The 55,467-nt window shown below is 36.3% G+C and carries 61 protein-coding genes and 18 tRNA genes (1 of these 79 only partly in view); 35 read left to right on the top strand and 44 right to left on the bottom strand.

The features are described 5' to 3' along the window. The 3 genes from R7Q39_RS20830 to R7Q39_RS20820 all read left to right on the top strand — a co-directional run. On the top strand, nt 1-934 hold the 3' portion of the coding sequence (locus R7Q39_RS20830) for a DUF945 family protein (protein WP_318076764.1). Its footprint begins 326 nt before the window's first position; 934 of the gene's 1,260 nt are visible here — the last part of the coding sequence; its start codon lies off the left edge, out of view; the stop codon is at nt 932-934. A 97-nt stretch (nt 935-1,031) separates the two neighbouring features. Continuing rightward, a complete protein-coding gene (locus R7Q39_RS20825) occupies nt 1,032-1,529 on the top strand; it encodes a hypothetical protein (protein ID WP_053319150.1) in 498 nt (165 codons plus the stop codon). After that, nucleotides 1,529-2,152 (top strand): ribonuclease H family protein, encoded by a 624-nt coding sequence (locus tag R7Q39_RS20820; protein WP_045595399.1) that lies wholly within the window; start codon nt 1,529-1,531, stop codon nt 2,150-2,152. The genes R7Q39_RS20825 and R7Q39_RS20820 overlap by 1 nt, the downstream gene beginning before the upstream one ends. Nucleotide 2,153: 1 nt before the next feature. Here R7Q39_RS20820 and R7Q39_RS20815 read toward each other — a convergent pair whose 3' ends face one another. Next, the gene (locus R7Q39_RS20815; RefSeq protein WP_318076763.1) at nt 2,154-2,639 is read right to left on the bottom strand and encodes a hypothetical protein; all 486 of its coding nucleotides are present in this window, start codon (nt 2,637-2,639) and stop codon (nt 2,154-2,156) included. A 120-nt stretch (nt 2,640-2,759) separates the two neighbouring features. Between R7Q39_RS20815 and R7Q39_RS20810 the strand changes: the two genes are divergently transcribed. Continuing rightward, on the top strand, nt 2,760-3,320 hold the full coding sequence (locus R7Q39_RS20810; RefSeq protein ID WP_318076762.1) for a hypothetical protein: 561 nt from the start codon (nt 2,760-2,762) through the stop codon (nt 3,318-3,320). A gap of 51 nt (nt 3,321-3,371) precedes the next feature. After that, on the top strand, nt 3,372-3,596 hold the full coding sequence (locus tag R7Q39_RS20805; protein WP_318076761.1) for a hypothetical protein: 225 nt from the start codon (nt 3,372-3,374) through the stop codon (nt 3,594-3,596). A 49-nt stretch (nt 3,597-3,645) separates the two neighbouring features. On the opposite strand, the gene R7Q39_RS20800 is transcribed toward R7Q39_RS20805, so the two are convergent. Beyond that, nucleotides 3,646-3,861: a hypothetical protein gene (locus tag R7Q39_RS20800; protein ID WP_318076760.1), complete on the bottom strand. Its 216-nt coding sequence runs from the start codon at nt 3,859-3,861 to the stop codon at nt 3,646-3,648. Between the two features lie 103 nt (nt 3,862-3,964). On the opposite strand from R7Q39_RS20800, the gene R7Q39_RS20795 reads away from it, so the two are divergent. Both R7Q39_RS20795 and R7Q39_RS20790 read left to right on the top strand, forming a co-directional pair. Further along, nucleotides 3,965-4,723 carry a hypothetical protein gene (locus R7Q39_RS20795; protein ID WP_318076759.1) on the top strand — a complete coding sequence of 253 codons (759 nt, stop codon included), beginning with the start codon at nt 3,965-3,967 and terminating at the stop codon, nt 4,721-4,723. 7 nt (nt 4,724-4,730) lie between these two features. Continuing rightward, nucleotides 4,731-5,726: a metallophosphoesterase gene (locus R7Q39_RS20790; protein WP_318076758.1), complete on the top strand. Its 996-nt coding sequence runs from the start codon at nt 4,731-4,733 to the stop codon at nt 5,724-5,726. Nucleotides 5,727-6,132: 406 nt separating this feature from the next. On the opposite strand, the gene R7Q39_RS20785 is transcribed toward R7Q39_RS20790, so the two are convergent. Beyond that, complete coding sequence (locus R7Q39_RS20785; protein WP_318076757.1) at nt 6,133-6,672, bottom strand: hypothetical protein; 540 nt, start codon at nt 6,670-6,672, stop codon at nt 6,133-6,135. Between the two features lie 213 nt (nt 6,673-6,885). Here R7Q39_RS20785 and R7Q39_RS20780 point away from each other — a divergent pair, with 213 nt between their 5' ends. Beyond that, the gene (locus tag R7Q39_RS20780) at nt 6,886-7,626 is read left to right on the top strand and encodes a hypothetical protein (RefSeq protein ID WP_318076756.1); all 741 of its coding nucleotides are present in this window, start codon (nt 6,886-6,888) and stop codon (nt 7,624-7,626) included. A 16-nt stretch (nt 7,627-7,642) separates the two neighbouring features. On the opposite strand, the gene R7Q39_RS20775 is transcribed toward R7Q39_RS20780, so the two are convergent. The 4 genes from R7Q39_RS20775 to R7Q39_RS20760 form a co-directional block, all read right to left on the bottom strand. Further along, the gene (locus tag R7Q39_RS20775; protein ID WP_045595388.1) at nt 7,643-7,993 is read right to left on the bottom strand and encodes a hypothetical protein; all 351 of its coding nucleotides are present in this window, start codon (nt 7,991-7,993) and stop codon (nt 7,643-7,645) included. A 62-nt stretch (nt 7,994-8,055) separates the two neighbouring features. Then, the gene (locus tag R7Q39_RS20770; RefSeq protein ID WP_318076755.1) at nt 8,056-8,301 is read right to left on the bottom strand and encodes a hypothetical protein; all 246 of its coding nucleotides are present in this window, start codon (nt 8,299-8,301) and stop codon (nt 8,056-8,058) included. Between the two features lie 246 nt (nt 8,302-8,547). Beyond that, complete coding sequence (locus R7Q39_RS20765) at nt 8,548-9,075, bottom strand: CinA family protein (protein ID WP_318076754.1); 528 nt, start codon at nt 9,073-9,075, stop codon at nt 8,548-8,550. Nucleotides 9,076-9,084: 9 nt separating this feature from the next. Beyond that, a complete protein-coding gene (locus tag R7Q39_RS20760) occupies nt 9,085-10,881 on the bottom strand; it encodes a hypothetical protein (RefSeq protein WP_318076753.1) in 1,797 nt (598 codons plus the stop codon). Between the two features lie 460 nt (nt 10,882-11,341). Between R7Q39_RS20760 and R7Q39_RS20755 the strand changes: the two genes are divergently transcribed. Then, complete coding sequence (locus R7Q39_RS20755) at nt 11,342-12,019, top strand: hypothetical protein (protein WP_318076752.1); 678 nt, start codon at nt 11,342-11,344, stop codon at nt 12,017-12,019. 28 nt (nt 12,020-12,047) lie between these two features. On the opposite strand, the gene R7Q39_RS20750 is transcribed toward R7Q39_RS20755, so the two are convergent. From R7Q39_RS20750 to R7Q39_RS20735, 4 genes are all read right to left on the bottom strand, one after another. Further along, complete coding sequence (locus R7Q39_RS20750) at nt 12,048-14,282, bottom strand: hypothetical protein (protein WP_318076751.1); 2,235 nt, start codon at nt 14,280-14,282, stop codon at nt 12,048-12,050. Between the two features lie 98 nt (nt 14,283-14,380). Beyond that, complete coding sequence (locus R7Q39_RS20745) at nt 14,381-14,770, bottom strand: hypothetical protein (protein ID WP_318076750.1); 390 nt, start codon at nt 14,768-14,770, stop codon at nt 14,381-14,383. A gap of 197 nt (nt 14,771-14,967) precedes the next feature. Then, entirely contained in the window at nt 14,968-15,702 is a 735-nt protein-coding gene (locus tag R7Q39_RS20740) for a hypothetical protein (protein ID WP_045595381.1), read from the bottom strand. Further along, nucleotides 15,703-16,257: a regulatory protein RecX gene (locus R7Q39_RS20735; protein ID WP_318076749.1), complete on the bottom strand. Its 555-nt coding sequence runs from the start codon at nt 16,255-16,257 to the stop codon at nt 15,703-15,705. A gap of 60 nt (nt 16,258-16,317) precedes the next feature. Between R7Q39_RS20735 and R7Q39_RS20730 the strand changes: the two genes are divergently transcribed. Both R7Q39_RS20730 and R7Q39_RS20725 read left to right on the top strand, forming a co-directional pair. Continuing rightward, the gene (locus R7Q39_RS20730; protein ID WP_318076748.1) at nt 16,318-16,551 is read left to right on the top strand and encodes a hypothetical protein; all 234 of its coding nucleotides are present in this window, start codon (nt 16,318-16,320) and stop codon (nt 16,549-16,551) included. 115 nt (nt 16,552-16,666) lie between these two features. Then, nucleotides 16,667-17,332 carry a Bax inhibitor-1 family protein gene (locus tag R7Q39_RS20725; RefSeq protein ID WP_318076747.1) on the top strand — a complete coding sequence of 222 codons (666 nt, stop codon included), beginning with the start codon at nt 16,667-16,669 and terminating at the stop codon, nt 17,330-17,332. Between the two features lie 92 nt (nt 17,333-17,424). Here the strand turns inward: R7Q39_RS20725 and R7Q39_RS20720 are convergent, their stop codons facing one another. Next, nucleotides 17,425-17,973: a hypothetical protein gene (locus R7Q39_RS20720; protein WP_318076746.1), complete on the bottom strand. Its 549-nt coding sequence runs from the start codon at nt 17,971-17,973 to the stop codon at nt 17,425-17,427. 68 nt (nt 17,974-18,041) lie between these two features. On the opposite strand from R7Q39_RS20720, the gene R7Q39_RS20715 reads away from it, so the two are divergent. From R7Q39_RS20715 to glyA, 4 genes are all read left to right on the top strand, one after another. Beyond that, complete coding sequence (locus R7Q39_RS20715; protein ID WP_318076745.1) at nt 18,042-18,821, top strand: hypothetical protein; 780 nt, start codon at nt 18,042-18,044, stop codon at nt 18,819-18,821. A 102-nt stretch (nt 18,822-18,923) separates the two neighbouring features. Continuing rightward, nucleotides 18,924-20,102 carry a hypothetical protein gene (locus tag R7Q39_RS20710; RefSeq protein WP_318076744.1) on the top strand — a complete coding sequence of 393 codons (1,179 nt, stop codon included), beginning with the start codon at nt 18,924-18,926 and terminating at the stop codon, nt 20,100-20,102. Nucleotides 20,103-20,631: 529 nt separating this feature from the next. Next, the gene (locus R7Q39_RS20705; RefSeq protein WP_045595376.1) at nt 20,632-21,105 is read left to right on the top strand and encodes a hypothetical protein; all 474 of its coding nucleotides are present in this window, start codon (nt 20,632-20,634) and stop codon (nt 21,103-21,105) included. 104 nt (nt 21,106-21,209) lie between these two features. Continuing rightward, nucleotides 21,210-22,445, top strand: coding sequence for a serine hydroxymethyltransferase (gene glyA / locus R7Q39_RS20700; protein ID WP_411977341.1), 1,236 nt, complete (start codon nt 21,210-21,212; stop codon nt 22,443-22,445). A 398-nt stretch (nt 22,446-22,843) separates the two neighbouring features. Here the strand turns inward: glyA and R7Q39_RS20695 are convergent, their stop codons facing one another. Both R7Q39_RS20695 and R7Q39_RS20690 read right to left on the bottom strand, forming a co-directional pair. Next, nucleotides 22,844-23,932 (bottom strand): cysteine protease StiP family protein, encoded by a 1,089-nt coding sequence (locus R7Q39_RS20695; protein ID WP_318076743.1) that lies wholly within the window; start codon nt 23,930-23,932, stop codon nt 22,844-22,846. Nucleotides 23,933-23,935: 3 nt separating this feature from the next. Then, nucleotides 23,936-24,688 carry an HAD hydrolase family protein gene (locus tag R7Q39_RS20690; protein WP_020331842.1) on the bottom strand — a complete coding sequence of 251 codons (753 nt, stop codon included), beginning with the start codon at nt 24,686-24,688 and terminating at the stop codon, nt 23,936-23,938. A 92-nt stretch (nt 24,689-24,780) separates the two neighbouring features. On the opposite strand from R7Q39_RS20690, the gene R7Q39_RS20685 reads away from it, so the two are divergent. The 3 genes from R7Q39_RS20685 to R7Q39_RS20675 all read left to right on the top strand — a co-directional run bounded on the left by R7Q39_RS20685 (nt 24,781) and on the right by R7Q39_RS20675 (nt 26,991). Then, nucleotides 24,781-25,050 carry a hypothetical protein gene (locus R7Q39_RS20685; protein ID WP_045595371.1) on the top strand — a complete coding sequence of 90 codons (270 nt, stop codon included), beginning with the start codon at nt 24,781-24,783 and terminating at the stop codon, nt 25,048-25,050. Between the two features lie 248 nt (nt 25,051-25,298). Further along, the gene (locus R7Q39_RS20680) at nt 25,299-25,847 is read left to right on the top strand and encodes a recombinase family protein (protein ID WP_051141212.1); all 549 of its coding nucleotides are present in this window, start codon (nt 25,299-25,301) and stop codon (nt 25,845-25,847) included. Then, nucleotides 25,735-26,991, top strand: coding sequence for a transposase (locus tag R7Q39_RS20675; protein WP_318076794.1), 1,257 nt, complete (start codon nt 25,735-25,737; stop codon nt 26,989-26,991). Before R7Q39_RS20680 ends, R7Q39_RS20675 begins: the two co-directional genes overlap by 113 nt. A gap of 127 nt (nt 26,992-27,118) precedes the next feature. Here R7Q39_RS20675 and R7Q39_RS20670 read toward each other — a convergent pair. From R7Q39_RS20670 to R7Q39_RS20585, 18 genes are all read right to left on the bottom strand, one after another. Next, nucleotides 27,119-27,208, bottom strand: a tRNA-Ser gene (locus R7Q39_RS20670). Nucleotides 27,209-27,248: 40 nt separating this feature from the next. After that, nucleotides 27,249-27,333 (bottom strand) — tRNA-Leu (locus R7Q39_RS20665). A gap of 1 nt (nt 27,334) precedes the next feature. After that, nucleotides 27,335-27,422, bottom strand: a tRNA-Tyr gene (locus R7Q39_RS20660). Between the two features lie 9 nt (nt 27,423-27,431). Then, nucleotides 27,432-27,518 (bottom strand) — tRNA-Leu (locus R7Q39_RS20655). Between the two features lie 5 nt (nt 27,519-27,523). Further along, a tRNA-Ser gene (locus R7Q39_RS20650) sits at nt 27,524-27,616 on the bottom strand. Between the two features lie 8 nt (nt 27,617-27,624). Further along, nucleotides 27,625-27,701, bottom strand: a tRNA-His gene (locus R7Q39_RS20645). 8 nt (nt 27,702-27,709) lie between these two features. Continuing rightward, nucleotides 27,710-27,800: transfer RNA gene (locus R7Q39_RS20640), tRNA-Tyr, on the bottom strand. Between the two features lie 6 nt (nt 27,801-27,806). Next, nucleotides 27,807-27,893 (bottom strand) — tRNA-Leu (locus tag R7Q39_RS20635). A gap of 5 nt (nt 27,894-27,898) precedes the next feature. Then, nucleotides 27,899-27,974: transfer RNA gene (locus tag R7Q39_RS20630), tRNA-His, on the bottom strand. A gap of 7 nt (nt 27,975-27,981) precedes the next feature. Beyond that, nucleotides 27,982-28,071, bottom strand: a tRNA-Ser gene (locus R7Q39_RS20625). A 40-nt stretch (nt 28,072-28,111) separates the two neighbouring features. Continuing rightward, nucleotides 28,112-28,196: transfer RNA gene (locus tag R7Q39_RS20620), tRNA-Leu, on the bottom strand. 1 nt (nt 28,197) lies between these two features. Further along, nucleotides 28,198-28,285, bottom strand: a tRNA-Tyr gene (locus tag R7Q39_RS20615). Nucleotides 28,286-28,294: 9 nt separating this feature from the next. After that, a tRNA-Leu gene (locus tag R7Q39_RS20610) sits at nt 28,295-28,381 on the bottom strand. A 5-nt stretch (nt 28,382-28,386) separates the two neighbouring features. After that, nucleotides 28,387-28,477: transfer RNA gene (locus tag R7Q39_RS20605), tRNA-Ser, on the bottom strand. 52 nt (nt 28,478-28,529) lie between these two features. Continuing rightward, nucleotides 28,530-28,620 (bottom strand) — tRNA-Tyr (locus R7Q39_RS20600). 38 nt (nt 28,621-28,658) lie between these two features. Then, a tRNA-Leu gene (locus tag R7Q39_RS20595) sits at nt 28,659-28,745 on the bottom strand. A 5-nt stretch (nt 28,746-28,750) separates the two neighbouring features. Then, nucleotides 28,751-28,841 (bottom strand) — tRNA-Ser (locus R7Q39_RS20590). 9 nt (nt 28,842-28,850) lie between these two features. Beyond that, nucleotides 28,851-28,937 (bottom strand) — tRNA-Leu (locus tag R7Q39_RS20585). Nucleotides 28,938-29,260: 323 nt separating this feature from the next. On the opposite strand from R7Q39_RS20585, the gene R7Q39_RS20580 reads away from it, so the two are divergent. Next, nucleotides 29,261-29,392, top strand: coding sequence for a hypothetical protein (locus R7Q39_RS20580; protein ID WP_258636185.1), 132 nt, complete (start codon nt 29,261-29,263; stop codon nt 29,390-29,392). A gap of 95 nt (nt 29,393-29,487) precedes the next feature. Here R7Q39_RS20580 and R7Q39_RS20575 read toward each other — a convergent pair whose 3' ends face one another. Continuing rightward, nucleotides 29,488-30,336, bottom strand: a complete 849-nt coding sequence (locus R7Q39_RS20575; protein WP_318076742.1) for a hypothetical protein — start codon at nt 30,334-30,336, stop codon at nt 29,488-29,490. A 75-nt stretch (nt 30,337-30,411) separates the two neighbouring features. Between R7Q39_RS20575 and R7Q39_RS20570 the strand changes: the two genes are divergently transcribed. From R7Q39_RS20570 to R7Q39_RS20555, 4 genes are all read left to right on the top strand, one after another. Then, complete coding sequence (locus R7Q39_RS20570; protein ID WP_318076741.1) at nt 30,412-31,416, top strand: hypothetical protein; 1,005 nt, start codon at nt 30,412-30,414, stop codon at nt 31,414-31,416. Beyond that, on the top strand, nt 31,413-31,967 hold the full coding sequence (locus tag R7Q39_RS20565; RefSeq protein ID WP_318076740.1) for a hypothetical protein: 555 nt from the start codon (nt 31,413-31,415) through the stop codon (nt 31,965-31,967). The genes R7Q39_RS20570 and R7Q39_RS20565 overlap by 4 nt, the downstream gene beginning before the upstream one ends. 150 nt (nt 31,968-32,117) lie before the next feature. Beyond that, the gene (locus tag R7Q39_RS20560) at nt 32,118-32,477 is read left to right on the top strand and encodes a diacylglycerol kinase (RefSeq protein WP_048516073.1); all 360 of its coding nucleotides are present in this window, start codon (nt 32,118-32,120) and stop codon (nt 32,475-32,477) included. A 110-nt stretch (nt 32,478-32,587) separates the two neighbouring features. Then, on the top strand, nt 32,588-34,177 hold the full coding sequence (locus R7Q39_RS20555; RefSeq protein ID WP_038129652.1) for a phosphoethanolamine transferase: 1,590 nt from the start codon (nt 32,588-32,590) through the stop codon (nt 34,175-34,177). Between the two features lie 53 nt (nt 34,178-34,230). On the opposite strand, the gene R7Q39_RS20550 is transcribed toward R7Q39_RS20555, so the two are convergent. The 4 genes from R7Q39_RS20550 to R7Q39_RS20535 form a co-directional block, all read right to left on the bottom strand. Continuing rightward, nucleotides 34,231-35,268, bottom strand: a complete 1,038-nt coding sequence (locus tag R7Q39_RS20550; protein ID WP_318076739.1) for a hypothetical protein — start codon at nt 35,266-35,268, stop codon at nt 34,231-34,233. A gap of 51 nt (nt 35,269-35,319) precedes the next feature. Beyond that, the gene (locus R7Q39_RS20545; RefSeq protein WP_258636189.1) at nt 35,320-36,579 is read right to left on the bottom strand and encodes a Y-family DNA polymerase; all 1,260 of its coding nucleotides are present in this window, start codon (nt 36,577-36,579) and stop codon (nt 35,320-35,322) included. After that, nucleotides 36,576-36,983 carry a LexA family protein gene (locus tag R7Q39_RS20540; RefSeq protein ID WP_258636191.1) on the bottom strand — a complete coding sequence of 136 codons (408 nt, stop codon included), beginning with the start codon at nt 36,981-36,983 and terminating at the stop codon, nt 36,576-36,578. Before R7Q39_RS20540 ends, R7Q39_RS20545 begins: the two co-directional genes overlap by 4 nt. A 131-nt stretch (nt 36,984-37,114) precedes the next feature. Next, the gene (locus tag R7Q39_RS20535) at nt 37,115-37,465 is read right to left on the bottom strand and encodes a hypothetical protein (RefSeq protein WP_258636192.1); all 351 of its coding nucleotides are present in this window, start codon (nt 37,463-37,465) and stop codon (nt 37,115-37,117) included. A gap of 124 nt (nt 37,466-37,589) precedes the next feature. Between R7Q39_RS20535 and R7Q39_RS20530 the strand changes: the two genes are divergently transcribed. From R7Q39_RS20530 to R7Q39_RS20520, 3 genes are read left to right on the top strand one after another with little or no spacing between them, the layout of a single operon-like run. Next, the gene (locus R7Q39_RS20530) at nt 37,590-37,943 is read left to right on the top strand and encodes a hypothetical protein (RefSeq protein ID WP_052697569.1); all 354 of its coding nucleotides are present in this window, start codon (nt 37,590-37,592) and stop codon (nt 37,941-37,943) included. A 52-nt stretch (nt 37,944-37,995) separates the two neighbouring features. Then, complete coding sequence (locus tag R7Q39_RS20525) at nt 37,996-38,802, top strand: hypothetical protein (protein WP_258636194.1); 807 nt, start codon at nt 37,996-37,998, stop codon at nt 38,800-38,802. Nucleotides 38,803-38,814: 12 nt separating this feature from the next. After that, complete coding sequence (locus tag R7Q39_RS20520) at nt 38,815-41,664, top strand: hypothetical protein (RefSeq protein WP_318076738.1); 2,850 nt, start codon at nt 38,815-38,817, stop codon at nt 41,662-41,664. A gap of 23 nt (nt 41,665-41,687) precedes the next feature. On the opposite strand, the gene R7Q39_RS20515 is transcribed toward R7Q39_RS20520, so the two are convergent. The 3 genes from R7Q39_RS20515 to traF form a co-directional block, all read right to left on the bottom strand. Next, nucleotides 41,688-41,852, bottom strand: coding sequence for a hypothetical protein (locus R7Q39_RS20515; RefSeq protein WP_318076737.1), 165 nt, complete (start codon nt 41,850-41,852; stop codon nt 41,688-41,690). Next, on the bottom strand, nt 41,849-42,688 hold the full coding sequence (locus R7Q39_RS20510) for a metallophosphoesterase (protein ID WP_318076736.1): 840 nt from the start codon (nt 42,686-42,688) through the stop codon (nt 41,849-41,851). The genes R7Q39_RS20515 and R7Q39_RS20510 overlap by 4 nt, the downstream gene beginning before the upstream one ends. 195 nt (nt 42,689-42,883) lie before the next feature. Then, nucleotides 42,884-44,068 carry a conjugal transfer protein TraF gene (gene traF / locus R7Q39_RS20505; RefSeq protein ID WP_318076735.1) on the bottom strand — a complete coding sequence of 395 codons (1,185 nt, stop codon included), beginning with the start codon at nt 44,066-44,068 and terminating at the stop codon, nt 42,884-42,886. A gap of 481 nt (nt 44,069-44,549) precedes the next feature. Here traF and R7Q39_RS20500 point away from each other — a divergent pair, with 481 nt between their 5' ends. From R7Q39_RS20500 to R7Q39_RS20465, 8 genes are all read left to right on the top strand, one after another. Further along, nucleotides 44,550-45,071: a hypothetical protein gene (locus R7Q39_RS20500; protein WP_318076734.1), complete on the top strand. Its 522-nt coding sequence runs from the start codon at nt 44,550-44,552 to the stop codon at nt 45,069-45,071. A 57-nt stretch (nt 45,072-45,128) separates the two neighbouring features. Beyond that, nucleotides 45,129-45,956, top strand: a complete 828-nt coding sequence (locus R7Q39_RS20495) for a hypothetical protein (RefSeq protein ID WP_318076733.1) — start codon at nt 45,129-45,131, stop codon at nt 45,954-45,956. Between the two features lie 65 nt (nt 45,957-46,021). Beyond that, a complete protein-coding gene (locus R7Q39_RS20490) occupies nt 46,022-47,659 on the top strand; it encodes a hypothetical protein (protein WP_318076732.1) in 1,638 nt (545 codons plus the stop codon). Between the two features lie 122 nt (nt 47,660-47,781). Next, on the top strand, nt 47,782-48,198 hold the full coding sequence (gene ndk, locus R7Q39_RS20485) for a nucleoside-diphosphate kinase (protein ID WP_053319179.1): 417 nt from the start codon (nt 47,782-47,784) through the stop codon (nt 48,196-48,198). Between the two features lie 158 nt (nt 48,199-48,356). Then, a complete protein-coding gene (locus R7Q39_RS20480) occupies nt 48,357-49,322 on the top strand; it encodes an SPFH domain-containing protein (RefSeq protein ID WP_318076731.1) in 966 nt (321 codons plus the stop codon). A 180-nt stretch (nt 49,323-49,502) separates the two neighbouring features. Next, nucleotides 49,503-49,823 carry a hypothetical protein gene (locus R7Q39_RS20475; protein WP_045595353.1) on the top strand — a complete coding sequence of 107 codons (321 nt, stop codon included), beginning with the start codon at nt 49,503-49,505 and terminating at the stop codon, nt 49,821-49,823. A gap of 11 nt (nt 49,824-49,834) precedes the next feature. Then, nucleotides 49,835-51,082, top strand: a complete 1,248-nt coding sequence (locus R7Q39_RS20470; RefSeq protein WP_318076730.1) for a hypothetical protein — start codon at nt 49,835-49,837, stop codon at nt 51,080-51,082. A gap of 62 nt (nt 51,083-51,144) precedes the next feature. After that, the gene (locus R7Q39_RS20465; protein ID WP_318076729.1) at nt 51,145-51,444 is read left to right on the top strand and encodes a hypothetical protein; all 300 of its coding nucleotides are present in this window, start codon (nt 51,145-51,147) and stop codon (nt 51,442-51,444) included. Between the two features lie 30 nt (nt 51,445-51,474). Here the strand turns inward: R7Q39_RS20465 and R7Q39_RS20460 are convergent, their stop codons facing one another. Beyond that, the gene (locus R7Q39_RS20460) at nt 51,475-52,053 is read right to left on the bottom strand and encodes a hypothetical protein (protein ID WP_258636201.1); all 579 of its coding nucleotides are present in this window, start codon (nt 52,051-52,053) and stop codon (nt 51,475-51,477) included. Between the two features lie 523 nt (nt 52,054-52,576). Between R7Q39_RS20460 and R7Q39_RS20455 the strand changes: the two genes are divergently transcribed. After that, complete coding sequence (locus tag R7Q39_RS20455; protein WP_318076728.1) at nt 52,577-53,428, top strand: hypothetical protein; 852 nt, start codon at nt 52,577-52,579, stop codon at nt 53,426-53,428. Nucleotides 53,429-53,452: 24 nt separating this feature from the next. On the opposite strand, the gene R7Q39_RS20450 is transcribed toward R7Q39_RS20455, so the two are convergent. The 3 genes from R7Q39_RS20450 to R7Q39_RS20440 form a co-directional block, all read right to left on the bottom strand. Beyond that, nucleotides 53,453-54,478 (bottom strand): hypothetical protein, encoded by a 1,026-nt coding sequence (locus tag R7Q39_RS20450; protein ID WP_318076727.1) that lies wholly within the window; start codon nt 54,476-54,478, stop codon nt 53,453-53,455. A gap of 101 nt (nt 54,479-54,579) precedes the next feature. Further along, nucleotides 54,580-55,218 (bottom strand): hypothetical protein, encoded by a 639-nt coding sequence (locus R7Q39_RS20445; protein WP_318076726.1) that lies wholly within the window; start codon nt 55,216-55,218, stop codon nt 54,580-54,582. Between the two features lie 39 nt (nt 55,219-55,257). Further along, nucleotides 55,258-55,467: zinc ribbon domain-containing protein (locus R7Q39_RS20440; protein WP_318076725.1), on the bottom strand; the 210-nt coding region annotated here is incomplete at its 5' end.

The raw sequence follows: 55,467 nt of genomic DNA, 5'->3' as shown, positions 1-55,467 counted from the left end.
AATTAGCGAGTCAACAGTTGAGGAAATGCCACAACTTAAAGATATTAGCTTGAACTGGATAGCTAAAGCTGATGGAAAGTTTAAGTTTGAGCTTGACTTCCCTGATATGCAGAAGAGCGAACAATACATCGGTAGTTACGGTAGAAAGATTCAGAGTCAATTCCGAATTAAAGGTGTTTCACTTTCTGGTGAATTTGATAAAGACCAGATGAGCGCTGTTTATCAAATTGAGAACCTCAACATAAAGGATGGTGATAAGACTTTTGACATTTCTAAGTTTGGTGGTACTGAAACTTATAAATGGAAAAACGGATGGATTACCGAAGCTAAGACTGATTTCTCCGTTGATCGAATCATGCTGAATGAAAACAAGGAATTTATAGATTTCGGAAAGCTAACGGCAACTTCTGATTTAACCATGACAGACTCAATGTCTATTCATCAAAAAATCAAATTAGATGGCGTTACAGGCATGTTTAATGGCATCAAGCTAAAAGAATCAGATTATACGCTTGATTGGGAGTTAAACGATGTTTACATGAAAGACATCATTGACGCATCTGAAACAAGTGATGATATTTCTCGAAATATGAGTGGTGAGCTTCTTAGCAGCATGTTTAAGAAAGGCATAACATTCAAAATCAACGAGTTGAAATCAGATTGGTTTGATATTGACTTAGATGTTAAGTTTAAGAGCTTCTCTGAAGAGCCGCGAACTTTACATGAATTCTTAGAAAAAGTTACTGCTGAATTAAATGTGTCAGTTGATAAAGCAATGACAGCTAAACTAGGAATTCCTCCATTTATGATTCAAGATCACATTGATCAAGGCGTTATCTCTGCTAATGGTAAAAGCATTGAGACTCACGCCGAAGTGAAAGAAGGAACGTTAACCATTAACGGGAATGAAATTCCACTTCCAAAAAATATGTAATGGCTTTTAGTTAAGTCACGTAACCAAAAAAGAGGTGGAACGAGAAGTTTCACCTTTTATTTACTTTTAATTCGTTTTGTGTATAATGGAGGAAAGTATGAGTAGTATGACAGAAGAAGAGAAGCATGTTTTTTCTACGCATATCGTACTAACCTTGTTAGCCCTGATGCTTACATTCTCTCTTCTAGCAGTTTTCGCCATGTTTGTTGCCAATAAAGCTGCTATTGATTCATATGATCGTCATAAGACGAATGTGTTAACAGTTATTGAGAATACAACAGATTGGACGTACTCGATAAAAGATTCAAACATTTCAATCTTAAACGATGATAAGGTTGAGATTATTGGATTTGCCAATTCTTACGGTCAATCAATTACACTTGAAAGTAAAGTTAGTGTTGGCATCTGGGATATGAATGGTAGCGTCCGTATATTAGGTGTAAAAGGGGTGAATGAAAGCCTGTTAAGCTACGATGCAAATTGGACATTCATCATTGGCGAGAATGACTTGCTTGTTAAAGAGAATGGTTCAATCAAAGAACAGTTTGTTGACCTAATCGCTATAAAAGAATCTATGATAAAGGATAAAAAATAATGGCTAAGAAAGTATATGTTGTTTGGGTAGGTAGAAAGAAAGGGGTTATGAAAACGTGGGCTGAAACACAAGCAGCAGTTAATAAATTCCCTGGCGCTAAGTACAAAAGCTTCCCGCCAAGCGAGGCTAACGAAGCCTTTAAGAAGGGTTGGAAAGCATACTACCCAGAAAAAGCTAAGCAACATGTACCAGACAAGCCGTTATTCGAATGCCTAACAGTTGATGCCTCTTATTCACAAAAGACACAAGAACTGATTTATAGGGGCGTATTAAACGTATCCAAAGAAGAGGTCTTTAGAAGTAAAGTCTTCATTGGTGGTTCTGCAAACATTGGTGAGTATCTAGCGCTCGTTGATGGTATCAAATACCTGATGAACTCGAATGTACACAACTTACCACTAATCATTTACAGTGATTCAGCGAATGCCATTTACTGGTATGAAAACAAAGCACACAACTCAGACGTTATCCGCAGTGGCAATGCAGACCCTGAGCTTGTGCGATTAATGGGAGAGGCCGATCAGTTCCTTAGAACTTGTAAAGATGCTGGCTCAATTGAAATTCGTAAGTGGCATACAAAAGAGTGGTCACAAGAAATCCCTGCTGATTTTGGGAAGAAGTAAATCACTTGGCTTTGAGTTTGAAAAACTCTGATCTGCTTATGTGACCATCTTTGTTGGTGTCTATACTTTCAAAGATGGTCAAATAAGGGAATGTTTGTACATCGACTATGAAATCTGACTTAGACGCTTCATAGATGTCATTGTCTTGGTCACTCCCCCATGAATACACAATGGACTCGTTAATAATAGCTCCCAAGCCATGTCGTTTTATAAAGATATCGAATTCATCCTTTGAGATTGTGTCAGAAAGATCTATGTCCATTTCGAAAAGTATGCGGTTGGTTTCTGAGTTTTTATTTATCAAAGATCTATAAGCATATGCTTTCCACTCTTCCAATTCTAAAACCATATCGCCATTTCTATCATATCGCTGGAAATCTCTTGTTAACTTAGTGCTTCCATAATTCGCTATGGCTAACGCATCTATTGGCAGTGCAATTCCGATGAAGGATAAAAAAACTGATAATTTATTTTTTGACTTACTCATAATGTAGGGTCTTATTCTTTATTCGTTTTTTATTGTTTTGTTGTGTTTTATATGTATAATAAAAACTATCTTTATAGCCTCTAGTGTTCTATAATATCTAAATAAGAAATAGGAGGGAACATGTCATACACTGATTTCTACCATGCTAATAAGTCAGCAAATGGTATCGCTCTTCGTTTAGATGTGGGATTGCTTAACGACGATGTTAGCAATGTTTTCGATGGCTTCTTTGCAAACGAAAATCCAGAAACCCTCAAAAGCTACGAAGATAAAGGTATGAGTATTTACAAGTGCTCAATCAATAAAGAGAATATCATCTCATCTCGAAATCTTCAAAAAACACCAGAAAATATGGCGATTTTGAAATCAATATGTAATGTGGATGATGGGAACATACTGGATATGTTTTCTGATTTTATCTTCCTTGGTCGAAGCAACATTGTTGACTTAGAAGCTTTCATTGACGTTATTCCTACTAAGGTAGATTACACGCCAAACGCCACTAAAGCTGGTAAGTTGAACTTTTTAAAGCATGAGATTATCAGGCTAAAAGGTAGAATTGCAGCTAAACTAGGCTATGATGGAATCAAGATGACAATTAAGGGGCAAACATTAGTCCTAATAGTTAACCCATTGATCGAGTGGCAGTATGTAGAAAAGAAGATAGCGCAAGCAGCTTAAGCTGACTTGAATATAATTTAGATTAAATTAAAAGAAAAGGCTGGTGGTCTAATGAATTTTGATTTGCCTGATTTGAGTAAAGATCATGCTGTCGTAAAAGCTGGACGATTAATGCAGCACCTATATCACAAATATGAAACCGCTCTAGAGCCATGTACTAGGGTTCTAGAAGCTTTTCCTGAGTTGAAACCAGATCAGGTTATGTGCTTATGGGTAGGCGTTAATATTGCTGAAAATCCAGAATGTCGAGAACATATCGAGCTAGTTACTCCTTAATCGTCAGATAAGACACAAAAAACCGAGATGCTTCTCGGTTTTTTATTTATTAAACAAAAACATCTACGGAACAACCTTTACTCTTATCACCAGCGCTTTTTTGCTCCAAACCAACTACTTTTCTGTTTTGAGATGAATCCTTGAAATGATTTAATTCATTCACATTTGCCCTGGGCGTTGAGGGACTTGCCATGTATACGGTTGGTACTTTTCGAGCATAGTAAGTATTGATATTCATTTTATTCACTTTATTATTTTTATTCATTTATCTAATGATAGCATGAGGTGTTTTTTTATTGACAATTTTTGGTCAAATTGTATATTAATGAATAAAAATCAATTTAATTAATTAGAATAAAGAAGGAATTATGAGAAAGATAACCACTAAAACCGAATCGGATCTATCGGATAAGCTAGCAAAAGCTAAAGAACAGTTATTGCGAAAGAAAAATCGCGACGTTTCTAAAGAAAGCGGTTTTGATCACTCTGATTTCATAACAATTGCTATCATAGTTTGTGCTATGCTTAGCTATGGACTAGCAACATTACCGAAAGATGATCAGGGATCCTCTCAGGTGAAAAAAGATGTGGTAATAACAGAAGCCGCTATCAGTGAAGATGTTAAAGAGAGCCTGAGAATAATCAAAAATGACGTAAGTAAAGCTAAAGAAACTGAAAATATTGGTATGCACTTATTGAGAAAAGGGACACCTGAAGATCTTAAGTCTTCTATTGCTAAAAACAGAGAATACTTAGATTTTTGCGATTCACTGAAAATGGTAGGTACAGTCAGAAGTTTTAAACGATCTTGGGTAATGAACTACCAATGTAAAAAAGGAGATTTCGAATACTCAAATACAATCAACTATAACTTTAGTACCGCTATTACAGAGGATTATGAGGTTAAAATGGTATTTGAGATTGATAAACAATCTGGATACAAAATTGAATACAGTGATAAAGAAAATTATGTAGCTAGGGTTGGCGCGGGAACTATTAGTGCTCTAGGAAGCCTTGAAGCATTGGCTGATAGGCAGTTGGGCTGGGTCAATAAAGTTATGAGGTATGAGCTAAATAAAAGCCTGAAAAGTGAGTATGACAAGCATGTAGTTGAATCTATATTATAGGTGAAATATGAGTAAAGTAATTACAAATAAAAGAATAGATATCTACGAGACATCTGATATTCATACGGAAAACTTTAACGATTTATATCCAAGAAGTGTATTTTGGAGTCAATTCGATGCCATTAAACCTATCCACTGTGATCATTTCAATGTGCTTATTCTAGCAGGAGATATTTTCAAACTTAGAAAGGGTGTGCTCGCGAAAGAGGTAGTTTCGGAATTTAGGAGTCGATTTGATCTTGTTTTGTATGTGCCAGGAAACCACGAATACTACAATTCTAACTTTGATAGTGAGTCATTGAAAGGTATTGAAAAACTCAATGAGATTGATGGCGTATTTGTTCTTGATAATGATGAGATTATTCTAAAGGGTGAAGATGGAGAGATTGCATTTATAGGATCTACCTTATGGACAGATATTGCTCTAAATAAAGAAGATGCAGATTACGTATCTGAGTATCTTGGTCAAGGGACGTATCGATTCCGAGACTTTAAAGCTATTCGGAAAAAACTTATCGGAAAAAATTCATATGCCCGACTAAAACCTATTGACCAAACTCTAAGACATAAAGAGTGTGTGTTGTTTTTGGATGAGACAATCGAAAAACACAAAAATGAAAATAGAACAGTGATTGTAATCACACATCACAGCCCAAGTTTTAAGTCTGCGTCGAGATTTAAGAAAGGTACACCAATTGAATTCAAAGATGCAATTAGAAAGTTGAACTCAGAAGGTATAGTACCGAGACTAAACCCATTAGAGAGCGGGGATATTGACCTATATGCCAAATATTCTGGTAAAGGTACAAGTTTGTATTGTTCTAATCTCGACCCATTGATCAAAAGGTTGCAGCCTGATTTTTGGTTTCATGGTCATATACATGAAAAAATATCTTATTATATCGGGGATACGCTTATTCAAAGCGATCCATTTGGCTATATCAATAGAAAAGAGCTGAGGGAAGTGAGAGAACAGATTCCTATCCAGATAAGCTTCAAATAAAAAAAAGCCGTAGGCATTGTGCTGCGGCTTTAGTGAAATTTGTATTTTATGTAAACAGGAATAAGCTCATAAGAAATAATAGGATGAATACAATTCGCTTATAGAGTCTCAGTTTTCTATGCTGAGCTAAAATTGTTTCTTGTTCGGTTCTTTTGTTAGGATGCTTTTTGAGGTAATAGGGTTTAAGCTTATCTGTCGGGGTATATGAATATTGAGACCATTTACCCTTATATCCTTGAATTGAATCATTTCTTGTTTCGGCTCTATACCACTTAATGCCACATTTGCAAGTACCACTAATTGAATTGAATTCTCCGAAATATGCTAAACCACCATTCAATCCCTGACCATTATTATCCAAGGACTCTCTACAGCATTTTTTAACTTTATCGCCAAACATTGGATATTAACCACTCTTAAGTTTTTTTTGGTTAAATGTTGTCTTGTACACTTTAAATCCGTGACCTATATCCTTCATAAATACAAAAGAATGTAAATACAAATCTTTACAGTCTATAGTGTGGGCATAAATCCTGATGTTATGCTTAGACTCAATCTTGGTAAATCCAGCGCGACTTGATAGGCGCTCAAAAGTGTTATTGCAATTTTCAACTTCAATTTTAAAGTTGTCTCTAATGTCTATTAATGACTCATTAAAGTCTATATCAACCACATTATACATTTTTGATATCGATGCATCATTGTCATCAATTCTATTCTCGAAAAAACTCAACTGTGATTGAGCAGGGTAAAAGAGTTCGTCTATGTTTGCACCATCTGGGTTTTCTAGGAAAGAAACATAAACATTCAATCCAGGCTCCTTCCCGTCGATAAGTGCCTGATCTGAAATTAAAACCGAATTTTTATAAATGAAAACACCAGAAACTATCACTAGAATTGTCATAAGATGTAGCATTACGCGGTTACTTTTTTTCCAAAAATTCATTACTAGTCCGCCGAATATTTTTATGTAACTCATTAAAGCATAACTAGGTGTATAGCTCAATTGTTTGCGATATAATATTGATATATAACAAGTAAGTTTGCCGAAAAATCGCTTTATTAAATTGTTAAAAATAAAAAATGATTACTGATTGATTAAGCGAACCTTAGAATGATATAATTAATAGAATAAAAAAGATTAATTGATGAGAAGAATATGATACAAGAACCATCCAATAAAATTGCTAGATTTGAATTATTTAAAGTCTCAAAGTTAATGACTGGTGATTCTAGTGATAGCCGCTTTGCACGAGAGCAAGCTCAACAAGCAGTCAAAACACTCGCTTTGGAGCATGATATTAACATCGCTAAAAAGGCTACTACAATTGTGTTGTCTCAAGATGCAATTGATAACCTCCCATTAAGTAAAGCATTAGTTTTAAATGATGAGACATCATTGAAGGATTTGTTTAGCGATATAGCCGAAGAAGCTTTTGAAAATAAAGCGCTATTGAATTATTTAGATGTGTCTGAAAGCAACAGAAATATTCCTGGTAATATATCTTTGCGATTAAAATTTACTGACTTCCCAGAAATGCGCACTGAAGTATTCAAAGCCTTAAATAGCATTTCAGAACGAATGGAAGAGCTTGGTATTGAGCCAAACGGCATTAAAGCAAGAACCTTCGGATACGATTTGGATTTAAAAAGTTTTGTTCGCAGAGCTGGAAATTTTGAGGATGTTTGGGTCTTTGAGTCTGAAAATGAGATTATATCATTTGCAAATGAAGATACTCAGGATCAGATGCTTGGTGAACTTTTGACTACAAAGGATAATCCCTCAAACGCAAGCATGAAATTTTTTGTAGAGCAGAACCCTGACCTCGAAAAGGTGTTTAACGCTTGGATGGCTAAACAGCAAAAACCATCCATGAAGATGGATGGTTTAACCATGTAACGTGCTAATTCTAAACTTAACCATACATAAGACCTTGAGATGAATTATCTCGGGTCTTTTGTTTTAAGAATAAATCAACATGCTCAACTGTTGCCAGTTCACTATCACAAATGGCGCGTAATTCTTCCATTGTACCTACAAAGCTAAAATCTTCACGCTGTTCAATAATAGGTGAATGGTCGAGATCCCACTTATGGAAAACCATCCCATTAGCTCTGCGCTCTACTAAAACAGGGATCTCATATGCATTATTTTCACGATCAAACACACCGAAACCAGCACATACTTTACCGCCTTTTCCGATAGTAACCTTTGGTTTTAATTTGCTAGATAAAAATCTATTAGCAATTGTTTTTACTGTGATCATAATTTTCTTAAGTAATTAATTTTTATTAATTATACTATATTCGCCAATGCATTAGAAATTTTTTATCTAAAGAAATACAGAATATTGTCTGCATCTTCTTGCTCCAATGCGATACCAACGTAGATCTCACCGAACTCATTGACTTTGTCTGTAATAACATTACAGACTATTTCCAGATCTTCTTTATACAATTTCTGATTCTCTTCAGACATTAGCTGGTAGAACAAATCTTCTGAACCACAAAGATTGAGAAAATATTCGTAAAAATCAGAAGTCGATGACGGGTCTATTGTAAATATTTCTGCCAAAGTTCTTTGCTGTATATAATTCACGTAGTCTATTGGATTCAAGCTTTCTGACTGACGAACTCTATCTGCACACATCTCTGTAATAAGGCACTTAAAAAGCAAAGTATTTCTATTGTTTAGTTTGTTCATTTTTAATTCTTATTCTTATTGATTAATTTTTTACATTCTAAACAATTACGAATAAAAATAAAGCGCAAGTTAACTTAACTTGCGCTTTTTCCTTTTGTTGATAATTTGATCACATCTTTATGAAATAAGATTTCTTAATAGCTCTATTGCTTTGTTAACCACATAAAATTGCGCCTCGACTCGATTCTTATCTTGAAGCTCTTCACTGGTTACTTCGAGTGCGGTTATATCTCCATTAACTTTGATTCCAATGAATGCTTGTCTTTTACGGTCAACGCCATTATCGTCAGTAAATGGTTCTGCGTATCCTGTTGTTGAGATAGCAATATCAGAAGAAAATAGCTTTGTACACCCATCTACCATTTGTCTGGCAACCAACTCAGAAACAGCATTCGAACGAACGGCTTCTTCATGATCAACCCCCAACAACGTTACTTTCATCGGAATTGAGTACGCTGTTAATCCTCCGACGAAATACTTTGAAGATCCTGATTGTGAGGAAAGGGCTAACTGAACAAGACCGCTTGTTAAGCTTTCCGCGCAAGAGATAGTAAAGCCATTATCTATTAGGTATTTATGCAAGAATTCGACATTCGACTTTTCTAGTAATGTTTGAACTATAGCCTGAGAGTGTTTATTATTCATATTTAATCCTTAAAACTGCGGTAATCCACTAATATGGCGAACAAGTCCCGCATAAATTTTCTTATATTCGTTTTTTGAGCCTGAAATCCAATAGGCTTGATCAATCGTCTTTATCAAATCAAGAATTAGAGCTTTACTGTTTTTAAGGAAGTAATTCTTGCAAAAGAATCTATTTCCTGTCGTTTTGGTTAAGTGAGTAACTTCTACAATTAATAAACGTAATACTTCCAAATCTTGGTTCTCAAGTTTCTCTGTGCTCTTTGATAGAGTGGATACTTGATTCTGAATAATCAATTCAAAATTTGACTTAGATAAATTAATCCTGTCACGTATCAAGGTATCAGAAGGTAATTTTACTGAATAAATTTTTCTCATTAGATACGAGCATGTGAGCATATTGATCAATGAAGGGGTTCTCTTCATTTTAGTGATATGAAGCTCCAGCATAATCAGGTCGTTTTCATCAAAATCACGAATATTTTGAGACTGAATGTTCAAGTCATTGAGCTTAACCTTACTTAGTTCATCCTTAAGTCTATCCTTAATCACTCCAGAGAATGCGTTTTGAATATCATTGCAGTTATCAAACTGAACTAAGCTTAAACGAGCAGATTTTAGTTCTTTCATGAAATCTAAATCTTTATCAGGATGCATTGAATGTAATGCGATTCTATCCATGACGCGCAATGTTTCTAAGTTAGCATTCAGTCTCTTTGATGCTGATTCATACTTTTTGTATACGATACTTTGAATATCGCCAGGGAGTGATTGATACTGTTTCTTGATAGCTTTCAGATACTTTGCGGCAACAAGTGAGTCAAAAATAAATTTCTTAGATAGATTATGTAATCTCATCAACTCTTGTGTAACCCGCTTTTGAGCTTCAATCTTAATTTCATCATCTGAGCGGATATATGTAATCAACCCACTTTTTATCAGATAGGAACGAATGTCAGCATAGCTAATGGAGTCTACATTTACTGCGTATGGCAAACCACTAGGCAATGTTGTCTTAAGATCTCTTAACTGAACAACTTTTGACTTAATCTTTAGGTATTCATTATCAAATGTTGGGTAATTTACTGTTAAAAACAGGTCTTTTTTTCTTCTGGACTCTCGAACATTCTTAACTGTTAATGAAAACACATTGTGATTTTTATTGCTTCCAAACATAAGGTCTCCATAGGTAATGGAGAATGCATTCAATCGTTCTTCTGGGATTAGCCAGACCAAATTTATATTGTTGGCAATATAGAATCGTTCACGTTCTTCAATTGTTTGAGGGTTAATCCAGACATTAATCACCTCAAATGCCCATTTTTGATCGTTGTTTTGCTCAAAGTACACATCAGGGCTTCGCCATTCACCTGTGCCTGTTGAATCGATAATTTTGGGGTCTAGTTGAATCGTGCTCTTTTTGACTGAATTTGTTTTCAAAAGGCATTTGACTAAGTTAAGTTTTACGAATTTACTTAAGCGACTTTCCGATTTATCTTCGATCCTATCGAAGATTGGGCTACTTTTCCCTTTATAAAATGGGCATGAATAAACAGCATCACCAGTTTTACGATTTGAAAATGGTTGATGCTTCAAAAAAACCGATTTATGTCTTCTAGAGATTGTAACTGGGTTTCTACAGTGCTCACAAATCAATAAAGGAGCTTCATCAGACATAGAGCCTGTTAACTCTCTTCGTAGACCGAAAAGTGTCACAGAATCATTCTGATTGGCAAATGATACAACATCATTTGCAGTAATGCTTTTGTCTGCACCACGAACTGATATCTTCCAGTTGTTATAATCCATAAATACAATCTTTAGTCTTTAATTTTTTGATAAGTAACTATAGCTCAAATTATCATGAATTGGAATCAAGAAGTGAGTGGGTCATCATACTTTAGGAATTAATGATAAACAGTAAATTGACTGTATGGATCTTATAATGTAAGTTGTTATTAACAATAACCTAAAAAATAATATAAAAATGCAAATATTAGAATCTGTAATTGCTAAGTTTGTTGATTATGTGCCTTCAATCGAAAGGAAAACAATCAACAATCTTCTTTTATCTAATGCTGATTTCAATGAATGGCTTAAGTTTTGTGAGTCATGTATTAGAAGGGGCATTTCATCAATCGCTCTACATGATGAGATTTATTTTAGGTCTAGGAAGATTTCAGTTGATGACGACTACATTTCCAACATTCTTGTAGATGTTATGGATTTTCTAATTAGTAAGAAAATTGTAAACTCATACGGATAGAAAATGCTAAATATGCAAGAATGTTTTGAAGTCATAACCAAGCCTGGTGAAATCAAGATCATATTTAACGGTAAAACCCTTGTTACGTTCGACTCAATTGAAAAGAAATTCGAAATCAAAAACAAGTTAATCGAAACAATTCGCTCAAAAGTTACTCGTAATAGTATCTACCAAAAAATCTCCGAGATTGTTTCCGAGAATGGTTTACCAGCAAAGTACAAATGGGCTGATACCGCAATTCTTGCAATAGAGCCAGCTCTTCATTGCTTGAAATTGGAGCCTGTTGATTTAACAGAGTTAGCCATATTAGAAAAAAAGGTTATTCTTTCTAGCACTAATGGCTTGTATTACCTATACAGCAACACTAGAGCAAGCGTAAGAATTGAGTTAATCAATCTCTTAAACTCTCGATTTGAAAACAACTCAGATGAAGAAAATGAGCTACTGATTGGATTCCTAATTGTTAATGACGCAAAGATTGCGCATAGGCTAATTTATGGTCAAAGCCTTAAATCTGGCATCATTCCTAAGTTCAAAGAAGATCAGTTTAATCGAGAATTTGAAAAACTATCCTCTCAAGTAAAGGAGTGTTTAAATATCTCTTCTATTGAGCCTCATTTCGAAAACGCTGAGCAAATTGTTAAGTACTACCAAGAAGAGTACTTAGCACATTTCAAATAATAAGGGGGCGGATATCCGCCCCCAGCTATCAACTACTTGTCTTTAAGTGCTGTCCTATGTACCCGATTCGCACTTCATTGAAATGGATATCGAAGAATATCTGTACTGTTTTTGTAGGGTTGAAAGTTTCACCAATGGTTAAGTGCTTGGTGATTAGAACCTTGCTCCCATTAAAGGGAAACTCGCGCATTGAGCGGAGCTTAACATCTTGCACTGTTGTATTGCTCTCGTTTGCGCTGTAGTACGGCTCAAGTATCTCTTTTGATACTGCGTCAGGCTTTCCGCTTTTGATGCTATTGAAGTAGTCTGAGCAAATTAGGTTTAGGTACTTAAACACACGAGCTGGATTTTCGTAGTTGCATTTTGAAATTACCTTCTCGATATTGTCAGCGAAAGTTGCGTGAGGGTATAGTTCACGAATAGCAGTAACTACGTCATTGTATGAAGGGTTGCCATACATACACTGTTTTAGCGAATCGCTAATGGTAATAGAAGACTTTGATAATGCGCCTTGTAAGCGCTGTTCTAGATTTGAGATAAGCTCGTTCTTATCTGACAGGATGTCGTTTAGGCGCTGATTATCGGTATTAAGCTTTTCAATTGCGGTTTCAAGCTGCAAAACCTTTTGTGTATTTGCGTTTTTTAACGCCTCTAATTTCTCCCGTTCTACCATATCGGTTGCAGAAGCAGAATCTGACGAGACTGAATCTGAATCAGCGATGTTTTTCTGTGCTTCGAAGCATGAATCAATAGCTTCAAATGTTTGCTTTGTAAATGTGATTAGAGCTTCATGAATGTTCTTTTGAAGACTATCGACTTCAGCAATAACGCTTTGAGCTTCTGATAGCTTATTGTTATCAAAATGGCTTCTTGCAAGCTCTCTCCTGTCAGCTATTGCCTCAGATATGCGAATAAATTTTTTCTTCTGCTTGTAGGCGTTTTTAATCCCTCTTAAAATTGCGTACACTTTAATGAAGAGATGAGACGAATTTTCGTCATTGATCTCTATCTTGTACAATTCCTCGAATCTGCTTTCTAGATTGTCTAATGATGAGATAGCTTCATGTTTTAGATCGTCAGGCAAGTGTTCTGCGGAACTCCTGATACCAGGTAAATTCTTGGTGTTCAGCTCTTGGAAGAGCTTGAAGTAGTGTTTAATGATAGGCGAGTTAATAGACTCTATAGGTTTTTCATCGTGAGTAATGAAGTATCCAAACCTATGGATTTCAGGGATGTTACTAAGAACTCTATCAAGACTTTCAAAATATCCCATTTCACCATCGGAGACTACGCTATCAATCAAGAGTGCCGAATACATGGATAACGTGGAGAGTTTCCCTTTGCCTTCAAACATAGGGGAAAGCGTACCAATAATGATAAACCTTCTATAGATGTTGTTTATGATCGGAAGTAGGTGATTGCCACCAAATTTGCTAATCGTGTAACTGATAAATGCAGGAGAGTTAAAGATTCTGCATATTGGATATAAGGTTAATGCTATGAGATTATAGGCGGTGTTGAACGATTCACTTTGCTCGTTTTCGAAAATGCTTGCTGAGTTTTGACATAGCTGGTAAATGAATTCAAACATTTCCATAACGAAATGAGGTGAGGAAAGGTAATCGCTATCGTAACCACTACCTAGCTTATCAAGTTCGTTCTTTATGTTAGAGCTTTTTAGAATGTTAAGGCACTCTTCTGATAGCTCATATTTCTTATCAAAATCTAGTGAGTTTTTGAATGTTGGCATACCGAGAATTTTTGCTGCGGCATTAAAGACTCGATATTCAATGCAATTATTGAACGCGTAGATCCTGTCATCACCAACAAAAAGAGTTCCGTAGCCTACACACATCTTAACAAGAGCTTGAGGGTCTGACTTTGTTGCGTTATCACTTACCTTGTAATGCTTGCCAAGCATACGCTTAAGCTCGGACTTGTTTACGACTTTTGCTTTGACAAGGTAATCAGAGAAGGTAATTCCTGGCTCAATCTTTAACTCAGGGTAAATGCCAACTTGCATATCATCACAGCAATCAACAAATTCTTCATAACCCGCAATCATAGAGAGATAGTCTATGCTCATAGACTCTTGGAATTTGGAAAGGACGCGTTGTATTTTGTGCTTTTCAGACATTCCTTGAAGGTAGTCTAAAAAACCTTCTGCGATTTGAGATATTTCGAAATGCTGCTTATCCCCAAAAATTGAATCTAGAAAGCTAGTTGAAGTGGGTTCTAAGCTAAACCCCTGTTTTTCTTGCATGAAAAATCCTCCTTGTGGTCAGGAGGAATTATAGCATGTAAATACTTGATATGTCAGTTCAATTCAGAGGGGGTGATACCCCCTCGATATCAAGATTTTTAAGCTTTTCGGTTGCGACCGTTGCGACCTAAATAACCAGTACCGCGACGAGATGTGTTTTTCTTTGGTGCGCCACCGTGCTCTTTCAATTCAGTTAGAGTCTTGCCGAATGAGAATCCGCCAATAACACTATTTGAAGCGCATTCAACATCATCTAGTCCAACTAGGTCGATTTCGAAATCTTCACTCATAGCTTGTGATTCTTCTTGTTGCTTAACAACGCGAAGAGATGGTCGAGAAGCTTGACGATGACTGTGGTTATTTGGCTTACTTACGTGATTACCAAACAAGGCATCCAGACGCATTTCATTTTGGTCTACTACACTCAGGCTGTTTGCTTTAGTCAAAGCTTCTTGATCGAGCATTGATTCATCGTATTGTGCGTTCATATTCAGTGTTCCTTTTATATTGTTTAATGTGTGTGTGTTTTTTTGTTTTAGCTGAATTGTCTCAACCTTTAAAATCATTATACGAATTGCGTATGAAAAGTCAATAAGAAAATATATGTTTTTAAATAACAAATAAAAATCGCTTATTGAAGTTTGTGGCGTAGCCATTAAAAACCCGCAGTTAAGCGGGTATCTATCTACCAAATCACCTTCGATGGCTGAGACCAATCATCTTTGACTACAAACTTAAGACCAAGAGTAAGGGTCATTCTTCTTATCTTAGGGTCAATTAACTTGTTACATCGGTGAATAAAATACGGGTTTTTATTGTTCACAATAATGAAGCTTCTTTGTTGAGGTGGCACAAACCCATAAGATTCCACTTCTCCAATTTTAGAAAGATACATAGAATCCGAGCCTAAATTCTTTCCTATCTCAAGCTGACCACCAAGTTCAGGTTTCCACTTTTTGTGATCACTGAAATACGCAAGGATTAACGCGTCACCACCATCAGTACCATCCCAATGCCAAGGACAACCTTCACTCCCATTCCATAAGTCAGCGAACACAATTTGGAAGTTGTATAAACTTTGAAGCTCTTCAGTTTGATAGCTAAGCAGAAGCTTTTCGATAGACCCTTTTAGTTCTTCAGGGAAGTTTTTCTTAGCGTGAGCATTTAAAAGATCCCTAGTTTGAGAGCGGGTTAGGTTTTTGGGAATCTCTGATTCAGGAAGTTTTATATGCTCTGGGATCTCATTGTAAACCTTTGCTGGGTCTTGAACCCATTTTACTTCAGAGAGGGCTTTTTCAAACTCTTTGTAAAGGCAGTTATCCATTTTTAAAAAGGAGCCGCCTTTAAACCAGTATGAGTTAGAATCAAACACCCTGCCAGGTGTTAAATGTGTAATTTTACCGAATTCTTCTGTATTCATTTACATATCTCTTTTATTATTTGAACTAACACCAACAATTAGTGCTGTAAATTCGACATCATTCTGTTCTTTGGTTTCTTCTTTCAGGGTTTCAATAGCGTGATTAATCATGTCGCTCGTAAAACCTCTTCCAGCAAGATAAGCGTAATATTTTGACCGAGTTTTATAATCGATACTGTCACCTTTCCATTTTTTCCGTAATGCAGCTACAGCCAGATCAAAAAAATCATAGTCTGGATCTTGAAGTATCTCATCGATAAGTTCTTGATGATTAACCTTTTTCTCATGAATCAACGCAGATTTTATTTTGTTTGGTCCTTGTTTTTTATTATTAAAACAATTTCTTATGTAACTAGCAATAAATCTCTTATCATCGATGTAGTTATCATTTCTAAGTGAAGCCATGACAGTAGCAATCCATTCTTCATTATCTGTCTTATTCTGAAGCTTGGTAAGGATTTCATGCTCGCTCATATCTTTTCGTTGTAAGTGCCAGTATGCTGAATTGAACACGTTATCAATAGTTCGTGCTGGCTTTACCTTTCCTGCAAACATTTAGTCACTCCTTATTGCTAAGCAATAGTTTATTATTTAATATCGAAATAAAAAGTATACATGAAAGAGTTAATTATGGAAAAAGTTACTAAGAGCCTTATACAGCGTATTGAAGATGAAGGCAGAGTGCATATCAATGATGTATCAGATGATATGCAGGAAGAAGCTAAGTCACTATTAGATCTAGGCAAGATAGAAATTCGAAAATTCGATAGCGATATCTATGCTACAGCTTATGATATCGCTCAACCTTACTTTTGCTTTAAGAAAAAGAAATCGCAAACGATTGATTAAATCATTTAAATTACCTTAAGATTAAGTCAGATTAACAAAATCTTACATTATTTACTTGAGTTTTTATTGTTTTTATTATATATATTAAACATCAAAAGAAAAGAAGGTATTTTTTATGAAACAAGAAGCAACAATAGACAAAGTTTCGATTTCTGCGGAAGAGAAGGTTCTCAAGAACACGTATATGCTGTTGGGTATGAATTTACTAACCGCATCAGGTGTAGCATTTATCTCTATGTCTTCAGGTATTGGTGCAATACCTTGGTACTTCATGCTGCCAGTGTACTTCGTGTTGCTCTATTTGGTTGAGAAAAATGCAGATAGCGCTGCTGGTTTACCACTAACATTCGTATTTACAGGTTTCCTTGGATTAACTTTGGGTCCAATTTTGAACCAAGTAATGCAAATCTCGAATGGTAGTGAGATTATTACAACAGCATTAATGTCTACCGCGATCCTATTTGTGGTTCTTTCGGCTTGGACTATTAAGATGCGACTTAAAATGTCTAAGTTCGCAAGCTTCCTGGCTGTTGGTATGATTTCAGCATTTATCATGTCGATTATGAACGTGGTATTGTTCCAATCTTCTGTAATTTCAATGGTAATATCCACTGCGGTAATGTTCCTTTCAGGCGCAATTATCATGTGGCAAACATCTGAAATCATCAATGGTGGAGAAACAAACTATATCCGTGCAACAATCACATTGTTTGTTCAAATCTACAATATGTTCTTAAGCCTAATTCAGCTTTTGGGATTCTCAGACATCTTGAAAGATTAAACTGATAATAAAGAAAGCGGCATTGCGCCGCTTTTTTATATCATAAGGTTTGGGTACTTAAAAAGCCAGAATCAGATTCTGGCTTTTATGCTTTAAACAGAGAAGTCAAACTCGATTACATCCTTCTTTAGCTTCTCAGATAAAACAAAGTCCTTGTATACGGATACAAATTCTTGATGCTCATTCATATACATTTTCAGCTTAGAGATGGACTTCTCTTTAGCTTTTCCCTCATCCATATCTTTAATTTGAGAGATTGAATGTCGCAGGTTTGCTAGTCTATCGGAAAACTTAGTAGTTGCTGTAAGAGCTTTAATCAGTAGGTCTTTAAACTCTGTGAACTTGCGATATGTCAGTGTTTTGCGTTCTTTTCTCGTTGAACCATCTTCATCACTAAGAAGATCAACCGCATATGACTCAGTAATAGTAAATCGAGATAGTAAATCCTCAAGAGTTGTATCTGTATCTTCTCTCACATCATGCAAGTATGCAACGTTGACTAAACTATCAAGAAATATATGATCTTCGAAATACTCACGAATTATAGATGCAACCATTTCTAAATGATACTCATACGGGAGTGACCCATATCGTTGTTCTCCATGCTTTTCGACAGCATATGTCTTTGATGCCAATTCCATCTCTAATCCTTTTTATTATACTAATTAAAGTGGTATAATATAAAAAAATTAATAAAAGGTAAACGATAATGACTGACAATTTATTTGAGTCACTGAAGGCTATCTATTTGGAAGAAAAAAAGAAAAATCCAGAATACTTAAAAACGTTTATGGTTGACTTGGATGTCTATGATAAAGATCTTTTGTTAAATGATACCCAATATGGACAGCACTGGATTGCTATTTTAAAAGGTAGTGGTGCGGGAACCAATCTAAACCGCTGCAACTCTACAAGTACATCTCCTGAAAACCACACTAGAGAATGCGTTAAAGATTCCGCTGATAACTCGAAATTTTATCATATTGAGTGCAAGGGTCATAACACAGGGGAGATCACTGAGGTTACTAAGGAGCAGGCTCTAAGATTGTCTACGCAATTTGAAGATGCTCCAGGATACAGACCAAGAAGAATCTCTCTAAAACAACGACTCGAAGAAATGCTTGATCTAAGAACGCCATTTGATGAAAGTCCTAAATTTAGTGGTTTAAGCGGAACCCAGTTTGATAAATACGTTTGTAATGATAATGAGATTTCAGCATTTAAAATCTCTACTATACATGGTGCAGGTCAGGCAATTATTGAAGTAGCAAGAACAAAAGTTAATCCTGATAGCAGCACTAGAACTCTTCATGACGTATACCATGTTCCTATTGGTGTAAAAGGTATTGACGCTTTCGATAAACCAAAATACTTTAAGATGGAAATGAAAAAGTCTCCTTTCGCTGAGTTTACTGAGATTACGAAAAGAGTTTTTGATAATTCAGTTAAAAAGGTTAATGCGCAAAAAAGCAGAGAACTAACGTATTAGTAGAAGTTCGTTCTATGAGCCACATAGTGGCTCTTTTTTATACACTCATTTTTTAGTTCATGATATAATTATTATATAAATAAAAATAAAGGAATCGAAATAATGAACGATATTCAGATCTATAAAGCGATATCTGATGCCATAGGTAAAGTGATGGTCGAAGATGTGAATGAACTCATCACGATGTCTAGGTTCAAGAAAAGCAAAGATGTTCTTTCTGGAGCTACTGCTATTTGCATTAGAACTGAGAGAGCACTGGCAAAAATTGCTGTATGCCTTGTTGATTTAAAGTCCAATAAGACTGACTTAAATGATATATCAATAAAGGATATGTTCATGCAATTAGGTTCCTTAGAAAATTCTGTTAATAATGGAATTCACTCTCATTCAAAGGTATTCATCGACGCTGTTAAGTATCTTCCTAATGAACCAGTAAGTGATTTTTCTAAGTTACAGTTGATTAAAATACATAAAGCTTTGGATCAGTTTATTGATTCTGAATCTGATTCCGTACAGGCAAGGTTCGCAAGCCAAATAAAAGAACAAATTGAAAATTGCTCTCACCAAAATTTCAAGGAGTTATACAAACTCATTGAATTGGAGAATGAAATTTATGGTTATAACGCTAGCTATTCTGACGATAGTGAAGTAAGGATGAAAGAGGCTGGTGAATATAAGCAAAAAGGTGAAGTCTTAACACAGATCAAGCACCATATGATTAATCCTCGCTCTGTTTTCTTTAATAATCTAAGCGAACATTTAAAGACTCATAATGAGTGGATGGAACCAGCAATTGATAAAAGGGAATTCCCTAAAACGAAACTTAACCCTATAATTTTAGATGAGTTTTCTTATGAGAATGTTGATCCATCTTTCTTGATAAAAAACATTCCTAGTTTAACAAAACTACGAGGTTTTTGCTCAGAAAGCGAAAAAGATCTAGATAGCTTAATATCTTCATTTGTTGGTAAGAAGTATTCGACGTATTACGGTAAAGTCGAAGGGTTTCTTGGTGAAATTCCAAATGAAACGCGCTGGAAAGCCTGTAGAGCATTCGAAGATTATGCAAACGCCGCTGTTGTTCATGCGTTGTGTCTACAGCCAAGTGAATTAAAATCACAATTGACTGAAATTTCTAAAAAGTTTACTGATGAGGTTTCTGAGTTTATAGCGGTTGACGAAATATTCTTAGCCAAGCTAAAGAACTTTGAAGATTCAATTGTCAGCAAACGAGCTAGATACTCTACAGAAAAAACTTCAGAATCAACTTTAGTGATGTAGACTTTAAATTTTCAGCAATTATTAAAAGAGGGTTAACACGCCCTCTTTATATTTTCTATAAACAAACAAAATAAATTATTTAATGGAGTGTTCAGTCTTCAATTGTAAAAATTGATCTCGTACTTGTTCCTCGCTTATTTCTTTGTATCCCTTATTCCTATCTATTGAGGATCCTTTTGCAAACAAGCCGAAACATTTACCATCTGACCACATGCTTATGCCAACTCGATTTTCCCTGAGTTTGAGTTCAGATAAGTTGTCAGTTGTCTTACCGCACAATTCTGCATACATTCGCATTATTTCTATGTCTGAGGTATAGACCTTTGTATCAATATATTGCGGATTCATTTCTTGTCTCGTGACCTTTGAATATAGTGATTATTGAATTCACATCAAACATTTCTGTAATCTAGAGTTGAAAGTTAACATTACTTGATTAGCAATGGTGCAATTTTTGATTTTTTGTCACCATTGATATATTATTCCTTAAAAACAATTTAATTAATAATAATAAATAAAGAATAAGAAAATGAAATCAATAGCAAGATCCATATTTTGTGTGGGAATTGGAATTATCTCTTTCAATTCATACGCTCTTCAAAAACCCTTAGATATCATTGATTGCGAGTCAGGTCTATCTAATCACAAAGAATTCTACGGAAACCTAAAAGAACGATTAGACTACTGTAGTAACAATAAAGCTTCCACTATCGTTTGCGCTGAAGGATTGCGAGAGAATAGGCTTTTTGAAGGGAAAGCTGATAATGCTTTCCACTATTGTACGAATAACAGTCCTAAAAACATCTCTAAAGTTCAAATGTTGAGTAGGAACAATGCTGTTATCAGAACATATAAAGCAAGCTTTAATGAGGTTCATTCGGCAGTTGAAAAATTTGATGATAAAGAACTGGTTTGCGCAATCAAAAGTGCGAAAGATAAGTCTTTTAAAGGTTTGAGTTTTAAGCAGGCTTTAGAAAAATGTCGAAGTCTATTGTCAAAATAAACTGTTTATAAAATAGTATAACTGTGGGTTTCATGGGATTGTTTTTCAAATTTCATCTATCTAATGGTATAATATCCTGCGTACAAATAATAAAAGAGACCATTATGAATAATTTAAGAAATACAGATCCTGAAATCTTTTCTCAAATCAATAATGAACAAGAAAGACAAGAGCATCATATTGAACTTATAGCATCTGAAAACTATGCATCCAAAGCTTGCATGGAAGCTCAGGGGTCATGCTTAACAAATAAATATGCTGAGGGATATTCTGGCAAGCGTTATTACGGAGGGTGTGAGTTCGTTGATAATATCGAATCATTAGCCGTGCAAAGAGCCATGAAGCTTTTTGATGCAACATACGCTAACGTTCAACCTCACTCAGGTTCTCAAGCCAACGCCGCTGTATATCAAGCTATTTTACGCCCTGGCGATACGGTTTTAGGAATGAAACTTGATCATGGTGGTCATCTAACACATGGTTCTGCCGTTAATTTCTCAGGTAAGAATTACAACTTTATTGGTTATGGTTTAAATGATGATGGATTCATTGATTACTCGGAAGTAAGAAAGCTAGCAGTCCAGCATAAGCCTAAGCTCATCGTTGCAGGTTTTTCTGCATATTCAAAGATCGCAAATTGGACTGAATTTAGAAATATCGCTGACGAAGTTGACGCTTTGCTTATGGTTGACATGGCTCATGTTGCGGGACTCGTAGCTGCTGGATTGTATCCGAACCCACTCGATGTAGCTGACGTTGTAACATCAACAACGCACAAAACACTAGGCGGTCCAAGAGGGGGCTTGATTCTTGCGAGAAATAATCAAGACATCGGTAAAAAAATAAATTCTGCAATTTTCCCTGGTATTCAAGGCGGTCCTTTGATGCATGTCATTGCCGCTAAAGCTGTAGCCTTCAAAGAAGCTATGAGCGAAGAATTCACTACCTATCAGTCTAACGTATTGAATAATGCACAAAGACTCTCTAGAAAGCTCTCAGAGCGTGGATATAAAATTGTCTCGAATGGCACAGAGTCTCATATGTTTTTGGTTGATTTACAGAACAAAGAACTTACAGGGAAAGAAGCTGAGCACCTTCTTGGTTTAGCGAACATCACACTAAATAAAAACTCAGTGCCTAACGATCCCCAGTCTCCATTTGTAACATCTGGACTTAGGATTGGTGTGCCTGCCGTAACGAGACGCGGTTTTGGTCTAGATGAAATGGATGTGATAGGCGATGGAATTGCAGATATTTTGGATAGTAAGGGTGATGAAAGTGTCATTCTTAAGGTGAAAGAAAAAATGCTAAATATTTGTAGGCAATATCCAGTGTATTGATACTCGATACTGCACAAATATTAATGTCCCAATGAGATAAGATTTCATTGATTCTAGTTATAGAAAGGCACCACTTTCCCATGTGGTGCCTTAAAATTAACTAAGCTTCAGCTCTTGTTTACTTCCCTCTGGCGAGTGCTAATAGTCTATACCCTGATATAATGAGCATAATACCTGATGTGATAGCCCAGACCATGTTAGTTTCGCCTTGGGAAAGAGAGAAGAAATTATATTTAAGAAGTGAATCTTCTTTGATTGATTCAGGATTGCAAATCCCATAAACAACACTAACGAAAACATGCGCGAAAATACTGAATGAAAGAGCTACAACTAAACAATATGTTATTGAGTTTTCGATATTTTTACATTTAGTCATCTTCACTCTCATCTTCCCTGAACTATAAATCACGAATGATTGAGCAAGCGCCAAATGGCATATCTTCAATAACCACAATCTCAATACTTTTCTCAATTGCGATTTGAACCAGATGTGCAGTATCCACATGTTGCATGTCTTTAACCATTAAAAGATCTGGTGTCCGACGAAGCATAATGCGTGTAGCCTCAGCGATACCAGGCTTAACTCGATTAATGTTCGATACCGAGTATTCAGTCATGATGGTATTCATAAACTTTTTAGTAACCAGTTGACGTTCTTCTTTTGAAACAACAACATCATCACAAACTGAATGTACATCCATAAGCTTATTAATTTCATCAATAAACCAATTTGAGAGATCGTGCTCTGCTAAGTGTCGATAGACAACGCATCCATGAAATCCACCAGTAGCAAGGATCTCATCATTTAAAACAGAGCGAGACAGTAGACCAGACACAGTTGAGTTCATCAATGCTGAAGGCATTGTGTAATCATCGTAAGTTGCTGTTACATCAGCAGTACCACCAATATCACTAATCACAAAAAGCTCTTTCGGAATATTGGTTCCTTTCAATGCATTGTATTTCTCTACAGCTTGGTGAAGCTCTTTGGTAATAACACCTTTCGCAGTCCAGCCATCGATAAAGACCGCAGCACCATCGTCATAATTCTGAACAATGTAGTCTAAAGCTGCTTCATCAATGCCTTTATCTCTAATGATTGAAATACTGTAATGAACAGAAGATACTTGAAGCTTATCAAGTGCTCTTTTCAGGAGAACGCCAATTGGTGTACCTGCTCGTGCTAAAGATAGTAATACGATAGGATTATCTACCGTACCGTATGTTGAACGATTGGAAACAATTTTTTTAGCTAAAGACATAACTTCTGTCGCTAATCGCCCCTTATGCTTTTCCATCATCTCATAGAAAAGATTACTGTATTCTTCAGTGGGAGGTGATTCATTACCTACCTTCTCGGAGTAATGGACAATACCTGATTGAACTTTACTTTCTCTTTGTTCAGCCGTTTCAAACTTGACTTGTACTTCTTGCATTAAAAATAAGCAATCACTCTCTTTGTAAGAACCTTGCATTGGTTTGTTCATGTTCTATCCTAAATTTTTTCTTTTTACAATTTGGCTGTTTTTCGGAATCATCAAAAAATCACATTGATTCATGAATGGTAAGTCGCTGAGAGAATCACCAAGACCAAATACCAGGTCACTGCTTGTGATTCCAAGCTTTTTATAAATAAACTCTACTGCTTTCGCCTTGCTGGTGTACGGAGGTAAAATGTCAAATGTTCTGTCATTCCAATGAATGGCGAACTCATCAAATTCTCTGTTTGAGTTAACAAAACTATGAAAATGATAGAATAGCTTTTCTAGCTTACTTGAGTCTTTTGATTCGACTTTCAAATTAAAGTAGCAGGGATAACCGTAGTTTTCCTTCACGCCAAACATAGTTGGCTGAATATTAATCTCATTAACTAATGTTCGAACTAGATCTACAAGCTGTTGAAACTTTTCATTATGAATACTAATTTGATCTTCCAAGTATTCTTTCCATTCAGGATCAATAGCGCCATTCGGCGCAAGAACGATTGCTCCATGACATATTGCTTTGTATGAGTCAAAATCCATTGAAACACGATTAAAACTATTAACGGTTCTTGCGGTTACTGGGATCAGAGTGCCGTTTTTCTTGATAAGATCAATAAACTGTTGCTGAGCAGGAGTGCTAAAACCTTGCATGTCGCCATTTTCTTTAAATGAAACGAGTTTACAGTTTTCAGTATCAACGCTACACTTATGCGCAGACTGAAAGAGTGAATCATCTAAGTCACTAAAACAATAAATCATACTTACCTTTATTTATTTGATTATTAAGATTTTCATGAATTATATGTTTTTTTGGTTCGCTGTCAATGAAAAGATGGAAGGCATGAGTTTTAATGATTAAGTATATAGAAAATACAAGAAAAGAAGTGATTAAGAATGATCATATTCTAAGTTTTGTGTCTGGACTTTTGGGATTGGGTTTGAGTGCTATCACTATGTGCTCAATTCTTCATTCATTCGAAAAATCAACACTATTGATTGAAGCGTTGGCGTTTTTGGGGTTGTCTTCAATCACAATCTTAAGTGCTGGTGTGACTCTTAACGGAATTAGAGGATTAGCAGAAAAGCATTTAAATATTAAAGCTAATAAAAAGTTACCTTGATATGAATGCGTATGATATTGAGATTAGAACCCGAATGAAGTAAGATATCGGCTCTCAACCTATTATGGATGCTTATTCCATCATGTCAGCATTTTAAAAATGGTGGGTAGGAGAGGGATCGAACCTCCAAGGTCTGAGACACTGGATTTACAGTTGATTAAATATAAAACAAACGCAACATTGCCCTATTGACGATGTTGAGTTTGTTGCGATGCGATTTTCACCTCACTTAGCCGAGGTGTTTTTTTATGTGGGTATCCACAACAAAACTCGCAAAGATTGAAGGTGTTACGACACAGACAATCAGGCGAAGAATAGAAAGCGACTTTTACGACAAAGTTAAGCAAACCGATGGCGGTCACTACCGCATTTTTATTACCCAACAACGGAGGATATGCTATGCGAGAGTTAGCTCAAGCAAACAAAAGTCTAGTATTGACACGCAAAAGCGTATCCTGCTCGAAAGGTATCCTGACGCAGAATTTATCAGTGACGTTGCCAGTGCTTTCAACTTTAAACGAAAAGGACTGCAAACCATTTTGGAATCAGCAATGCTCGGACATTCAGTCCACATTGTGGTTGCCACAAAAGACCGACTCGCAAGATCTGGTTTCGAGCTTATCAAATGGCTTGTTGAACTATCAGGTGGACGAATCGAGATCTTGGATGACTCGAATAACACCACTGAATCATTCGACACCGCAGAACTTATCGGTTTTATTACCTCGTTCTGCAATAGCCACTACGGAAAGCGATCTACTGAAAGGCGCAAAAGTAATAGCATCGAAAAAGATTAGATTCTATCCAGAGAATGAATCGGCTTACTTTGATGCTTTAGCGCTATACCGCCGCTCGTACAACCTGGCAGTTGAGCGATTCCGAAACGATGATTATAAGGACGAGAACGGCAAATTCATCAATATGCGCCCTGCAATCAAGGCGCAAGTTGAACAAGAGCAAAAAGAGTCTGGTAGAGCTTACAACTCCTTGGTGTCAGATAACGGTACACTTGCTGCTGCCACAACATTTAAATCGGTATGCAGCAAAAACAAGAAACTGAAAGGCGCTAAGTCTGGCTTTAGCGAGATCAGTTTTAAGAGTCGTAAAGGTTCAAAACATTCTTTCAGTATCGACCGTTTACCTAAAGGCTTAAATCCTTGCGTTAAAGCTCTAGGAAAGATTCATTTAACCGAAAGTGTACCAAGTGAAGCAATTGGGAAAAGTTGCATTATCACTTGTGATAAAGGGCGTTGGTTCATTCAAGTGCAGCAACATATTGAGCTTCAAACCGAGATCCAAGGAGAAGTTAAGTGTGTTGGTGTCGATCAGGGTGTCCGAACGTTTGCAACTTGCTTTAGTAAAGATGATGCGCTGGTTGTTGGCGATAACTTTGCCAAAGAAAAGCTATTCCCGCTAATGAAGCGAGTAGACAAGTTAATTGGTCAAAAGCAGAAAGTCTTGAACACCCAGAAAGGCGTTAAGTTCACAGACATGCCGCAGTGGGCTAGAGATCGCATTATCTACTTTGACCGCGAGATTAACCGTTTAAAGTGCAAGAAAGATGATCTTATCTTGGACTTGCACAACCGCTTGGCTCATGAGCTTGTATCTAACTATGATGTCATCTTTTTGCCGTCATTCGAGACAAGGAGGATGGTTACGCGAAAGGATAAAAAGATCCGAACAATCCGCCGTAATACTTGCCGTCAGATGCTTGATTTAAACCATTACGGTTTTAAGTTGCGCTTGAAATGGTATGCAAAAAAGTACGGTAAACAAGTGGTAGATTGTAACGAATCACATACATCAAAGACTCGGTCTTGGGATGGAATAATTGATAAAAAACTAGGTTCATCAAAAATTATTAAAGGCGATGGCTTCACCGTTGACCGTGACATCAACGGTGCGAGAAATATATTGCTTAAGCATTTAACAAGGTAGCTTGTACCTTAGTCATAACAGCGAATATTGCGTTCGTTGCGATTTAAATCAAGAGTCCAGGGCGCTTCCACTTACGCGCTACCTACCCTTAATTAGCGGGATTTATGATTTATCCAACTATTTAATTTGGTAGAGGATAAGGGACTCGAACCCTTGGGACGCTGTTAACATCCTACAGTTTTCAAGACTGTTGCTTTCGCCGCTCAGCCAATCCTCTATTATATTCTGAAGAACACTCTTGAATGCTCTTTAGAATTTGGTGCTGACACTGGGGGTCGAACCCAGACACCTTACGGTAAGAGATTTTGAATCTCTCGCGCCTACCAATTACGCCATGTCAGCATGGTGGTTGAGGAAGGATTCGAACCTTCGAACTCCAATGGGAGATCTGATTTACAGTCAGAGGCGTTTAGCCACTTCGCTACTCAACCAATTTGTTTTGGTGCATCTAACCAGAGTCGAACTGGTACGGTGTTTCCACCAGTAGGATCTAAACCTACCGCGCCTACCTATTACGCCATAGATGCAAGTTTGGCGGAGAGAGCGGGGTTCGAACCCGCGAGGCGCATTCTCTGCGCCTGCTAGCTTTCCAAGCTAGTGCATTCAGCCGCTCTGCCATCTCTCCAGTGTAAATGGGGTGATAGAAGGGAATCGAACCCTCGACTTCCTGAATCACAATCAGGGACTCTAACCAACTGAGTTACTATCACCAGTATTCTGGTGGGTGTACAAGGAATCGAACCTTGCTGGTGGCTTTCGCGCACAGTGGGGTTACAGCCCACTCACGATCCATACGTGACTACACACCCGAAATTTGGTGCTTCTAACCAGAGTCGAACTGGTACGGTGTTTCCACCAGCAGGCTCTCAACCTACCGCGCCTACCTATTACGCCATAGAAGCAGATATGGGGTGACGGACGAGACTTGAACTCGCGACCTTCTGGTTCACAGCCAGAAATTCTAACCACTGAACTACCGTCACCATAATTTGGCAGAGGATAAGGGACTCGAACCCTTGGGACGCTGTTAACATCCTACAGTTTTCAAGACTGTTGCTTTCGCCGCTCAGCCAATCCTCTATTATATTCTGAAGAACACTCTTGAATGCTCTTTAGAATTTGGTGCTGACACTGGGGGTCGAACCCAGACACCTTACGGTAAGAGATTTTGAATCTCTCGCGCCTACCAATTACGCCATGTCAGCATGGTGGTTGAGGAAGGATTCGAACCTTCGAACTCCAATGGGAGATCTGATTTACAGTCAGAGGCGTTTAGCCACTTCGCTACTCAACCAATTTGTTTTGGTGCATCTAACCAGACTCGAACTGGTACAGTGTTTCCACTAGCAGGTTCTGAGCCTGCCGCGCCTACCTATTACGCCATAGATGCAAATTTGGCGGAGAGTGAGGGGGTCGAACCCTCGCTGCACTATTAGTACAGTCTCCCTTAGCAGGGGAGTGCATTCAGCCGCTCTGCCAACTCTCCAAATTTTGGGTGATAGAGGGAATTGCGCTCTCAACCACTATCACCAATATTCTGGTGGATGTACAAGGAATCGAACCTTGCTGGTGGCTTTCGCACACAGTGGGGTTACAGCCCACTCACGATCCATACGTGACTACACATCCAATATATTAAAGAATATAAAAAACATTCCTATTTAAAATGGTGCTCATATCGAGACTCGAACTCGAACGATTTTTCAATCAAGGGATTTTAAATCCCCCGCGCCTACCAATTACGCCATATGAGCAAATTTGGCGGAGAGTGAGAGGTTCGAACTCTCGGATCACTATTAATGACCTACAGTTTTCAAGACTGCTGCAATCAACCGCTCTGCCAACTCTCCAGATTTACTTGGTGCTCTTGCCCAGATTTGAACTGGGACAGTGTTTCCACTAGAAGGCTCTCAACCTTCCGCGCCTACCAATTACGCCACAAGAGCATGTTTTGAAAATCAACTAGTTTTTAATTGACTTTAAAAACACTAAGGGGGCTTCCGTAGAAGCCCCCTTATAGACATATCGCAGATCATAGATACGATAGGTCTGGAAGCTTCTAGTTACATTGCTTCCAGGTATACGTATCTGGTCACAATGCTACGTAGATAGCAGTGAATAACTTAGTGAATAATGTAAATGCGATAAGTAAGACATAATTAAACCGTATAAAATTAAATTTAAAACAAACCAAAACGAAAAGGGGAGACTACTTATAGTCTCCCCGATATAGATTGAACTTATAGATTCAGTCTATAGATTTACAGAAATGAAAACTCATACTTCTGCCAGGGAGCGTGTGCTGAACCTGACAGGTGCAACACAACCTAGTTATAAAGCGATAGATAACTTAGATGTAAGTATGAATGTAACATTTTCATTTCCTCAAAAACTTATTTAAAAACGCATCGGAATCTGTTCCCGTGCTTCGATGATTAAAATATAAAACTAAACTTAATCTTCGTCAACCCATAAATCGAAAAAAAACTAAACTTTTTAATGAAAACTTTTACTTTCATCTGTCGAGTATAGAAAATTCCATAGATTAATCAATGAGATACGCTTGCAATCAAGAAGTTTGTTTTTTTCAAATATTTTTTCTTTTTGTTCTTTTAGTGTCCCTTCAAAACATAACTTAGGTAATTCACCAACAAGTTTTGTGACAGTTGCTAATGAACCTAAGAAGTCTTCACCATCAATAGTTAATGTAGAAACATCAATACCTAAATCTTCAGAACTATTGATTATCCTCTGAGCGTTATTGTAGAACCAGGTTGAAAACACCATGAACTTAGTCACCTGATGTATAAACTCGGCATCAATATCTTTTTCAGCGCACTCTACAAGAGTTAGTGTAGTAGGATCCAAGTCGATTTCTAATGTTGACGCGTTTTCATCTGATTTTTGGCAAAATGCTGAAGCAAAGTTGATGATGGTGAAGGTATAAAGATGACTACATGCTTTAAATGAATTGATATTATGGTCTAGCAATATCTTAATTGAGTCACCTAAATACCCAAGTGAAGACTCAACCTTAGCGCAAGCAATAGCAACATCAATATCTTTAGTGTTTCGGTGTTTGCGCACTAACGGTAAAGCTTCTCTTGTTAGTTTCTTCTCTAGATAGTTAGAAACAGTAACATCAATACAGTATGGGTCTCCATCTTCACACCCCTTTTCCAACAGAGTTAGTATCGCTTGACCAACATTAAGATTTTTCAAGCTTTTAAGGTGGCTGTAATCATCTGGCTCAAAATGACTTGAAGACAAATTTGTTAGTAAATATTCAATTGTAGTGTTATGGGAAAAATTGTTTAAAATCGTAACCGTGTTCTTATAATTCATGGACTTTATTCTTTATTTGCATTCGTTAAATGCATATAATATTTAACAATCAAAAGAAAATAAAGAGAAAGAAGAATGAATATTGATGAAATTTCTAAGTATAGAAGATATGAAGTTAAATCCAATAAAATAACCATAAAAATCGATAAGAACTGTAATTTTAGAGGCAGTGATATTGATCAGCAAATCAAAGAAGCAAACGAAGAAATAAAGACGGACGGGGGCGATACTGTAATCTCTAGAAAAGGCAGTATTTTAACCATAAAATCAAAGTTTCCAGTTATCTTTAACCGTGTCTATGGATGGGATAGAAGCGATTTAATTGAAGGCGTCCGATACTATGTTTCAATTGCTAAGAAGAATGGTAGCAGAAGACTGCATTTAAACCTTGGCATCATTGAGTTTGTTAGTGGATTTGAAGGAAATACAAAAAAATTTAGAGACTGCTTGAGAAGTTCTGTTTCTGGACTAATGCGAATTGATGGTGCAGATGAGTATGATCGAGAAAATTTGAATGAATACTATAAAAAATTTATTGATGAACATTCAGTCGAATTTGTTGATAGACAGACTTTGAGATTTGACTTCAATGCTACCGAAGGAATTAGAAGATCAATTAATAACAAGAAGTCGGAAATCGAGTTAATGAAATCTCGCGGGGTAACAGATGAGGATATCGCGTATCTGAACGATGAGATGGAAATTGTATCGATTCAAGAGATTAAAGAAGAAATTGAAAAATTAGAAAAATCGATAGCAGACTTAAATGACAAAACACTAAGTGTGGAGTTTGACATTAGAATTGGTGATAATTACCTATACTTTATCAACACTAGAGCTGATGAAGGATTCTATACAGAGCTTCACAAGGCTTCAAGCCAGTTATCGTTTTATAGTTCACTTGCTTGTAGATATTCCCCCCCAATAGAAATCACTTTTGCTTGCCAGGATGCGTTCAAGCACCTAAAGAGAGAAGACCCTCTATATATCAGCACCTTTATTAATGGTAATCGAATAGAGAATAAAAATCTCAATATACAACTTGGTTTAATAAAAAGAAAAAAAAGAGTTAAGTCATGAATATCGTTCAAAAAATTTTTAACTACAAATCAAAAGAAGAATTGATGTCTGTGATACAAAAAAACTCTTCTAACTATCTAAATCAAAAAGAGATTGATCAGCTTCTGTGGGCTGATTCAAGTCGCAATTTGAAGTTAAATGACATTTTATTGGTTAATAAAATATCTGAAGAGGTGGTGCTATCGCATATGCGGCAGTTTACCATGTCTGTTTTGTCAACTGAGCTAGATGTTTTTGATAAGCTATCTAGGTCGAGAAGTTATCAGGAAAATGTCTGGGAAATCAATAGCATGGTCGAAAAATTGGCGTCAACAAAATGTCAGGAATGTCTAGTATATTGCTCTGGAATGATCGGCAGTGAGTTGAAAAGTGTTTTAGGTCATTGTGAAGGGTCTATTTTTCACAATGAAAAAAATATTTATGACTTAATAAAGTCAATGATAAACAATGTAATAAAAGAAGATCTTTTTGATATTTTAAGAAATAACCTATCAAGAATAGATTATGTGAAAAAAGCGGAAGAAATCACAGGTCTTGCTTACGCACATTAAACAAATCTAATCATTTTTAACGATTAAAAACCCGTCTATATGACGGGTTTTATTGATTAAAAAATACCATACAAAATAATTTATTCAAGGTATTGATAAATAATTGGAAATCAGTATTATGTAATAATTCTTTAAAGGAAGGGTAATACAATGAAACCAGGGCATACTGGCGTTTTTCGATTATATAAAGCAACAGGTTATTCATTTAAAGGCATTAAGGCAGCATTCACTCATGAAGCGGCTATTAGACAAGAGTTCTTTGCTCTAGCTGTTTCTGTATTGGTCGCAGCCTTTGGTGACTTCACAGTAATGGAGCAATTCATGCTGGTGGGTTCTGTTGTATTCCTAATTATTGTAGAACTGCTCAATTCTGCAATCGAAGCAGTAGTAGACCGTGTTGGTTCTGAAATTCATGAGTTAAGTGGACGTGCAAAAGATATTGGTTCCGCTGCGGTGTTTTTCGCTTTAGTTCTTGTCGCTCTAACTTGGTCTGCCGTTCTATTCGCGTAATATTTATTTATTAAAAAAATTAAAAAGAGGAAGTAAAGTTGACTACAGAAGCAGTTAATCCACCTGCTTCCTTTAGCATTTCATCGCTAAGGGAAAAATATAAGATCTCAATGACAGCATTTCTTGCAATTATGTCATTGTACTTTGGCTTTGTTCTGAATACTCCTGTTACTTCAAAACTTATTGAGTTAACGAAAGGTTCAGAAAGTCATCTGTTCTCATACACTTCACCATTATTGCTGTCATTTGCATTTTTTATCATTTTTTCAGCATTTGGATTTAAGTTTGTATTCAGACCAGTTTTTATCCTGTTTACTATTTCATCAGCAGCCGCTTGTTATGCAACAAACACTTACCAGGTAATTTTCGATTATGGAATGATTGAAAATATCTTCGAAACACATTCAAGTGAAGCAGCTTCATATGTAAACATGCGTTCTGTAATGTACGTGTTCTTCACAGGTATTGTGCCTTCAATCCTTATCGCATTGGTTAAAATCGATACTGACAAGCCTCTAAAAACACGTATGATTCACCGAGCAGTAGGGCTAGTAGTAGCTGTAGTTGGTATTGCCGCTCTAGCGGCTCTGTTTTACAAGGATTACGCGTCTGTAGGTAGAAATAATAAGTATCTAAACAAGATGATTGTTCCTACTCACATCTATTATTCTACTCGATACATTAAGAATACCGTTTTCCCTAAAGAGCAACTACCATTCAAAGAATTAGGTGAGGATGCTAAAATGATCTCAGCATCTAATGGGAAGCCGACTTTGTTTGTTTTAGTGGTAGGTGAAACAGCACGTTCACAGAATTTTGCATACAATGGCTATGAGCGAGATACCAACAAGTATACAAAAGGTGAAGGCATTATCTCGTTTCAGGACGTAAGTAGTTGTGGAACTGCAACAGCGCACTCTCTTCCATGTATGTTCTCTAATATGGATAGAGACGGGTATAAGAAAGATGTTGCTAACAATCAAAGTAACGCATTGGATATTATTTCTAAAGCCGATGTCTCTATCTCATGGTATGAAAATGATGGTGGTGATAAAGCTGTAGCGAAACGATTAGAGCTAATTCAAATCGACCCATCATCTGATAAGCAACTTTGTGATGGGCTTACCTGTTATGATGAAGTAATGCTTAAGGGTTTTGACGATAAAGTTTTATCTTCAGAAGGAAATAAAATGATTGCATTTCATACAATTGGCAGTCATGGTCCAACTTATTACAAGCGTTACCCATCAAGCATGACCCAATTTACTCCTTCTTGTGATCGAAGTGATATTGAGAACTGCACCGATGAAGAAATCGTGAATGTATATGACAACACTATTGCTTATACAGACTACTTCTTAAGCCAAGTTATTAACAAGCTTAAGTCTTATCAAGATAAGTACAATGTAGCTATGCTTTACCTGTCCGATCATGGTGAGTCACTTGGAGAGAATGGTCTATACCTACACGGAACCCCATACGTACTTGCTCCAGAAGAGCAAACGAAAGTTCCTTTACTACTATGGATGGGAGAGGGGTATGCAGAGGCTAAAGGTATTGATGAAGCTTGCTTGAGAGAAAAAGCTGCATCAAATAGCTACTCTCACGATAACTTCTTCCATAGCTTAATTGATTTCTTCGGTGTTGAAACAAAAGATATCAATCCAGAAAAGAGTTTTATTTCTGAGTGTAGAATTTAAATCTCATGAAATCAAAAAGACTGAATCTTAGCCTTAGATTCAGTCTTTTTTCTTTAGATTGCATATTCAGCGCTAACATCTTTAGAGGTAAGTCCTTGCTCCTTTAAAGCGCGATTTACAATTCGTTCCATAGATTCATATTTCATCGGCTTTCGATATGTAACAGACTTCCACACATCTTGAATTGACCGTAAGTCACCCCAAATGCTTCTTGGTGCGTAATACATTTCAAGAGGATCTGCTCCAACTATCAATTCATTTCCTGCAATTGACCTTTCAATGATTTCCCACTCGCCCTTTACGTTTGATATATGAGCTTTTGCATACTCGATATCGGTTGTAACCCAATCACCAGCTTCGATTTCTTTTCCTGCTGGAAGGCAGCGATATACGGTGAATTCATAATCATCATCACTAAGTAAGTCAGGGTCACGCTCTAAAATTTCTGAAGCTCTACCTAAGCGAGTTAAACAACGATCACTAATATCATCCATATTTGGTCTCAATAGGATTTGGAACTCCTGACAGTTTTCTGAATAATCCGCTAATCTCTGTATTGCTTCCCAAAAGTCTTCAGGCATAGGAGGAACATTTTTTATTCGCAACTCTCTTCTAAGGTTTTCAGCATTAGTTGCCGCACGTATTGCTTGGTTAACCTTTAGTTTTGGAGACAAATCAATCATATCTTTATGCATGTCTGAGAGCACCTTAGATATGAATCCTTTGTATCTATCATAGCTATGCTTAGTAAACTCAAACCCATTACCTGTTTGTTTTACTATGGAAAATGAGCCGTTCATTCCAATTGATATGATGGAATTTTCGAATTTGATGCCTACGAAAAGAGAATCACCTTGTTCTGAAAAATGAAAGTCAGAGATTTTTTTATGCAGCTCATCGACAAGATCATAATCGTCTTTTTCAACCTGAAAATATTTTCTGAATTCATGGAAAAAAATGGTTTTATCTTCTGCTGAAGAAAGCATGTTCGGATGTTTGGATATTCCATCCAATACACCTAATGTATTTTTGTCCTCTTCAATTTTTGACAAGATAAGCCATTTAGTCATTTCTTCATTTTGTATGCTCATTGCATAACCTATTTATTATGATTTTTTTCAATTATACCATTCCTGACTAAGTTATGAGCATTTTATTCTTGGGATATCGCTCCACTGTGTTGTATATCGAGGTGTTAGCATATCCCTTCTCATTCCCCACTTTGGGTTGATACCTTGAGACCCAACGAAAAGGGTGTCAGATCCATATTTGTGGTTTATAGAATCAAGTACATGCATCAATTCGTCATTAACTGGTTTTTCGTTGAAAAGGTCATTTTGATAGTGATTCCCATCGATAAGGCTAATCAAGCCAGCACCGATCTTGTAATAGCGAATACCCTCTTGAAATAATGCCTCTGCTGCGCGTGTAGCTACCTGTGAAAGATGAAGGGAATCAGAAGTCGGAAACGTGAACTCATGTAAAAATCTAAAGCTTCGGTGTGATTCATCATGTGGTGAATTGCCAGCAAAAAACATGATTGTCTTGCACAAAGAACCTTGTTCTCTGGCTTTTTTTGCAGCTATGCAAGCGTGTTTAGTCAACGCTTGTTCGAGGCTAATCTGGTCTGTAATCCTCTCTCCCATACTTCTAGTTGAGAAAATCTGCCTTTTAGCTGGACGAACTGAGTCCCAATATAAGCACTCCTGACCATTAAGTTCTCTAACCGTTCGTTCAACATCCACACTGAAGTTTCTCTTAATTTTGTCAATTGGGGCGCTTGCCAAATCCCAAGCAGTATTAATTCCCATTAACTTCATTCTGAATGATAGCTGACTTCCTATGCCCCATACAGAAGAAACGGGAAGCTGCTTTAAAACAGCTTCAATTTCCTTATTTTCTTCAAGTACACAAACCCCTCTATACCCCAACTTCTTAGCAGCATGGTTCGCAATCTTAGCTAGTGTAAGCGTCTTAGAAACCCCTACAGCTACAGGTAGTCTACACTCTTTCCAAACAGCCCTTCTCAAGTTCATGCAATGAGTTAGCAAGCATGGAATTGCGGGATAAGTCCTTTTGAATGATACAAAGGACTCATCAATACTGTATATATATTGCTCAGGCGCAAACCTACCAATTACCCCCATCATTTTCATTGAGAGGTCGGAGTAAAGCTCGTAGTTGGATGAAAGAGCTATGATGCCTTTAAGCTCACACATATCTTTAACTCTGAAGTAGGGTTCAAATTTCTTTATTCCTAACTCGATTGCCTGCCTGTTAGCCGCAACAATACAACCATCATTGTTACTCAACACAATGATGGGTTTCCCTCTCCAATCAGGTCTAAAAACAGATTCACAACTCGCGTAAAATGAATTTGCATCAACCAAAGCATAGGTCATTTAAACAGCTCCAATGCTGATTGAGAGTGAGTGCGGATTGAATGTATAACAACCCCTTCGAAAGAAAAAGAGTCGTATTCGGTGACAGGGACAGCTTGGTATTTATCGTTAGCAGAAAGCAGTAGATGTCGCTTTTCATCCCATATTTTACAAACAAATTCGCCATTCAGTGTCGCAACTATAACGGAATGATGAGTTGCAACTTTGCTTCTATCCACGATTAGAAGATCATTATTGTAGATCCCCACACCCTCCATAGAATCGCCGTTAGCACAGCCTATCCAGGTTGAGTTAGGGTTATGAATTAGAAGGTCATCTAAGCTGAGTGACGAAGTATGGTAATCATTGGCTGGGGATTCAAACCCAGTGATTCCAGCAGAAGCTTTGAATGGGATGATGTTCATGATAAAATACTGTATGGATACACAGTGTTAAGTGTACTATCACGAACCTGTAACTGCAAACATGAAAAGCATCAGAAATTGTAATATGAAGTCTGCTTACGCAGACAATCATCGATGGGTTTCCTTTGCCGTTAACTAAATGAAACGGTTTTCTCTACCTTTAATTGGATTGAAATGTTCTTTCTGACCGAGAATGGTACATCTCCGACATATTGTTTGACGATATTTAGTAGTTCTGGACTAGGTGTAATAGAAGAACCAGGGCTGTTGTTGAGAGAATCCGATACATAGGCGTAGACGCTGACATAATTATCAATTATAGATAGGAAGTTGTCAGGGGTTAGAGGATGCTCGGATAATATACACTGTTCATCAGCAGAAGAGAGCAGTAGAAAAACCATGAAGTTTCTACGGTCTGAAAGCATATCTCTTGCATAGATAGATAGGTTTGATTTTACTGCATCAATATCAATATTATTCATAGATCTGTAGCTCTCATAGATATTATAATGATTGAATAAAAAAATGATTTTGTTTGTTAATTAAAAAAGATACTGACAGAAAAAAGTCAAAAATCAAGCCTAAATACTCAATAAAGGATTAAAAATGAAAATATTAAAGACACTCACATTGTCACTATCACTTGTATTCGCATCAAATGCCCTATCAGCAAATGTCGATGATGACAAAATATTACATTTTGGTGCGTCTACCGCGATAGGATTTGCTTCGCAGTCTTTCTTTGAAGATAAGGATTCTGGATTTTATACTTGCGCAGCAGTAGGTGTGGCAAAAGAACTGTACGACGAAGTTGATTACGGTGGATTTGATACAAATGACATGGTGATGAACTTGGTTGGTTGCGCGGTAGGAACCGTCATTGGTGATGAGCTTGGATTCAAGATCGGCATGAGTAAAATTGGCGATGCTAATATGCTATCTATAAATTACTCTTTCTAGCTAGCTGAAAAAGTGTGATATAATTTAACAAATAAAAAGTCTGGCTGAAAAAATGAATAAAGAAGAGTTAAAAGAAAAAGGTAAGAGCCTTCTTGATTATAATGAATCTAGAATCCATGAAATGAAAGAGTGGATAGAGCATTTTCCTTTAACTGGTAGATGTCCAAAGGGGCAAAAAGAAAACTTGTCAAAATTAAAAAGTATTAAAAGTGAAGTTGATATGTTTCAACAATATGGTCTTCATGGTAGCAATATCAAAGCCGTGCTTACGTATTGGGACGAAATAGAAATAGAGAGCATAGTGGACAGCTTCATTAAAAACGAAAAAAATAATGTTTTTAAATACAGAAATATTGAGTTTTCGAACAAAAGCCCGCTTTCTGAAAAGGCATTTCTTGCGAAGTGCAAAGATTTGGTTCAAACAATAAATTCACTAGACGGATTCCATGCCAGAGCTATGGAAGGAAGTGTGAAAATTTCTTTTGTTGGTGCTAAGGATATTCGCTCTCTAGCTAAATACGATTCAGAAAATGATGAGGTTTTAATTAAACACACATCACTTTCTGATAATGAATTATATGGTCATATGAGATATTTACTGGTTCATGAGCTTGGTCATAGATATGAGAATAAGTTTGGATTACCTGAATCGTTCTCTGATGATTGGTATAGGACAACCAAATACTCGTTTACTGAATCTCTTAGTGGGTCTTCAGAAGCATTTGCGGAAGTGTTTGCAGTTAGTCATTGGCCTGAAAAGTACAATGAGTACTCAGATACCATAAATAGATTCAGCACAATCATGAATGAGCACACGCCAAAATTGAAAGTAAAAAAAGACTTTGCGCTAAATATGTAGTTAGGAAAAACAATGAACAATAACAAATACAGCATATCTATAGACGAGAAAAAAACAGTAAGAGAAAAAATTGTTGATGGGAGTTGGAAGGTATTACCATTTGGTATGCTAATACTCGCGTCTAACCTTAAATCATACATAAATGCTAATCCAGGCTATGCTGATCTTAAGCCATTTTTTGCAGATTGGAATATTCCATCATTAATTCAAGAAGCGGGGAAAGGCATTGTTAGCGTTGCAAACTCAACTAAAAATGAAGATCCTATCTACTTCGGTGAACATATCGGATATTGCCCGATAGATCCCACTTTTATGGATTATTTAAGCTATAAAATGGGGAATTTTATCTCATTAACAAGTAATCCTCTTGCAGTTGCAGGGATTTTGGCATCGGCTGCAAGTCTCACGATGGCAATTGGTATGTCAATAAAACACATTGACGACGAAAATAGACCATTAGTTCACTATAAGAATAAATCTTGGGAACATTTTCAAAGAAGCTTTCAAGAGGGCGAGGCAGAGGCATACAAAAAATCCGTTGATGACCTTCTAGGTGGCTCTAACGGGCTATCAATATCGCTCAGAAAAATCCCTAGACTTGGTAAGAGAATCAAGAGTGTTTTTAAGGATCTAGAGGCGCACGAGTTGCTCTCTCTCAGATTTGTATCTGAGTTTTCTGGCGCTATTACAGGAACCCCAAATAAAGAGCAAAAATTCATGCGTGAAACCCTACAAAGGATTACTGGTGAGGGATACGAGGATTTTGAAGCTATCATGCAGGCTATCAAGCCAGAAGTGATAGAAGAGTGCTTGGAACGAGGGTATTCATTCAGGTCAGTAATTGACATGTATGTTGAAATTCTTAATAAGCAATTAGAGAGTGATCCTACAAAGGATAAAATCACTTCAAACACTAAAGCGTATAATGAAATATTCGACAGACTCTCAGAGCTTCACAATAAGCACATTGTATATCATTCTTTTGCTAATCTAGTGGCTATGGCTTATGAGATGCAAGGGAGAGTGCTCAAAGGTGAAGCAGACAAGTCTGAGCTTGATGACATTGTTTCTGAACTGGAATACTTTGAGTCTATAACAGACAAAGTAAAGTATAATGGTGAAGAGTATTCTCAATTGCAACATCAAGCATGGTTGGTTAGGCACGATATAATTACTTTGTCCACAGAGAATTATAAAGATCTTGTAGGAGCAAACGATAGTAAGCATAAGATTCGCGCTTCTCAATATGCAGACCCTAAATTTTTCTATGAGCGAGCAGTTAAAAAGATCCTGCCAGATGAAAATATCTCTATGGAACATGGAATGCTTGATTACCTATCGATTGCGACAAGGGAACACTTCGGTGAGCACATTAAGAAACAAATAGACAATAGTGCTGATGTCAAAATTGATCGGGACGGAAAAATTCATAGCGATCAAGTAATAAGAGATAGGGCATATCAAAGACAAGACATGTTTATCCGAAATAGCATAAACATCGCTGTAGGGATGAATGTGGTTGCAAATATAGCTCAGTCTGCCACATCAGTGAAAGATGCAGATTACATAAGCGCTCCAATTAACTACGGAAATATTCTTACTGAGTTTTTCACTTATATAAGAAATCCTGATGCTGTAATGACAAACTTTAATAATGCTGTTAACGCATTGCAAAGCAGTACTTATTTTGCTCCTGCTGCATTTTTAACTGTTGGTTCATTGCTGGTGGTGTCAGTTGGAAAATACTTACATATGAAAGAGGGTAAGGATAAGTATTTCAACATGACAAGTTCTGGTTCTTGGAAAATGGTTAAAAAATACCTAAGTGAAAAAGATATAGAAATTAACAGGGTGTTTAATAACCAAATGGATAATAATATATCAGGTATTTTTTCAAGACTTGGAAAAAATAAGGTAATTGAAGCCGTTAAAAAACTCGATGCTCCTGCTATTACAACTTTAGCAGTTGTAGCTCAAATGTATAGAGAAGCAAAACACCCTGACATTTTTGATAAGTACATAAAAGACATAATTACTAAAGACGATTTTACGGATTTTATGGATGTAAGCAGCGAAATATTATTGGCAGAACAAGCGAAAAGAATGAGTCCAAAGAAATTGGTAAGCTCCTTGATTAAAAGCCTAAATAAAGTCAACAAAGAGTTAAATGGTGACATGGTTATTGGTAACAAGGAAAAGTTTACTGATGATGTATTTAAGAGGGCTGAAGCATTATCAAATGCTCATACAAGATATAAATCTTATGCAATAATGGTTACTGAACTCCATAAAAATCGTGATGCGATATATAAGGCTGCTGAAGAAACAGAGCAGGACAAAATCCATATACTCAATCTTCAAAAAGAGAATGGGGGTTTTGTTAACAAAATAAAAATTAAAGCACTTGAGAAAAACATTGAGTTTAAGCTAAAGTCTATCGATTTTATGCTTAAAAAGCAGGCGGAAATAGCGAAGGATTTTGAGTTATACGCATTCTCTAAGCGAACATTTGAAAGGCATGACGATGAGTACGATGCATTACAGGCATTGGCTAACGAAATGGCGATTTGTAACTATAAAAAAGACTACTCAGTTATTGAGAATCAAATGGGATTCAAAATAACAGATAATATGCTTCGAGACCCTGAGTTATTATTCAGAAAGCTGGTAGTCCCTTACGCTGAAAAAATGGGCTTACCTTTGAAAGCTACGAATACAGGTTGGGATTACTTCGGTACTGCGGTTAAAGAACAAACTGAACCATATATAACTCACGTTATTACCCAAGAGTATAAAAGAAGAGTTCAGGAAGAAGAAAATAAAGGGATTGGTGATAAATTGAAAGAGGCGTTATCTTTCTAACAATAAGTGGAGCATGGCTCCACTTATTTTTTACTCTTCTTTTGTTTTATTTCTGACTTTTTCTGAATCATGATTTCTTTAGAGGCTTTATTATCCAAAAAAACAGATTTTCCATCATCTTGCTTTGAAAATGACTTATCAATCAAAGTTTCGTATTCATCAATAATAACTATATCGTCAATATTCATTTTGGATCTACCTTAAAACCTAGATTATGTAGTTGTTCGTATGTCTTTTCATTATCAACATCTTCCAGCCACTCAATCTCTTTCATAAAAAGGTTTCTTTTGAAGTGTACGAGTGATACACCCTTGGTTTTGTTGAAACATAAAATACTGAGGAAGTTCTTCGAACCTTCGCCAATACCAGCGTCTTTGCTCAAGCCTGTATCCAGGTAAATTCGATTATGAACCATTACAGGTTTAGAAACCCCAGTATGACCATGAATTGCAAGATCCAAGCCCTTTACAGGAACGTTATGATGTTCGTTCTTTAAAACACCATATTCAACAAACTCTTCGTGATGGCTTGTTAACAAGTCAATATTTCTCTTGGATGCACCCTGTTTATTAAGTTCTAAGTAGTCGTAATCAGGAATTGAAGCGTGAGAAACTGCAATCTTTTTACCTAAGAACTCAAATTCAATACAATATGGTAATTGACCATTGAGCTTAGAAAGCATGTACTTGGTCATGCAGTCAGGATATTTATCAATCCAATCGCCACCGCTTTGATACCATGCATGATAACTTGCTCTATCGTTGTTTACAAAGGCGTTGATAGCCATTCTTTCGTGATTACCTTCAACGGAGTGACCATTTTCAATGCTTAGTAAATAAGTAATCATTTCCAAGTTCTGTGAGCCACGGTCAATATTATCACCTACTAGTAGTAAATGATCTTTATTAGAGAACCCCAATTCATTGAGGGCTAACTGTAGAAAATTAAACTCCCCGTGAATATCTCCTGGTATATAGATATTCTCCGCTGAGCTTAAATCCAGTTGTTTGACAAATTCATTCATAAAATTTATCTCATTTAATCGTTACTGAATACGCTATATCCGAATTCTAAATGATCAGATACTTAAAATTTGTAGATGATATTATTGTACCAGAGGAAGTCTGAAAGTCTTAGTATTTAGTTAGTTTAAGTTTATGGAACAAAAAAAGCCTTACCAATGTAAGGCTATTAAAAATTAGACTTATTGAGATTTCTTTTAGAATGTCATAGATGTTTGTAGTGAAACACCCAATTGATTTTCACCAGCATAAGAGCCAGCTAGGTCAAATCGAACTGTACCAAATGGAGAAAGCCCGATGCCTGCTGTGAATTGATCGTCAAGATTGTTGGCAATGTCAGTTTGGTAGCCTGCACGAAGTTGCGCCCAGTCCCAAGCATTTAGTTCAATACCAATTCCAGCTAGCTGAGTGTTATCTGATGAAGAATCAATTGAATTCATGAATCCAGACATATCTTCGAATCGCTCTGTTTCATTTAGCTCAATATCTGCACCAACTGTGAACCAGCTATAGTTGTAACTTGCGCTTGCTACGAAAACAGGATTAATCGAATAGCTTGCTTTAACACCATCTAGCTCAACGGTATCATAACTTTGTGAAATTAAGTTTCGACCAACAAGACCAAGAGACAAGCCGTTATTCATTGTATATGCAACGCCAGCATCCAGGTTAAAACTTGTTTCAGAATTCTGGTACTGATCATCTGTCATATCATCAAACTCAAAGTTGTTGATATCTGCAACGTAGTTGATGGTTTTCACCTGTTGGATTTTCGGTGTTAGACCATAGTAAATTACACTATTTTCTAGTTTGTACTCTTTAGCTAGAGCTGCGCCAAATTCAACAACAGCGATACCAGCGACAGTTGCTGTAGAGTCATATGTGTGAGAAGGGTTAAGAAGATCCGATTCATTCAAATCACTGTCAGCGACATCTGCGTAAACAAATGCGTCTGCATAGCCTTGAGTGAACAAGTTCACAGAGACAAATTTATTTGGAATTGCTACTGCCATACCAACGCCAGCTTGTACATAAGCGCTATCACGATTTAACGCTGCAAGAGCATCAACAACATTTGAAGCGTTCTCTTGTGTGCGGTTCGCTTCTAAAGCGTCAATGGCATCAACAGCACTATCAATACCATCTACCATTTCGCCCTTATCTTGTAGATTGACGCCGATAGAAGGTAGCAAGATACCCACGTCATCGCTATCGCCATATTTTGCTACAAGGGCTGGGTTGTGGAATGGTGCCATAAGGTAGTTTGAAGTAGAAACACCGATTCCACCCATACCTACTGAACGAGCGTCAAAGGTTGTTGCTGAAAAAGCTTGTGATGAGAATGCGGCAGAGACAGCCAATGTAAGTAATACTTTCTTCATTTGTGAACCTATAAATTAATAGTAAATAAAAACCAATTTAGTTTGATAAATAATCATTACCTGATTTCTTAACAATGTATAACTAAAAACATAGAAAATCAAGTAAAATTTAACCGAAACCTTCCGTTAACATTGATGTAACATATCTGGCTTACTCTTATAAATAAAGTTATAATTAAATTAATAATCACATAAATATAAAAACAAAACTTAGCCTGGTTTCTATTAGTAGAGTTAAATCAACAGCTTGAGTGCAAAAGACAAAAAATTCACGGTTTAGTTTTTTTATAAAAAAACGAAAACTATAAAAACATATGGAAAATAAAATCAAATCAAAATTACCATAAAGTGGCAAAAATGCGATCCCGATCACTAGAATATTATTATAAAAATATTCAACTTAGTTTTTATATTGTATTTGTCATGCTATAGTTAAATAAAGATATTCGTCACATTTTTTGTGTGATTAGGAGATGACAAAATGGATAAAAAATTCCTAAAAGAACAGTTTCAATCTCCAGAATCAATAGGTATCTATTTTGGCAATTTGCGTGGCGAACCAGTGCTAGGTTCAGATAATGTGAGTGCGACAAAATACTTATCATCTGGGGATGATATCTCGGACAGTGTTAAATGTGCGTGTTTTGTCGCAAACAAGCTTAAAGGTGAAGCCGAAGTTTACGGATTTTTCAGAGGCGACAACCCTATAGTTTCGAATCCAAACGTAACTGATGAAAATCAACATTACTTTGCTGTAGTAGATAAGAGATTTATCGTTGATTTATGGATATTTCATAACAAAGGGGAAAATGAGCTTGTTTACGATTTACAAGATAGTAATGACAAAACAGAAATAATAACAAGATATGGAAATCCTCGTCTTTGGTCTTGGCTAGGTCATGATGGAATTGTTTCACCATATTCGCAAAGTTACCCACTTGAAAAACGTATTGAGTTTGTAAGAAGAGAAAAAACTAATGAAATTTCAGTCGAGTACTCTTGAAACTGATTAATATTATGATATAAATATCCCTTTCAAGAAAGCAAAGGGATGTTTTTTATGATTTTAAATCTGATTATCTACTCATCAGATGAAGCTAGAGTTAGCACATCAGTTGATATCGACATCGATTGCCTGCTTTCAAAATACCACGCCATTGAAAAGCACACTTCGAGCAAATGCAAGAAAGATCTGAACTTAATTAATACCAAGTCAGTATTGATGGGAACCAAAGATCTTAAAGATTTAGCTGAATCCATGATTGCAAGTAGCTTATTCAAGCTACAGCGCAGCAAACCCAATGAATACCTTAAACTTATAGCTAAAGACTCTATCACTTGTCATAAGCACTTGTTTATGATCAACCGCGATATTGATGATGCTCCTTTACTTCCAATTGAATTCATAGAATGTCCTGTTGATGTAATTACTGAATCATCGCAAGCACCAGACTGGAATTCTGTGTTTGAAGATCTTATTAAATACTATAGAACTGGAGAACACCCTGATTTTGTTTATTATGATGATATTCGAGTAAGTATTCTTAATGACAATGATTTCATGGTTAGAGTGCTTTTTGAAGATTATGAATCACACTTAATATCTTCAGAATTCGCATGTCCTGGTGGCGAAAGCTTGAATAAAATAACCTCCAGAAAAGTTATATCTGCTTTAGATGTAAAAGAGTTCGAAGATAACCCTAACATGATAGTTAGAGCGGCTGTAGATGTTGCACTTGAGAAAAACACAGTAAGAGATGCAAAGTCTATTTTACTTGGATACGCAGCCTTAAAAAGGCATGAATTCAACGTGAACGATAACGACTGCTTTACCTTGGTATTAAGTCAACTTGAGGAAGATTGCACCAGCCTATCTATAGAACTTTAATTATTTAATTGCCAATGACCATTATGTTATAATTTTAGAAGAAATAAATATAATGGTCATTATTAATGAAAAAAAGAATAGCATTAGCACACGCTTTAACAGAAAGTGATTTAGAGTTCGCAAACCTAATCGGAGGGCTTCCAAATCCTTCACTTGGCTTCATCCCTTCAGACCAAGAGTTCTTTAAGTATGGCTCTTGCGTACTACTTCTTGACCCTAAAAAAATTGATTTCAACAATAATTACGCTTCATCTATTGATGTGTACAGCTCAGTATTTCCAGATGTATCTTTTGAATTGGATCACTCATTCTGGGATCAATTAAATGATCGGTTAGACGCAGCCCTGCAAGCAAATCAGGTTAATGTTGGCGAGAAATATAAAACCCAAACAGTTATACATCCTGAGTTATTAAAAGGAGCTATTTCAGCAAGAAACTTGTTGGTTAAGAATCCTGCTGTGAAATTACTCTATTTGAAGGAGAAAAATATACTCAACCCCTGTAAGCCTAAGGAGATCCCTAAGGAGAAAAAGATACCTTTTTTATCTAATGAATCAATTGAAGCTCTTGTTGATAACAATGTTTTAGATCTTCCTGAGGATGATGCTAATAAAGAAATATCAAAACTCCTTCTGGCTGACGTGCAGTTAAAAATGAAAATGCTAAGCAGTATAGGTGGAAGCGATGGCAACTCAAGAAAAAACAGGATTGAACTTAGGAAGTTAAACGCATTCATAGAAAACAGCATGTACTTTGATGACGGGATTCCAAAGCTCTATGTAAGCTATTTTGACAATGCAAGGAATGATTTAAAAGAACACCTTAGAAGAACACCTTCAATTGACGAGTCGAAATACATAAGCGATCTTGAGGAATACTTCAAAAATCATGTGCCACGCGGAACTTTTGAAGACTGGGTATCAAAAACAATTGAGCCTGGCTTTGGAAAAGCCTTTTTCTTTAAAACATCTGAGCATGATGTAGATTACGACAAAGAAGATATTTCGCATGATGAGATCTACGGAGTAGAAAGAGAGTTAGCGACTCTAGACAACCTGTCAAAAGAAATGAATAGAAAATTGATTACATGTGATAGTTTGTTTTCTACTTCGATAGTTAAGATTGCTGCATCAGTAAAAGAGCGATTACACTCTCTAGAAGAAATCGAGAATCACATAGACCAGTTAAAATCTGAAGAAGAAGTAACTGAGTATTTCATGAGCCTTAAAGATGAACTGAGTGCGATAATCGAAGAATTAGCTGCTTACTACAAATTCAAAGATCCTAATGGAAATGTGTCATCAATTTACAATAATGTAGCTACAGAAGCACTTGTTCAATCGCGGTGTGAAGTTAACGATGAACTACGTGAAAGCTTTTTCGTTGACCAGTTGCCGCATGAACTTATAACTAGAATCGATGATTTAAGAAATAGTCTAATTGTTGCTCCGTATACCTACTTTGAGTTAAAAATGAGTAATCCTATTCGATTAAACGATTTCTCTGTTGCGATTGTTCCAAAGAATGTATCACCTTCGCTTGTTGGAGTTCTTAAGGAGAATGGACTAAAGATCTGTGGTTATGAACAAGGAAGCAACTTTGATTTCGTAAGTGTATTGAATAAGCAACATGACCTTCTATTTGGTGATGGTGGCGAAATTCAAAGTAAAATTTTAGACCAAGAAGTGCAGAATTCGCTTTGATTGCCTAAATATGAATCACTTAAACATTGATTCCTACGTATATCGACTCTATGGATTGATCCTTTAGATCAAAAGATATAACATCAAAACGTAATTTAAATAAGTAATAAAAAGTGAAAACTATGAAAAGTACCTTAACTTTCGGCTTGATTAAGCCAAATGCAACAAAAGAAAATCTTGATTCTTCGATCCTAGCCGATATCTTAAATGCTGGCTTTAAGCTCGTTGCACTAAAGCGTGGTGTTATGACCAAACATGCTGCGGAAACGTTCTACGCGGAACATAAGGAAAAACCTTTCTTTGGTGAGCTTATCGAATTCATGACTAGTGGCGAAGTTGTAGGGTATGTGATTGAAGCTGAAAACGCTGTTTTAAAATACCGTGGTCTTATGGGTGCTACGAACCCACTAGAAGCAGAATCTGGTACGTTGAGAGCTAAGTACGCTCAAACTAAAAGTGAAAACTCCGTACATGGCTCTGATAGCGATGAGTCAGCAAATCGTGAGATTGAGTTATTCAAAACCAAGCTCTTTGTATAAGAGTAACTATTACTTTAGGAGGCTTAAGCCTCCTTTTTTTATGTTTATAAAAAATATTGACATGATGGGGGGCGACATATAATATCTGCCTAAATCAAAAGAAAATCCTTGTGATAACACTGGGATGCAAATTTAATTAATTAAATAAAGGAAATAAAATGGGTTCACTATCTAATATTTTGATGTTTGGCGCTATTGCATTAGTCGTCCTTGCACTTCTATCTTCAATGATCGTGATTGTAAAACCAAAGCAAGGTGTGTTAATAAACTTTTTTGGTGGTCGAATTGTCCGTGAAATCTCTGAGCCAGGCATTTATTTTAAACTTCCAGCTCCAATCCAGGGTGTGGCTGACAATGTGTCGTTTGACATTTTCCAAATCACAGAAGATTGTGATGTCAAAACAGCAGATGAAGTTATTCTTGGGATGAGAGTTAACGCTTCAGTTCGTGTAATGAAGAATAAAATGCAAGAGGCTTGCTATGACCTTGACGATCCTGAATCCTTGATCAAGTCTGATTTGCGTCAAATGACTTGTTCCGAATGTGATTCCTTGGAAACAAAAGACATTTACAGCAGTAAAGGTGAAATGACCAAGAATCTAATCGACAAGTTGAACAAAAACTACAATCAGTACGGATATGAGATCACTGATGTTAAAATCGATGACCCAAAACTACCTGCTGAAGTGCGTGATGCTTCAAACCGTGTTGTAGCTGCTAAGCGCACACTAGAAGCGGCAAAAATTGAAAAAGATGCTAAATACGAACTTAAAATGGCAGATGCTCGTGCAGATGCTGGTGCGCTTGAAGAGCGTACTAAAGCTGCGGTTAAATCTAGAGAATCTTACGCTCAAGTATGTGTTGAAAACCTGAAGAAGTTCAAACAGTCAACAACTGACGCATCAGAGATTAATATGCTGATGATGTCAATGGAAGCGATGGATGCTCGCGACTCTGTTACAACAGCAGCACGTTATGGCAACCTAGTTCTATTGGGTACAAACCAAGCTTCAAATGAAATGGGATTGCAAGCTAAAGTAACCTCGCAACTTCAGAAAGCACAAAAATCTTCTAATTCAGAAGGTGAAGTTGAAGAAGTGCCTGAATCTGCTGATAAAGAATAAATAAAGGTATAGCCCTTGCTTTTGCAAGGGCTTAAATAGTCATGAACACTAAGCAACTGATTTTTCCTTTGAAATGCATCATCTGGCTAGCTTTCATTACACTCTTTTCATCAATTTTCATTGTAAAGATGGTCATCTGCTCATCAAAGATTTTATTAAAAAGAATAAAAAAGGTTAATCATGAAACGTTTTAATATGAACGAGAAAGCTGAGGCTGCTAATGCAATAGTTTCAGGCGCTCATGAAGAAGTTCAGGTGGGGGTAGGGTATAGCTGCAATGAGCTTTACAAACTGTATAAGCTTGGTGTGAAGCATGGTGTTAAGGTATCTCAATGTACTCAACACCTTCTTGTCCTAACCAATCCTGATGATGTCAATTCAATTACGGAATCCCTGGAGCCTGACACTGAATACATTGTCATTTCTGAATTTGAATTAAGCGAAGAACAAAAAAATGTTTTAGCTAATTTAAAATGTATTAAGTTATTAATGATGAAATAAATGGAGCTACAATGAATTTCGCATTATTTATTATTTGGGTTTTACTCATCCCTCTAAGATTAATAGAGGGGGAGAAACAATCACACGATATCCTTGGAAGATTGATTTTTAAGGATAAGGGGAAGGTAATCGCTTCTGTTGCAGCAACCTGCATTTTAGCAGTTATTCTTGGGTTATTTATCAACACCCTCTTTGACAAACCTGAGAACGATGAAAAGCTGAATAGCAAAGTTCAATCTGAAGAGATTAAGCCTGAAATAACAGAGTTAAAAGCTGAAACTAAGAAGCCTTCTGTATCTCCACAGATTGTTAAGTCAATTAAAGAGACGAAGGCAGTTAAGCCAGTAGATATTGTTATTGCAGACTCAAAAACGAAATTTGCTTTCAGTGATCGTAAAACATTTAACTTCTATCTATTCAATGAAATCGAAGATTGCTACAAATCATTTGGCAAAGAATTTGGTCGAATTGGTGGTTCATGTAATGTAGAAATTGAAGGTTCGGACTCACTCTCAAATGATCCTACAATGCTAAAATCAGGCTTTGTTATGGTTTTCATGAGAGGGCAAGTATCAAATGAAGAACATCATTACTATTTCCCTATTTATAAGAAAAAGGGTGTAAATGGCATTTACTATCATGCAAGTCAACAAAGCACAAAAGATTCTGGATTCTATTTTTACAAGAAACACGGAATGAATTTTGAACAGATGTTGAGCAAGTTCTATGGTAAAGAGGTGGACTTCTTTCCATATGACGTAAAAGTCAAAGAAACAGATCTTGGAAAAGTTAGAAGCTATATTGAGAATGAGCAATTAGATAGTGGAGTAAATACTACTAAGGTAGTAAACCATAAAGTAGTTAAGACAGCTAAATCGAATAATAAAGCTCCACGAAACTCATATAACTATCATGTTTTCCGTGAGTTTAGTAGCTGTGAAAAATTGACTAATAATTCGGGATTGTATCACAACAACGAAATTGACTGTAATCCAGTGTTCCCGAGTAATCAGCCATCAACTCTTAAAACAGCAAATAGCTATGAATTGTCAGGATTTGTATATGCCATAAAACGCAAAGTAGGGATCTTCAATCGTGATGAAATGTTTAAATACTACCCTGTTTATAGATTGGTTGGTTCAGGTGCAGATAGTGAATCGCCTAATTATATCTATGAAAATGGCAAAGAAGCTCAACTAGAAGGTTTCTATAACGAAGCCCTAACAGTTGATCAGCTTGACAAACTATTTCTGTACTAATTTTATCATTTAAAATCAGAGCGCCAGTTAATCGCTGGCGCTTTTCTATTTTAGGAAAGAGCATGAAAAAGAAGCTAGAAGAATTAACAATTAATATCATTAAAAACGCACAAGATATCGTTGCAGAGAATGCAGTAGAGATAATTGGATATAATCTCAAGAAATCTTTAAGTCTCGAACTGTCAAGTGTAACGAAAATTGTTAGCGGAAAAGTGATAACGGAAATGGGACTTATAGACAGAAAATGGATAGTAATAGGGGATTACATTATAGATCCTGTTCTGGCTTTAGAAGTCTCAACATCCGAGGGCTTTGTTTTCAATGTTGAATTCGATAAAGTGAACCAGTACATATGGTTCTAATAAAAGAGCCTGCTTAGCAGGCTCAATTTATCAATAGTTGTACTTTCTATTCCTGAACTGACCCGCTCTGTGCTGACCATAAAGACCAGGTTTCGTTTCCCCCGAGTAGAAACTGGTTGGTTCAAGCTCATTTTCCTCAAGTAATTGAGAAAAACTAAATCCATTTACCTTATATTCTTTGATGACCTTTTTGTTTACGGCTTCAATATTATGCTTACCTTGACCTTCGTATCGGACTGGATTTGGTTTGAAATCGTCCATTGACGTATTGCTTCGTCCAGAAGGCAGGCTTTGTAGATTTTTGATAGCAGTTATCAAAGACACTGGGGTAAATGTGTTGTTCTGTTGATTTTCAATCAGATTCAAGTGTAGGTTTTCATCAAAGTCCAATTTTGGATCTGGTGTCATTTCCGTTGGGGTATGGAAGAAAAACTTAAACCCATCCTCTACACCAGCATATACAGGCTTGCTATTGTGATGATATAGGTATTGAAGTATCCCTTCCTGCAATGCGAAAGCAATACCTCGATTCTTCAATGTGTATAAATCATTGAAGTCAATGCCTAGCTCATCCATTAGCCGAATTGCTTTTCTGTGAAAACCAGTCATCTCGGAAGGGTTCTTGAGAGTTGCTTTAGACGCTGCGTTAACAGCATGTATACTCCGTAGGAGATCATATGTATGCAAAATCATCATATACCCTTGTTTGATATGAGTTGATAATCATCGAGTATATGCCTAAACAATTTAATGGTCAAACGTTCTTTGTTTATCATGCATGTAAAGGAAACTGGGCAATTCTGATAAAGATTTCAGATAAATACGTATCTTATCACTGTGCAAGGAATTGAATATTTAGTCATTTAGAAAGAGTAAAGTCTTGCTGCTAAGCAGCAAGACCAACTCTAGGAAAAGAAATGAAATAACAAAGAAATGTAACCGCGTTCCGATATACATTAAATAAAATATACAAGTATTTTTAAAATAATACAACACTTTTTATTAATTATTTTATTAACTGGCTAATTTATGAGTTGTTAAATTCAATATCGTGTTTTTGGTTTTACCTTTAAACCAGTAATTGTTACTATCGAAGTTGCAAATAACAATAATAAATAAAGGTAAAAACACTATGAACAGTAAAATTAGTCAATTTATTGCGCTATCCAAATCATTCCATCTTCATGAGTCAGACTTTCGACTTACAAAAATTGATGTGAACTCGAAATGCTTAGTGAGCCAGGTAATAGATCAAGCCGAACTGAACTTAATAGAAACAATAAAAGCATACAAACCAGAGGGTAAGTTTTTTAAAACAGATGTTATATATAAGATTTCTGAGTTGGAAGCTAAGGTAATAAGGGAACTTAATGCTATTTCAAAGGTTTATGGTGCTCAAATAAGTAATGATAAAGTCGGATATACTCAGAAGAACATTGATCTATTAATGCACAAAGAAGAACAATATAGCGTCTTAGCATCAAAACTTTCCCGCAATATTAAGTATGCTCTCATTGACTCAGAAGATAAAATCTTAATCGCATTAAAAGAATCTTATGAGCGAATCTCTGAATTAGCAATTCAATCAACACGTTCTAAATATTTAATAAAGCAAGCTAAATCAATTATTTCTAAATCCATTTCACATTGTTCTCATGAGTCTTTGAGTGAATTATTTTATAGTCTAGAAACAATAGAGATTGCGACGAATAGAAGCAACTTCATGAAAACGCTGCTCGATAACATTAAACTCTACATTCCACTAATCATTGCTGACAAATATTCGTCTGATGATTTTGAGGTCTATCGAAGCACAGATAAAAATGGTCTGATTGAATTAACAGCTCTTGAGACCAGTGATGTTCTTATGAATATTTACGAGTCACTTTTACAACTTGACTGCGTCAATGAAAAAGAAATATGTATTCTAAAATCCGTAATATATACGCACGACTATAATCTTCTATTCGACTATGATTTATAATGATAAATGAGCCTCAATTGAGGCTCACTTTTTAGCTATGATTAGCCCCTTTTTAATGTGAGATTTCGGAAAAATCTTACTTATGAGAGGCAAGTATTCAGCAGTTTTTTTGTTTTCCTGCCAGCTATCTTTAGAAGAAAAGCAACCAACACCACTGCGATTTCCTTCATAGCATGTAACCAAAAGCGTTCCGTCATAATTTAAAGCGTCGAATGCTTGTTCTATAAGTTTTAGCTTCACAGTATCTTCAATTATTACATTAAGCACGTTGCTAATTGTAACTGTGTCAACACCGTGTTTTTTGGATTGAATAATGGCATTTGCGTTATCAATTACAGGGCGGTTAAACGGATCGATAATTAAGTTTGTTACTCCAATCTTAGATAGAAACGTTGTACCTGTCTCAAACTTACCGCCCCCTATATCCAAGTTGACAGTGTTATCTCTAAACAATCCCAAATCACACCCAAGTCCAAATATTTTCGGTTTATTTCTCGAATTCATAGATGTTTTTTTTGATGATACTTTTTGGTCACAGTCAAGCCAGAGTTTTGTTAAATTTTCTATTTTGTGTTTTTTTAAGATTTCACACCAACAGTCATATCTGCCTATTATGCTGGATACTGACGGATCAACACCTAATAGGGACTTCCATATATATGAGTACAATTTTGATTTATTTATGTCAAAGCCATTGTAATCATCGGCTACAAAAAGCCATTTATGATGGTAGATAAAAGGATTTTCGCTTTGCTTAGTTAGCTTACAAGATCCGTCTTGTTTGAAGGTTAAAACCTTGCCAATTACAGGGCAATCTTGACTGTCAAATTCATCGCATTGAATTAATGATATTGCATTTGTTTTATTGTTAATTTTGATTATTGTCGGCATGAAATCAATTTTGGGTGAATTTAAGAATTTCTCAATTTCAACACCAAAGCAGTCTGCATAAGAGACATGAAACCAAAAATTGTAACCTATCCTTTTTCCCACAGGAGATTGTCGATATATGCCGAACTCAGATCGCAATCTTTTTATTATATCATTCATAAAAAGTTTTTAATTATTTAATTATTTATTTTTTACCATGATACATTAGATGTTTTAAATATCAATAAAAAAATAAAGCAGGCAAAGCCTGCTTAAACTGATTAAAAATCAATCCCCTGAGACAGCCGTGGATCGGGATTTCTCTTCTCTATCTGAATGATGTTTCCACTTTCTAAAGTCAAACCGATCAATATCTCTCCATCTGTTCCTTTTTCAAAACCGTATGACTCAGTTTTATCGACGTACTCTTCATCGTATTCCGTAAGATTATCATTTAAAGCTGATTTACCATCTCTTAACAATCTCATAAGGTTCTCATAATTTACGTGTCCACTGGATACTTTATTGAATCTCTGATTACCAATATCTCGGATCATAATATCAACACTTAATGGGTAGTAGTTAACCCCAAGCGGAGGCATAGAGTTCCCGATGATTACCTCAAAACTACCGTCTTTAGATAAAAAGGAAATTGGCTCCTGTCTAGTCATCATATTCATGATTGAATCTTGGAGTTTTTCAGGTGTAAGCTCATGAAATTGTATTGGTTTTGTTTTCAAGCCTGCTACTTTACTCGTGTGCTCAGGAAGCATATTTTCAACAGGTTCATGTCCATCTCTTAATCCTATTAGAAAACTTGGATCTTCTTCGATTATGATAGAACTGAATATTTCCTCTTTTGGTGTAATGACATTGATTATGTATTCAACGGTTTCCTGGTCATTATGAACAACTCCCACTAAACGCTACGCGTTTTGAAGGAGTTTCAAAAAGAAAGCCTAAGCTACCTTTTTAGGCTGGTTCCCAGCCTGAATACCTAACGCCCAGTTTAAATTAACTTGCGCACTGGCTACATCTCGGGGCTTCTCACAGCCACAATCGCATGAGTGCCAGCGTTCAGCTAAGGTTTTTTTCTTCTTAGCTCCGCAGTCTGGACAGGTTTGACTTGGCTTAACTTGCTTTGTTGGTACTTCAACAAATTCGCTACT

The organism is Vibrio sp. 947 (assembly GCF_033339115.1).
GTDB lineage: Bacteria > Pseudomonadota > Gammaproteobacteria > Enterobacterales > Vibrionaceae > Vibrio > Vibrio alginolyticus.
This window is presented reverse-complemented; position numbering and strand designations above follow the sequence as displayed.

Bases quoted from the DNA above. Each gene is read 5' to 3' on its own strand.
- R7Q39_RS20825 (WP_053319150.1), top strand. From the start codon at position 1,032: ATGAGTAGTATGACAGAAGAAGAGAAGCATGTTTTTTCTACGCATATC.
- R7Q39_RS20820 (WP_045595399.1), top strand. From the start codon at position 1,529: ATGGCTAAGAAAGTATATGTTGTTTGGGTAGGTAGAAAGAAAGGGGTT.
- R7Q39_RS20815 (WP_318076763.1), bottom strand. From the start codon at position 2,639: ATGAGTAAGTCAAAAAATAAATTATCAGTTTTTTTATCCTTCATCGGA.
- R7Q39_RS20810 (WP_318076762.1), top strand. From the start codon at position 2,760: ATGTCATACACTGATTTCTACCATGCTAATAAGTCAGCAAATGGTATC.
- R7Q39_RS20805 (WP_318076761.1), top strand. From the start codon at position 3,372: ATGAATTTTGATTTGCCTGATTTGAGTAAAGATCATGCTGTCGTAAAA.
- R7Q39_RS20800 (WP_318076760.1), bottom strand. From the start codon at position 3,861: ATGAATAAAAATAATAAAGTGAATAAAATGAATATCAATACTTACTAT.
- R7Q39_RS20795 (WP_318076759.1), top strand. From the start codon at position 3,965: ATGAGAAAGATAACCACTAAAACCGAATCGGATCTATCGGATAAGCTA.
- R7Q39_RS20790 (WP_318076758.1), top strand. From the start codon at position 4,731: ATGAGTAAAGTAATTACAAATAAAAGAATAGATATCTACGAGACATCT.
- R7Q39_RS20785 (WP_318076757.1), bottom strand. From the start codon at position 6,672: ATGAATTTTTGGAAAAAAAGTAACCGCGTAATGCTACATCTTATGACA.
- R7Q39_RS20780 (WP_318076756.1), top strand. From the start codon at position 6,886: ATGATACAAGAACCATCCAATAAAATTGCTAGATTTGAATTATTTAAA.
- R7Q39_RS20775 (WP_045595388.1), bottom strand. From the start codon at position 7,993: ATGATCACAGTAAAAACAATTGCTAATAGATTTTTATCTAGCAAATTA.
- R7Q39_RS20765 (WP_318076754.1), bottom strand. From the start codon at position 9,075: ATGAATAATAAACACTCTCAGGCTATAGTTCAAACATTACTAGAAAAG.
- R7Q39_RS20760 (WP_318076753.1), bottom strand. From the start codon at position 10,881: ATGGATTATAACAACTGGAAGATATCAGTTCGTGGTGCAGACAAAAGC.
- R7Q39_RS20755 (WP_318076752.1), top strand. From the start codon at position 11,342: ATGCTAAATATGCAAGAATGTTTTGAAGTCATAACCAAGCCTGGTGAA.
- R7Q39_RS20750 (WP_318076751.1), bottom strand. From the start codon at position 14,282: ATGCAAGAAAAACAGGGGTTTAGCTTAGAACCCACTTCAACTAGCTTT.
- R7Q39_RS20745 (WP_318076750.1), bottom strand. From the start codon at position 14,770: ATGAACGCACAATACGATGAATCAATGCTCGATCAAGAAGCTTTGACT.
- R7Q39_RS20740 (WP_045595381.1), bottom strand. From the start codon at position 15,702: ATGAATACAGAAGAATTCGGTAAAATTACACATTTAACACCTGGCAGG.
- R7Q39_RS20735 (WP_318076749.1), bottom strand. From the start codon at position 16,257: ATGTTTGCAGGAAAGGTAAAGCCAGCACGAACTATTGATAACGTGTTC.
- R7Q39_RS20730 (WP_318076748.1), top strand. From the start codon at position 16,318: ATGAAAGAGTTAATTATGGAAAAAGTTACTAAGAGCCTTATACAGCGT.
- R7Q39_RS20725 (WP_318076747.1), top strand. From the start codon at position 16,667: ATGAAACAAGAAGCAACAATAGACAAAGTTTCGATTTCTGCGGAAGAG.
- R7Q39_RS20720 (WP_318076746.1), bottom strand. From the start codon at position 17,973: ATGGAATTGGCATCAAAGACATATGCTGTCGAAAAGCATGGAGAACAA.
- R7Q39_RS20715 (WP_318076745.1), top strand. From the start codon at position 18,042: ATGACTGACAATTTATTTGAGTCACTGAAGGCTATCTATTTGGAAGAA.
- R7Q39_RS20710 (WP_318076744.1), top strand. From the start codon at position 18,924: ATGAACGATATTCAGATCTATAAAGCGATATCTGATGCCATAGGTAAA.
- R7Q39_RS20705 (WP_045595376.1), top strand. From the start codon at position 20,632: ATGAAATCAATAGCAAGATCCATATTTTGTGTGGGAATTGGAATTATC.
- glyA (WP_411977341.1), top strand. From the start codon at position 21,210: ATGAATAATTTAAGAAATACAGATCCTGAAATCTTTTCTCAAATCAAT.
- R7Q39_RS20695 (WP_318076743.1), bottom strand. From the start codon at position 23,932: ATGAACAAACCAATGCAAGGTTCTTACAAAGAGAGTGATTGCTTATTT.
- R7Q39_RS20690 (WP_020331842.1), bottom strand. From the start codon at position 24,688: ATGATTTATTGTTTTAGTGACTTAGATGATTCACTCTTTCAGTCTGCG.
- R7Q39_RS20685 (WP_045595371.1), top strand. From the start codon at position 24,781: ATGATTAAGTATATAGAAAATACAAGAAAAGAAGTGATTAAGAATGAT.
- R7Q39_RS20680 (WP_051141212.1), top strand. From the start codon at position 25,299: ATGTGGGTATCCACAACAAAACTCGCAAAGATTGAAGGTGTTACGACA.
- R7Q39_RS20580 (WP_258636185.1), top strand. From the start codon at position 29,261: ATGAAAACTCATACTTCTGCCAGGGAGCGTGTGCTGAACCTGACAGGT.
- R7Q39_RS20575 (WP_318076742.1), bottom strand. From the start codon at position 30,336: ATGAATTATAAGAACACGGTTACGATTTTAAACAATTTTTCCCATAAC.
- R7Q39_RS20570 (WP_318076741.1), top strand. From the start codon at position 30,412: ATGAATATTGATGAAATTTCTAAGTATAGAAGATATGAAGTTAAATCC.
- R7Q39_RS20565 (WP_318076740.1), top strand. From the start codon at position 31,413: ATGAATATCGTTCAAAAAATTTTTAACTACAAATCAAAAGAAGAATTG.
- R7Q39_RS20560 (WP_048516073.1), top strand. From the start codon at position 32,118: ATGAAACCAGGGCATACTGGCGTTTTTCGATTATATAAAGCAACAGGT.
- R7Q39_RS20555 (WP_038129652.1), top strand. From the start codon at position 32,588: ATGACAGCATTTCTTGCAATTATGTCATTGTACTTTGGCTTTGTTCTG.
- R7Q39_RS20550 (WP_318076739.1), bottom strand. From the start codon at position 35,268: ATGAGCATACAAAATGAAGAAATGACTAAATGGCTTATCTTGTCAAAA.
- R7Q39_RS20545 (WP_258636189.1), bottom strand. From the start codon at position 36,579: ATGACCTATGCTTTGGTTGATGCAAATTCATTTTACGCGAGTTGTGAA.
- R7Q39_RS20540 (WP_258636191.1), bottom strand. From the start codon at position 36,983: ATGAACATCATCCCATTCAAAGCTTCTGCTGGAATCACTGGGTTTGAA.
- R7Q39_RS20535 (WP_258636192.1), bottom strand. From the start codon at position 37,465: ATGAATAATATTGATATTGATGCAGTAAAATCAAACCTATCTATCTAT.
- R7Q39_RS20530 (WP_052697569.1), top strand. From the start codon at position 37,590: ATGAAAATATTAAAGACACTCACATTGTCACTATCACTTGTATTCGCA.
- R7Q39_RS20525 (WP_258636194.1), top strand. From the start codon at position 37,996: ATGAATAAAGAAGAGTTAAAAGAAAAAGGTAAGAGCCTTCTTGATTAT.
- R7Q39_RS20520 (WP_318076738.1), top strand. From the start codon at position 38,815: ATGAACAATAACAAATACAGCATATCTATAGACGAGAAAAAAACAGTA.
- R7Q39_RS20515 (WP_318076737.1), bottom strand. From the start codon at position 41,852: ATGAATATTGACGATATAGTTATTATTGATGAATACGAAACTTTGATT.
- R7Q39_RS20510 (WP_318076736.1), bottom strand. From the start codon at position 42,688: ATGAATGAATTTGTCAAACAACTGGATTTAAGCTCAGCGGAGAATATC.
- traF (WP_318076735.1), bottom strand. From the start codon at position 44,068: ATGAAGAAAGTATTACTTACATTGGCTGTCTCTGCCGCATTCTCATCA.
- R7Q39_RS20500 (WP_318076734.1), top strand. From the start codon at position 44,550: ATGGATAAAAAATTCCTAAAAGAACAGTTTCAATCTCCAGAATCAATA.
- R7Q39_RS20495 (WP_318076733.1), top strand. From the start codon at position 45,129: ATGATTTTAAATCTGATTATCTACTCATCAGATGAAGCTAGAGTTAGC.
- R7Q39_RS20490 (WP_318076732.1), top strand. From the start codon at position 46,022: ATGAAAAAAAGAATAGCATTAGCACACGCTTTAACAGAAAGTGATTTA.
- ndk (WP_053319179.1), top strand. From the start codon at position 47,782: ATGAAAAGTACCTTAACTTTCGGCTTGATTAAGCCAAATGCAACAAAA.
- R7Q39_RS20480 (WP_318076731.1), top strand. From the start codon at position 48,357: ATGGGTTCACTATCTAATATTTTGATGTTTGGCGCTATTGCATTAGTC.
- R7Q39_RS20475 (WP_045595353.1), top strand. From the start codon at position 49,503: ATGAAACGTTTTAATATGAACGAGAAAGCTGAGGCTGCTAATGCAATA.
- R7Q39_RS20470 (WP_318076730.1), top strand. From the start codon at position 49,835: ATGAATTTCGCATTATTTATTATTTGGGTTTTACTCATCCCTCTAAGA.
- R7Q39_RS20465 (WP_318076729.1), top strand. From the start codon at position 51,145: ATGAAAAAGAAGCTAGAAGAATTAACAATTAATATCATTAAAAACGCA.
- R7Q39_RS20460 (WP_258636201.1), bottom strand. From the start codon at position 52,053: ATGACTGGTTTTCACAGAAAAGCAATTCGGCTAATGGATGAGCTAGGC.
- R7Q39_RS20455 (WP_318076728.1), top strand. From the start codon at position 52,577: ATGAACAGTAAAATTAGTCAATTTATTGCGCTATCCAAATCATTCCAT.
- R7Q39_RS20450 (WP_318076727.1), bottom strand. From the start codon at position 54,478: ATGAATGATATAATAAAAAGATTGCGATCTGAGTTCGGCATATATCGA.